Annotated in this window: 40 protein-coding genes and 1 tRNA gene (1 of these 41 running past the window's edge); 29 read left to right on the top strand and 12 right to left on the bottom strand. The window is 42.5% G+C overall.

Annotation, left to right across the window (positions count from 1 at the left end):
- The 18 genes from I2I13_RS20860 to I2I13_RS20775 all read left to right on the top strand — a co-directional run.
- Positions 1 to 716 carry the 3' portion of a fimbrial protein gene (locus I2I13_RS20860; RefSeq protein WP_195650412.1) on the top strand. It extends 517 nt beyond the left edge of the window, so only the last 716 of its 1,233 coding nucleotides appear in the window; its start codon lies off the left edge, out of view; the stop codon is at positions 714 to 716.
- Positions 717 to 851: 135 nt separating this feature from the next.
- On the top strand, positions 852 to 1,760 hold the full coding sequence (locus I2I13_RS20855) for a FimB/Mfa2 family fimbrial subunit (RefSeq protein ID WP_195650411.1): 909 nt from the start codon (positions 852 to 854) through the stop codon (positions 1,758 to 1,760).
- 45 nt (positions 1,761 to 1,805) lie between these two features.
- Positions 1,806 to 3,602 carry a DUF1566 domain-containing protein gene (locus tag I2I13_RS20850; protein ID WP_195650410.1) on the top strand — a complete coding sequence of 599 codons (1,797 nt, stop codon included), beginning with the start codon at positions 1,806 to 1,808 and terminating at the stop codon, positions 3,600 to 3,602.
- An 18-nt stretch (positions 3,603 to 3,620) separates the two neighbouring features.
- Positions 3,621 to 5,363 (top strand): fimbrillin family protein, encoded by a 1,743-nt coding sequence (locus I2I13_RS20845; RefSeq protein WP_229128689.1) that lies wholly within the window; start codon positions 3,621 to 3,623, stop codon positions 5,361 to 5,363.
- A 40-nt stretch (positions 5,364 to 5,403) separates the two neighbouring features.
- Positions 5,404 to 7,194, top strand: a complete 1,791-nt coding sequence (locus I2I13_RS20840) for a DUF4906 domain-containing protein (RefSeq protein WP_229128688.1) — start codon at positions 5,404 to 5,406, stop codon at positions 7,192 to 7,194.
- Positions 7,195 to 7,232: 38 nt separating this feature from the next.
- Positions 7,233 to 7,889: a DUF1566 domain-containing protein gene (locus I2I13_RS20835; RefSeq protein ID WP_229128687.1), complete on the top strand. Its 657-nt coding sequence runs from the start codon at positions 7,233 to 7,235 to the stop codon at positions 7,887 to 7,889.
- A gap of 19 nt (positions 7,890 to 7,908) precedes the next feature.
- Positions 7,909 to 8,238 (top strand): hypothetical protein, encoded by a 330-nt coding sequence (locus I2I13_RS20830; protein ID WP_195650408.1) that lies wholly within the window; start codon positions 7,909 to 7,911, stop codon positions 8,236 to 8,238.
- Positions 8,239 to 8,264: 26 nt separating this feature from the next.
- On the top strand, positions 8,265 to 8,828 hold the full coding sequence (locus tag I2I13_RS20825) for a DUF3575 domain-containing protein (RefSeq protein WP_195650407.1): 564 nt from the start codon (positions 8,265 to 8,267) through the stop codon (positions 8,826 to 8,828).
- Between the two features lie 30 nt (positions 8,829 to 8,858).
- The gene (locus I2I13_RS20820; RefSeq protein ID WP_195650406.1) at positions 8,859 to 11,930 is read left to right on the top strand and encodes a hypothetical protein; all 3,072 of its coding nucleotides are present in this window, start codon (positions 8,859 to 8,861) and stop codon (positions 11,928 to 11,930) included.
- Positions 11,924 to 12,253 (top strand): HU family DNA-binding protein, encoded by a 330-nt coding sequence (locus I2I13_RS20815; RefSeq protein WP_321019653.1) that lies wholly within the window; start codon positions 11,924 to 11,926, stop codon positions 12,251 to 12,253. The genes I2I13_RS20820 and I2I13_RS20815 overlap by 7 nt, the downstream gene beginning before the upstream one ends.
- 2 nt (positions 12,254 to 12,255) lie before the next feature.
- Entirely contained in the window at positions 12,256 to 12,654 is a 399-nt protein-coding gene (locus tag I2I13_RS20810) for a hypothetical protein (RefSeq protein WP_148367127.1), read from the top strand.
- A gap of 592 nt (positions 12,655 to 13,246) precedes the next feature.
- Complete coding sequence (locus I2I13_RS20805; RefSeq protein ID WP_004315028.1) at positions 13,247 to 13,546, top strand: RNA-binding protein; 300 nt, start codon at positions 13,247 to 13,249, stop codon at positions 13,544 to 13,546.
- A gap of 354 nt (positions 13,547 to 13,900) precedes the next feature.
- A complete protein-coding gene (locus tag I2I13_RS20800; protein WP_148367128.1) occupies positions 13,901 to 14,974 on the top strand; it encodes a nitronate monooxygenase family protein in 1,074 nt (357 codons plus the stop codon).
- A 93-nt stretch (positions 14,975 to 15,067) separates the two neighbouring features.
- On the top strand, positions 15,068 to 16,192 hold the full coding sequence (locus I2I13_RS20795) for a DEAD/DEAH box helicase (RefSeq protein WP_148367129.1): 1,125 nt from the start codon (positions 15,068 to 15,070) through the stop codon (positions 16,190 to 16,192).
- Between the two features lie 56 nt (positions 16,193 to 16,248).
- On the top strand, positions 16,249 to 16,734 hold the full coding sequence (locus I2I13_RS20790; RefSeq protein WP_148367130.1) for a cold-shock protein: 486 nt from the start codon (positions 16,249 to 16,251) through the stop codon (positions 16,732 to 16,734).
- Between the two features lie 60 nt (positions 16,735 to 16,794).
- Positions 16,795 to 17,001 carry a hypothetical protein gene (locus I2I13_RS20785; RefSeq protein ID WP_148367131.1) on the top strand — a complete coding sequence of 69 codons (207 nt, stop codon included), beginning with the start codon at positions 16,795 to 16,797 and terminating at the stop codon, positions 16,999 to 17,001.
- A 302-nt stretch (positions 17,002 to 17,303) separates the two neighbouring features.
- Positions 17,304 to 18,014 (top strand): type 1 glutamine amidotransferase domain-containing protein, encoded by a 711-nt coding sequence (locus I2I13_RS20780; protein WP_195650404.1) that lies wholly within the window; start codon positions 17,304 to 17,306, stop codon positions 18,012 to 18,014.
- A 42-nt stretch (positions 18,015 to 18,056) separates the two neighbouring features.
- Entirely contained in the window at positions 18,057 to 18,794 is a 738-nt protein-coding gene (locus I2I13_RS20775) for a nitroreductase family protein (RefSeq protein WP_164727235.1), read from the top strand.
- Between the two features lie 154 nt (positions 18,795 to 18,948).
- On the opposite strand, the gene I2I13_RS20770 is transcribed toward I2I13_RS20775, so the two are convergent.
- The 8 genes from I2I13_RS20770 to sppA all read right to left on the bottom strand — a co-directional run bounded on the left by I2I13_RS20770 (position 18,949) and on the right by sppA (position 28,247).
- Complete coding sequence (locus tag I2I13_RS20770; RefSeq protein WP_195650403.1) at positions 18,949 to 20,562, bottom strand: hypothetical protein; 1,614 nt, start codon at positions 20,560 to 20,562, stop codon at positions 18,949 to 18,951.
- A 1-nt stretch (position 20,563) separates the two neighbouring features.
- On the bottom strand, positions 20,564 to 21,598 hold the full coding sequence (locus tag I2I13_RS20765) for an HlyD family secretion protein (protein ID WP_148367136.1): 1,035 nt from the start codon (positions 21,596 to 21,598) through the stop codon (positions 20,564 to 20,566).
- Positions 21,595 to 22,908, bottom strand: a complete 1,314-nt coding sequence (locus tag I2I13_RS20760) for a TolC family protein (protein WP_148367137.1) — start codon at positions 22,906 to 22,908, stop codon at positions 21,595 to 21,597. The genes I2I13_RS20765 and I2I13_RS20760 overlap by 4 nt, the downstream gene beginning before the upstream one ends.
- Positions 22,909 to 23,273: 365 nt before the next feature.
- Positions 23,274 to 23,346 (bottom strand) — tRNA-Phe (locus tag I2I13_RS20755).
- Between the two features lie 161 nt (positions 23,347 to 23,507).
- Positions 23,508 to 24,545 (bottom strand): thiamine-phosphate kinase, encoded by a 1,038-nt coding sequence (thiL, locus tag I2I13_RS20750; protein WP_195650402.1) that lies wholly within the window; start codon positions 24,543 to 24,545, stop codon positions 23,508 to 23,510.
- Positions 24,546 to 24,561: 16 nt separating this feature from the next.
- The gene (locus I2I13_RS20745; RefSeq protein ID WP_004327187.1) at positions 24,562 to 25,371 is read right to left on the bottom strand and encodes a purine-nucleoside phosphorylase; all 810 of its coding nucleotides are present in this window, start codon (positions 25,369 to 25,371) and stop codon (positions 24,562 to 24,564) included.
- On the bottom strand, positions 25,328 to 26,458 hold the full coding sequence (gene lpxK, locus I2I13_RS20740) for a tetraacyldisaccharide 4'-kinase (protein WP_148367140.1): 1,131 nt from the start codon (positions 26,456 to 26,458) through the stop codon (positions 25,328 to 25,330). The genes I2I13_RS20745 and lpxK overlap by 44 nt, the downstream gene beginning before the upstream one ends.
- A 10-nt stretch (positions 26,459 to 26,468) precedes the next feature.
- The gene (gene sppA, locus I2I13_RS20735) at positions 26,469 to 28,247 is read right to left on the bottom strand and encodes a signal peptide peptidase SppA (protein ID WP_195650401.1); all 1,779 of its coding nucleotides are present in this window, start codon (positions 28,245 to 28,247) and stop codon (positions 26,469 to 26,471) included.
- Positions 28,248 to 28,477: 230 nt separating this feature from the next.
- Between sppA and I2I13_RS20730 the strand changes: the two genes are divergently transcribed.
- Positions 28,478 to 29,752: a histidine-type phosphatase gene (locus tag I2I13_RS20730; protein WP_148367142.1), complete on the top strand. Its 1,275-nt coding sequence runs from the start codon at positions 28,478 to 28,480 to the stop codon at positions 29,750 to 29,752.
- 32 nt (positions 29,753 to 29,784) lie between these two features.
- Positions 29,785 to 31,983 (top strand): GH92 family glycosyl hydrolase, encoded by a 2,199-nt coding sequence (locus I2I13_RS20725; protein WP_195650400.1) that lies wholly within the window; start codon positions 29,785 to 29,787, stop codon positions 31,981 to 31,983.
- A 158-nt stretch (positions 31,984 to 32,141) separates the two neighbouring features.
- Here I2I13_RS20725 and I2I13_RS20720 read toward each other — a convergent pair whose 3' ends face one another.
- On the bottom strand, positions 32,142 to 33,185 hold the full coding sequence (locus tag I2I13_RS20720) for a FecR family protein (RefSeq protein ID WP_195650399.1): 1,044 nt from the start codon (positions 33,183 to 33,185) through the stop codon (positions 32,142 to 32,144).
- Between the two features lie 53 nt (positions 33,186 to 33,238).
- Positions 33,239 to 33,826, bottom strand: a complete 588-nt coding sequence (locus I2I13_RS20715) for an RNA polymerase sigma-70 factor (RefSeq protein WP_148367145.1) — start codon at positions 33,824 to 33,826, stop codon at positions 33,239 to 33,241.
- A 328-nt stretch (positions 33,827 to 34,154) separates the two neighbouring features.
- Here I2I13_RS20715 and I2I13_RS20710 point away from each other — a divergent pair, with 328 nt between their 5' ends.
- The 7 genes from I2I13_RS20710 to I2I13_RS20680 all read left to right on the top strand — a co-directional run bounded on the left by I2I13_RS20710 (position 34,155) and on the right by I2I13_RS20680 (position 50,107).
- A complete protein-coding gene (locus I2I13_RS20710) occupies positions 34,155 to 37,571 on the top strand; it encodes a SusC/RagA family TonB-linked outer membrane protein (RefSeq protein ID WP_148367146.1) in 3,417 nt (1,138 codons plus the stop codon).
- 32 nt (positions 37,572 to 37,603) lie between these two features.
- Positions 37,604 to 39,247, top strand: coding sequence for a RagB/SusD family nutrient uptake outer membrane protein (locus I2I13_RS20705; RefSeq protein WP_229128686.1), 1,644 nt, complete (start codon positions 37,604 to 37,606; stop codon positions 39,245 to 39,247).
- Positions 39,247 to 40,662: a DUF5125 domain-containing protein gene (locus I2I13_RS20700; protein WP_195650414.1), complete on the top strand. Its 1,416-nt coding sequence runs from the start codon at positions 39,247 to 39,249 to the stop codon at positions 40,660 to 40,662. The genes I2I13_RS20705 and I2I13_RS20700 overlap by 1 nt, the downstream gene beginning before the upstream one ends.
- A 46-nt stretch (positions 40,663 to 40,708) precedes the next feature.
- Positions 40,709 to 42,187 carry a BACON domain-containing protein gene (locus I2I13_RS20695; RefSeq protein WP_195650397.1) on the top strand — a complete coding sequence of 493 codons (1,479 nt, stop codon included), beginning with the start codon at positions 40,709 to 40,711 and terminating at the stop codon, positions 42,185 to 42,187.
- Positions 42,188 to 42,223: 36 nt separating this feature from the next.
- On the top strand, positions 42,224 to 43,297 hold the full coding sequence (locus I2I13_RS20690; RefSeq protein WP_195650396.1) for a cellulase family glycosylhydrolase: 1,074 nt from the start codon (positions 42,224 to 42,226) through the stop codon (positions 43,295 to 43,297).
- Between the two features lie 7 nt (positions 43,298 to 43,304).
- A complete protein-coding gene (locus I2I13_RS20685; RefSeq protein ID WP_195650395.1) occupies positions 43,305 to 45,830 on the top strand; it encodes a family 20 glycosylhydrolase in 2,526 nt (841 codons plus the stop codon).
- A gap of 248 nt (positions 45,831 to 46,078) precedes the next feature.
- Entirely contained in the window at positions 46,079 to 50,107 is a 4,029-nt protein-coding gene (locus tag I2I13_RS20680; protein WP_195650394.1) for a hybrid sensor histidine kinase/response regulator transcription factor, read from the top strand.
- Between the two features lie 62 nt (positions 50,108 to 50,169).
- On the opposite strand, the gene I2I13_RS20675 is transcribed toward I2I13_RS20680, so the two are convergent.
- Positions 50,170 to 51,684, bottom strand: coding sequence for an SLC13 family permease (locus I2I13_RS20675; protein WP_195650393.1), 1,515 nt, complete (start codon positions 51,682 to 51,684; stop codon positions 50,170 to 50,172).
- A 254-nt stretch (positions 51,685 to 51,938) separates the two neighbouring features.
- On the opposite strand from I2I13_RS20675, the gene I2I13_RS20670 reads away from it, so the two are divergent.
- Entirely contained in the window at positions 51,939 to 53,933 is a 1,995-nt protein-coding gene (locus I2I13_RS20670) for a glycoside hydrolase family 97 protein (protein WP_195650392.1), read from the top strand.
- A 154-nt stretch (positions 53,934 to 54,087) separates the two neighbouring features.
- Here the strand turns inward: I2I13_RS20670 and I2I13_RS20665 are convergent, their stop codons facing one another.
- The gene (locus tag I2I13_RS20665; protein ID WP_195650391.1) at positions 54,088 to 55,296 is read right to left on the bottom strand and encodes a hexokinase; all 1,209 of its coding nucleotides are present in this window, start codon (positions 55,294 to 55,296) and stop codon (positions 54,088 to 54,090) included.
- A 1,382-nt stretch (positions 55,297 to 56,678) separates the two neighbouring features.
- On the opposite strand from I2I13_RS20665, the gene I2I13_RS20660 reads away from it, so the two are divergent.
- Positions 56,679 to 57,014: a hypothetical protein gene (locus I2I13_RS20660; protein ID WP_004327208.1), complete on the top strand. Its 336-nt coding sequence runs from the start codon at positions 56,679 to 56,681 to the stop codon at positions 57,012 to 57,014.
- The last annotated feature ends 657 nt before the right edge of the window (positions 57,015 to 57,671 follow it).

The raw sequence follows: 57,671 nt of genomic DNA, 5'->3' as shown, positions 1-57,671 counted from the left end.
GCGTCCAGTTACATTTTGTGGCAGCTAGGATCAAGACGGTAAAGATTGCATGGACAGCTGGTCAGAATTATGCTGCTGCTGAAACAGATTTGACTACTGATAAAACAAAATGGTTTACCATTAAAAAGGTTTATATGATGACGGCCCAGACAAATTCACCTCTTATTCCGGCCACTACTGGAACGTGGAAAGGATTTGTTCCGCAGAGTTACGCTTTTGCAGGTGGTGTGGCATGGGGTGCTGCACCGTGGACATGGACAGACAACAAAATCGGTGAGCCGAAGCAAACAGATGATTATCTTGCACTCGCTGCGGATCTTGTGGAGAGCACTTCTAATACCAATCAAATAGATAACGCCCTTGCAAGTAAATCCTGGTATCTGTTTGAAAATTCATCTGCTTCTTCCCATCCGACCGGTCTTGTTATTGAGGTTTTATGGAGATCAAAAGAACAGTCAGAGAAACCGGAAGACCTTTTGCCCAAGTACTTTACAATGTATTTTGGTGAATCTGGAACTAGTGGTACTGCCCAACCGCTTCTTGAAGCCGGAAAGACTTATACCATGACTCTGTCTTTGAAAGGTAGTTTTAAACCCGGCGGCAACGCAGGTGGCGGTGGTGACGATCCGACTAAGCCGAGTGTAGACGCTTCAGTTGAGGTAACTGTAGACGCTGCAAAATGGACAACTGCCGAAATCACAAAAGATTTCCAATAATTCTGGCATCCCCCTCTATTCTTTATAATTAAACAAAAGAAAAATTCTTAGAAATCGGTATGTGCCCGATTGTAATCCGCATTCGGGCACACTCCGTTCTTAGCAAAGATAAAAAAACAAGAAAGAATATCCATTATGACAGGTGACTACAAATTCCGGTTCATGCCGGGGATATTATACTCTATGTTCACACTATTGCTGTTATCAGGATGCATAGCTGAAAATAACGACGATTGTTTCAAGGGTGTCCCTCTGAAAGTGAAACTTCCTGCCGGTATTTCACAGGAAACCATCAAGGATATGAGCCTCTATGTATTTGATGACAAAGACTTGTTGCTTGACATACTCCCTGTGAACAGTACGGAACCTGTTAATCTGGATTATCCGGGTATTCCTACCCTTCATTGTGTAGCCTTGTGCAATACGCAGGACGGTACGATGCTCGTCAGCCCCCTGAAAAAGGGCGATTTATGCTCCGACGGTTTCATATCTATGAAACCCTCCGCACCCACAAGGGATGCACAGAGCATATCCTACACCCCTCCGGCCGATTTATTCTACGGAGAGCTTAAAATAGAAAACACTTCGACGTCCGCCCGGGTAGAGGAACAGACTTTGGCTGTTTCACGGATGGTAGCGTCAATGAATATAACCGTACGCGGTCTGGAACTTCTTAGCGGAAGTAGTGACGGCGATTATTCGCTCGTTGTGCATGAAACTGCCAGCCGCCTGGATTTTGAAGGTCATTATGGCGGTACTCCTGCTTCCTATCGATTTTCGCCCCCTTTTGAAGCGGGAAAAGATTATAAGATTCCTCCTTTCAACCTGTTCCCTACTCTGGAAGGAGAAAACCAAGGAGTGACCATCGATATCTATCATGGCACAGAGCGGATCAAAAGTCTGAATACGGACAGCAGCCACCAACCCATCATCCCGGTCGTGGGACAAACCCTGAACGTGCTGTTGGATTTCAAATTGAGCGTCAGTGTAGAGGTCAAACTCACCGAATGGGGAGTAGAGACTGTCTGGAAAGAATATAATTGAATCACCGGACGGTGATTGTACATACAGAAGATAATGTCATAGAATATGAAGAATAACCATATATCGAATTTAAGTAAGTGGGCAATGCTTGTCGCTGCAATGATATTGCAAATATCATGTCAGCAGGACGATTCATTCTCCCCGGCTGCGGATTCTGCCATCATCAACCTGTCCGTATCCGCTGCCAATAGCGGAACGACAATGGATAATGATGATACCGCCTCGGCCATTAAGTCCCTTTGTATTCTTCAGTTCAATGCGGATGGAAATGCCTTCGGTACCTTGCGCCATGTGGGTATGGGTATGGAGATAGCTCCGAACAGTGGAAAATACAGCGCTACACTGCTGCAAAGTGTAGACAACAATGACAAATACAAACTAGTCATCCTTGCCAACTTTCCCGATGACGATTACGGAATCTTTTATCGTATGGGGGGGAAGAGCTATGCGGAAGTGCAGCAGGCCTGCCTGAGCGCGGAACTTATTGGAGAAAGCAATGTGCTTGAATTTACTGCCGCTCAACCGTTTCCGATGTTCGGGATAGCTAAAGACGGAGCTCCCCAGATTATTACTGAGACGATGAATCTCGGCACGGTGTCATTGGTACGTGCGGTAGCGCGGGTAGATATCGGCATCGGGACAAAAAACGCCGATAACAATACCTGGAACAAAGGCGGCGTGCCGTTTGACATGACCCAGGTCCAGATATGGAAAGACGGAAAACAATACGCATATATGCCTGTAGAAAACAACTTCTCTTCTTCGGCAGGGGCATTGACAATCAACAGTCCTTCCCCTGTCGGAGGTACGGAAACAAAGATCTACGGCAGCACGTACATTACCGGTACCACTTATTGCTCGGAAAAGATCTATGTGCCTGAAGCCGATTTGCTATGGGGAGATGTATATGATACCAATCACTCCAATCGCCTCGCGATTATCGTAGGGGGAAAGTATAACGGCTCGGCGGTGGAAACGTTCTACCGCGTAGACTTCACCTACGATGAGGGGAGTAAGGACAAGATGAACATACTGCGCAACCACGTATACCAGTTTACCATCAAGAACGTGAAGGACGCGGGTTATGCCACTGCCGAACTTGCGTACACCAGCAAGCCGAAAGGCTTGGATTTCAGCGCCGGCATGATCGAGGACTGGGTATCAAACGAAGAAACTTCCGTACCTTCCATCCTGGGATACTACCTGACTTATCAGGGATTTAATGGAGAGAATGTGGACTGGACTTACACTGCGGGTGCCTCAAAAGTAATTCCCAAGAAGAAGTCTTATTGGGGTACTAATATATATCTTCCATTCAACTACAATAATTTTTATCAGGAAGGAAATAGTTTTTATGCTCCGAATATTTCGGGAGGACAAAACGGGAGCTTGTATGCTACGGTGGCGGATGCCTTTTCCTATGAAGGTACCTTTCCCAATCTGATGGTTTCCGGTGATGATATGGTGGATGAATCGGGTAATGAGAAGGTCCAGTGGAAGACCGGAACTACGCTGACAGCCTTTGACTTATGCCGGGATCTGGAAGAAAACGGATATGACGACTGGAGACTTCCGCGACTCTCGGAACTGGCGTTTATCTATGTGAATCAGGGAAGCTTGGAAGCATTGCGAGGCTTCACACCGTTGTCCGGGACTTATTGGTGCGGGAGCGAGTATCTGGTACCCAATGCTACAGACGACCAACGGAAAAAGTCCGCTTGGGCATGGGCTGTCGATTTTACTCCTACTACCGGATACGCATCGTGGCATCAGAAAACAGAAACATTGAAAATCCGTTGCGTACGTCAGCAACAGGATAAACAGAATTTTAGTAAAAAGTGATTGAAACGATATACAAAGATGAATATGGATACAAACAAGAAATATACCTTGCCCCGGGCAATCCTCCTGACAGCCTTCTCTTTACTTCTGGCCGGAGCCTGTGACAACCATATCTATGACGGACCGGAGTCGGATACTCCGGCAAAGGAGGTTTCTCTGAACTTCAACGCGTCCATAGAAAAGACAGAGCCCGTTCAATCAAGAAATTTTATACCCACAAATGATTTTACCGGAAATTCCTATTCCTTTGGAATGTCCGTCACTAAAAGTGATAACGGGAATGAAATTTTCAAGGGATCATCCGACATGACAGCGACAATGAAGCGCACCGACTCCTCTGCACCGTGGAATTGGTCTTTCATTGACAATTCAACTCATTCAAGTGTCACTCCCGTGGGGTCGGAAGGTAAAGCGTTAAAAGTGGTTGCTTACTATCCGCCTGTCCCATCCGCTACCAAGGATGTCTATACGAATGGCATCCCGTTTGATTTCTCCGTCAGGACCGGTCTCCAACAGACGGATCTGCTCTACAATACCGAGACCATCTATCCGTTCGCTCCATCTGATAAACCGGTGGTAACTATTCCTTTACACTTCCGGCATGCCTATACGTGGATCGTTCTTAACATCACGAAATATGTGGATAAAGGACCGGAGTTCAGGCTGAGCAGTGTTTCCCTGGATAACCTGGGGGGAGGCTGGATTAAAAACAAAGGAGCTATTGACCCGGAAACAGGGTTGGTAAAGGATGGAGCTACCGCCGGTCCGATAGGAGTAACCGTAAACCCTGCTGCGGTATTGTCCACTACGAAGGTTCTCACCTACCAGTTTCTGGTTCCCTCGTTCATGGATTCCAAAGTCGGTGACGGCGACCTACTCATCATATTGAATGTCAATGGAATTAATGAGCTGTTTACGCTGAGTAAGCTCTATCTTAACAAAAGTGACGATGGTAAGTCGTTCGGTTTCAGACAGGGATATAAAAACACGTATAATCTGGTCTATAATAACTCCGCTCTGAGTTTAAGTATTCAGAGCTGGAGTTCAGAGGTAATTAATGGTGGTTTTGGAGATGATATAACGCCTCCCTCCGCGGATAACTATAGATGGATAGATTTTTCAAATATAGAGAAATTTCCAGTTCCTAGCGGATATTATTGGCCGAAAGCCCTTATTCCGGGCAATCCATATCAGACTATATATCCTCCAAAACCTACCTCTTTAACCGTCGGTGAGCATACGTACAAAAACTACCTTACTACTGTGGACTATGGCGGTAACGGAGATTATGTGCATGTTAATGCACCAGCCCCCGAAACACTGCCCACGGACGGTCTAAAGATTACGGATGATATAAACGTCTATACAAACGAAAAAGCTTATCCGGTAATTCAGATAACCAAAAATGATGTCTCCGTTATGCCTGTTCCGTGGGAAAATGAAAACGGCGAGTTGGTTGCGAAAGAACTTTGCAGAAAATATAACGGGGGTGGTTTTCATGACTGGAGACTTCCGAGAGCCACAGAGTTGCGGGCGGTATTGGTACTGGTATCGGCTAATGGAGGTACATATGCGGATTTGAACTTTGGAAGTGATGCGAATCGAAATAAACCATACTGGACCGGTACGGAAGTAACTGAAAACGAAGCATGGGGCATGTCTTTTGATTATGGAAGTGCTGTTGTGAATACTAAGTTGGTGCTATCTCCGTACGATAAGAAAACGACGGGTTCTGTGCGCTGTGTCCGTGATGCTTCATAAGTAATGATATTATAACAATATACAAATGAACGATATTATCATGATAAAAAAAATAATTCCGGTATGTATCGTCTTCCTGGCCTTAGGGGGATGCACGGAGGACAGCCTGTTGCCGGACCCGGGAACATCTTCATCCCCGGACCCGGTGACCGTGAAGCTTACCCTGGGCATAGACGGTTATAATACCTCGTCCGACGGGAAAACACGTGCGGAAGAAATGCCCCCTGTGCTTAGGATGTCTTCGCCGGATATGGATGTGGAACTTGTGGCGACACCTGCCGTCACAAGGGCGGCTTCGTCTCCTGCCGTGAGTATTCCTGAAGATTATGCCGTTTATTCGTACATGGGCTTCCAGTTTGACGGAACACTACCGGACGGAAAACTGGTGGAAAAGAAATATTTTACTTCTCCGGACGGCTCCATCAAGACAGATGAGGTGGAGATTAAATCTACGGGAGGGAAGAAAAACATGATTGTGGTTTTGGCCAACGTCAATGAGAGTGACTTTAGCGGTATGACAGTAAGCAGTTCCACCTATGCGGATTTACAGAAACTCTTTATGACACGGGCGGATAATAATAGCGTTTTCCCCAGAAACAAGCTGATACTGACGGACACGAACGGCGCCCCGCTACAGGAAAACGGAAAGGACATGGAAAGAACAGGAATCGTCATGTGCGGCCAGGTTGCCGCTGAAATCTCTACGGGCAAACAGCTATACGTCTCTTTGAAGCGCACCGTGGCAAGAGTGAAATTCAATATAACAACCACTTTTAAACATTTTATAGACGTTCCGCATACGTGGGAGGTAGACTTGATGAACATTCCCACGCAGAGTTATTATAGTGTGATTGGAAGAAAAGCCGTTTTCCCTTTAGTGGATTTGAACAGCTCCGACTTTTTTTGGTCTAAAAAACTCGCAGAGAAGACAACCGTCGCAAATCCAGTGATTAATACGGTGCCTGTATACATCCCGGTCAATCTCCAGCAGAGCGTACCGACCTCTACGCAGAGTACCCGCCGCGATAACTCACCGAAGGGCGGTACTTACCTTCAGATTATAGGACTGGAGAATAAGCAGATCGCTGGTATCCCGGATTTACATATTGTAAAAGATTTCTCTATCTACCAGTTGTTTTTGGGAAAGAACTTCACGACTGATTTCGGCGTGTACCCCAATTACGACCTGACTTACAACATTGTCCTGAAAGGAAATAGCGCGGAAGACACCAATGTAGTCCGGTTGATACCCGGCTATTTCTCGGGAGAACTTACGGCATACGATGCAAGTGGTAATCGCTTGTCGTCGGTCACTGACGCGAATGCCGTTAAATGGCAATACCCGAACAAGATAGAGGTTTACTTTTTGGACGGATACTATCCGATGGGAGGTTCGTCCGGCACCACAACGCCGGGAGCAACGAACCTGAAATGGTATGCGGGGTCGGCGCCACTCAACAAACGGGAAGCCACTTCGTTGACGGACGGACCTGCGAATACCGCACGATTGCAAGCCTCCGGCGTTCCTTGGGAAGACTATGCGGCTGCCCATACCTGCTACCGCGGACTGAATGGATACGACCAGGGGAAACCGGCCGGTGATATCCTGTGGTATCTTCCTTCTATCGGCGAGTTGATAGGAACCTGGATTTCCTCTTCAAGTACGGCAAGCCAGCTGAGTGCCGGTTACTGGTCGTCTACCGCCTGTCCGGATGTCGATAAAGCCTTTGTAATCACGAATGAAGGGAAGGTGTACTCCGACGCTGTCGGCAATACGCATGCCGTCAGAGGTTTCCAGGATCCGGTCAAAGCCAGTCATGCGAGCAATTAGCGATAAGTAAACGAAATGCAACCTAATAAGAAATAAAGATGATGAGTTTCAAGACCTGTTCCATTCTATGGATCGTTTTATTCTGCTTCGGCCTTCCTTCGGGAGTTTTTGGGCAGTATATCCAGAAAGATACTATCGGCGGAAAAACGTATGCCGTTATTTATGCGGAAGGACTGGCTGGAGCCGCCCAATGGGGAAGCGGAGTAAAGATAATGCGGAACGGCGCTACCATCCGGCATCAGGTTTCCAAAGGAAACGGTGGAAACTTGAGCGTCAATGACAGAATACCGTTTCGCTTTATTGTGGCACCCACGGATGTGGGAAGCAATGATAAGAATTGGATGGCAGTGCAAGGAGTAAATGATGGCGGGCAGGATGATAATCCGGATTTTGCCACCACTGCAAATACAGGGTGCCGTTGGTATGGTACTGCCGGCGCACCGGGTGAAGGGCGCAAATGGCGTGTTCCCACTCAACGCGAGCTGCAACTGATGTGGATGTTTCGTGAAGCCATTGGGGCGATATATAAGGACAAACTGATGGAAGAAACCGGCAGGACGAAAAGATACTGGTCTTCCACTGAAAAGGGGGCAACAGATGCTTGGTTTTTTGATTTTACATCGGGGAAACCTTACTGTGATATCCAGGCTAAAAGTACGGCGAACGGTATGGTGAGATGTGTAAGTGATTATTAACCCAATGACAAAATGTAACATGAGAATTCCGGAATTAGTGTTCGACAAGGAAGGTAAAAACCTGTATCATATCTACCTGTTTTTCATCGAAGAGAATTGGTGGTGCTTCGGCCATTCCGCCCATTACCTGAGTATGATCTATCCGCAGCTGGAGGGTGTTGAGGCAAATGGTGAGAATGTTGCCGAATCCATACCTTGTGTATATGTACCAGAGCGCTACCTGGTAAATCTTACCGACCGCTATGATACGCTGGTTTCGGACACATGCCTACAGGTGAGTCCTCCGCCTGCCGTTTATAGTTACCGGAAAGAATATGACAATTGGTGTACACAACTAACTGTCTGTTAATATAAACTCCTTATATTGAAATATCAATGAGACGAATTGTACGATATTGCTTATTGTCCTTTTTCCTGCTGCTTGCAGGCAGTCTGACGACCCATCTGCGGGCGCAGTTCTATTCAGTACAGACCAATACGCTAAAATTGGCCACTACCACCTTCAACGCCGAGGGCAGCATGATGCTGAGTACCCATTGGACGCTGAACCTGGGCTTTTCCTATAATCCGTGGAATTTCAGCGACACGCGGAAGATCAAGCACTTCCTGCTGGAACCGGGCGCACGTTATTGGTTCTGGCAAACTTATGCCGGTAGTTTTATTAGCATGTATGCCATGGGAGCGCGCTACAACGTGGCGTGGGACGGACTGCTGGATGGTAAATATCGTTATCAGGGCTGGGGCTATGGTGCGGGAATGACCTACGGGCGTTCGTGGTTGCTGGGCAAACGCTGGAATATGGAAGTCGAAGCAGGTTTGGGACTGTTGGTAACCCCCTACACGAAATATCGTTGCGAACACTGCGGTGACAAGGTGAAGTCGGGCACTTATTTTCTTCCGACACCTAAGCTGGCATTTAATCTTGTTTATTTATTCTAAGGTTGATCCTTGTCGTCAACCCATGGGTGTATGAAGAGTACTAAAAGTTTCTATATTCTGTTCCTGATCATGCTTGTCACCGCATGCTCTCCATTCGGCAGGCTCTACAAAGAGCAGCCGAGGGTGATGTTGGCATTGCCCGCTGCGCGGAAGAGCCCGCCGAAGCGTCCGGTGGTAAAACATGACTCGGTTATCTCTACCCCGTCTTCGAACTTCGTCTTTGTCACTTCCAGGCCGGGTGTGTCCATGGAATGGGATAGTATCCATAAAGAGAACCTGACTACCATGGCATTGGATGAAATTGTGATCTCTGCCAATACCACCCGCAACACGGCGGAACGCAACGGGCTGATTGATGTTGAATTTGTAGTAACGGTGCCCCGTGCCTTGCAGCAGGATAACTGGATGGTGAATGTCCGTCCGGTTCTGATGCGGGGAGATATGCTCGATTCCCTGAAAGAACTGCGCTTCACCGGACAACGGTTTCGCGAGTTGCAGGAGCGTGACTACCGGCGTTATGACCGTTTTCTGGAAAAGATTATCCCGGACTCGGTCAATTTCTACCGTACCTATGTCGACTATCGCTCTTTCGAGCGTTATCTGGAACGTCTGAAGTGGTATAAGCGTGGATTGGAGAAACGCTGGGCGATACAGGGTGCCAAGAAACGGCGTCCTGACCCGTTGCTGCTGCGTTTTGAGATGTTCAACCGTCAGGCTGCCGAACGCGACAGCCTGCTGAAAGACCGCATGCTGGAGAACTCGTACCGGATGATCACACGCCAGTGGTGGCAGTATGACCGTGCCTTGGCACGGGTGAACGACACGTTGCAATATCAAAACAAATACCTGCTGGAACGCTTCCGCTTCTTCAACGACAAATGGGCGAATTATGCCCGAAGCCTGGAAGATGATTCCCTCACCTGCGCGGAAAATGCCAAAGCGCGTGCGGAAGCATTGATTGCCCGTAAAAGCTACTTCTATGACCGGGCGTTGAGTGCCGCCGCCTGGCAGGCGGAACGCAGATTCAACCGGATACATGAAATAGGAGCGGAACTGGGAGCGGAACCCGGTGCGCGGATCTACTCTCCCCGCTTTGATTATTTCAATGAAAAGATGGAACGGCTGGACGCCGGCCTTTACCGGTATTACCGCATCAGGGGCGCGCGTGCCGAAAAGAAGGAAAACCTGAAATTCCTGCGCGCTTTTCTGGCAGGGAATGACACGACACACCTGAACCGTGAGCAACTCACGGAAAAATATATCCGTCGTTATGAGAAAGTAAGGAATTTCCTCCCGATGTTCCATTTTCGCCGTCCGGACTTGGACACCCTGCCTCCTTCGTGGGTAACGGAAACGCAATATCAGGAGAGGCCGGTCCGGCCGGATACGGTACGGACACGTAAGGTCCTGCTGTCGCAGTTCTCGAAAGAAGAAATATACGCATATTATGAATCGCACGGACAGGGAATGCCCGACAGGGGACCCGCCGGATTTTTCCGTGGATTGTCGCCTTTATTGACTTATCACCGCATTCTGTCCGACTCGATGCAGCGACGTACTCCCGGACCTAAGGCATTCAGGAATTTAGAGCGCAGCCAGGTGGACTCGGCAGCTACGGTTGACCGCTACATGCGTCGTTACGAAACCCTGCGGTCAGCTTATCCGCAGTACCGTCTGAAACGTGAATTGTATAATATCAATCCGCCCGCCCTTCGTCATGCCGCCAAGCAGGCAGGCTATGGAGAACGGATAGCGCGCATCAATTCGCTCGATTCTACCGCTCTGGTAAAAATGTTCTATAAAACGCAGAAGATTGCCCGCAATGAGGCTCGCAAAGCGATGAAAGACGAGAAATACCGTGATATTGTCCGTTTCCCGTTCAACCCGGAAGCTAAACTCGACACTGTGATTTATGCTGCCGACCAGGTACGCTTTCTCTATTCGCAGAAAGTGCCCGCGGATGAAAACTCGGCGCGCATGAAGGTTTATGTGGTGGGCAATGTGCTGAACAGCAACGGTAGCGAATACCCGCTTCCCAAATCGGATACGCTGACTTTTCTGGTGAGTTCGATGACGAAGTTCGTTGACAAGACTCCCCGCTTTGTGCGTAAAATCGTCACTCGCGACGCGGAAGCGAATACCAGTGTGAATTTTTATTTTCCCAAAAACCGTTTTAGTCTGGATGAATCCATCGATGTGAACCGGAAGGGAGTGAAACAGGTGCGCGATCTTACCCTGGCGCTGATGACCGATCCGGTGTACATCATAGACAGCCTGACACTCTTTGCCACCTCTTCTCCGGAAGGTAACTGGCGCATCAACGGAGAGATAGCCCGGAAACGTGCTGAATCTATCCGTAACATTCTGGTGCGTGACTTCACGCAACTGTATGATTCCCTGTCTGTCGGTGCCGCCATGGAGATAGACGATGCGGGAAATATCCGGAAACGGGAGGTGAAAGACGAGATCCCGAACCTGCCGCAACTGATAAAAGTGCGTACCATTCCTGAAGGATGGGACAAATTGCGACGCCTGATCATGGAAGATGAGCATTTTGTCGGTAACAGGGGTGCCGTCTTGCGGATAATAGATAAGGAGACGGATCCCGACCGGCGTGAATGGCTGATTAAGAGCCAGTATAAGGCAGAGTATGCCTACATGCTCGACAAGCTCTACCCGTCCGTACGTGCGGTAGACTTCCGCTTTACCCTTTCCCGCCGGGGTATGCAGCAGGATACGGTGTATACCACCGAACCGGATACGGCGTATGCACGGGGAGTGGAGTGTCTGGAGAAACGCAAATATGCGCAAGCACTGGAAATTCTGCGTCCGTACGAGGACATGAATACGGCCATTGCCTATATGTCGCAGGGATATGACAAAGCCGCTTTGCGGATATTCGGGAATTTGCCTCAGACAGCCGATGTCAAGTACATGCAGGCCATTCTTCAGGCACGTCTGGGGGATGAAGAACAGGCGGTACGGCTATTGCTCAGTGCAGTGGATATGGACGAAAAAATGAAATTCCGCGCGAACCTTGACCCTGAACTGTCTGCACTGGTGAAGAAATACGATCTCTTCAAGGAAGAGGATGATTGGTAATTAGAAAGAGTGAAACAGATGAATCTGGTTTGCCATTAATAATATTAAAAACTAAAAGGATGAATAAGAAAGAATTGATTCAAGAGGTCGCTATTCGTAGCGGCATGTCACAGGCAGATGTGGAAAGGGTCTTAAACCATATCACCGACACCGTCAGAGACAGTTTGCATAATGAAGAGTCCGTAACACTTGTGGGATTTGGAAGTTTCCGGGTACAGGAACGTGCGTCACGCGCGGGGTATAATCCGTCAGCCGGTCAGAAAATGCAGATTCCCGCAAAGAAGATTGTTAAATTCAGACCGGGTAAGGCGCTGGAAATTTAAACATGATTTTATATAATAGTATATGGGCGAAGGCCTTTTTAAATAAGAAGAAGTATTATTTCATGCTTTTCGGATGCTGTTTTACCCGTTACAAATATCTGGAAGCATGGGAGGATATGGAACTTCGTATTCATGAGAGGCAATATCTCGAATGTTTCTTGTTGGCGTTGTTGCCTGCATTGGTTCTTTCCCTGTGGCTTTCATGGTGGTTCATGTTATTGGCATTTGTCAATTATCATCTGCTTTATTGGATAGAGAGATGGTTCGGGCACCATTCTTCATTTGATTGGGAAGCGTTGGAGCATTGTGGCGATTCGCTTTATTTGAGGAAACGGAAATTTTGTGCCTGGATGAAGTGGTATGGTAAAAAAACGCTGCCGCCTTCCGAATGGGATGACTAAATAATTCTCTTGTTATATGTTAGTTGCTGTGAAGCAACTCATTGCCCCAGAATCCATATCCTTTGCCATTCTTTGATATAAAGGAATGGATTTATGGATTCACTGCCTGTGAAGGTAGACTATTGTTTGTTTTGTTTGTGTGGTGCGCCTCTTTCCCGGTGGGGAAAAGGCGCACTTTTTTTGTTAAATGTATGTTCACAGGAATCGACAAATGCGCAAAGAACCAGAATAGGTTAAGGTAAGTTTGTGCATTGTTTGCCATGTGGGCAGAAGTGATGATGATACCTTTTATATAGGTTGAACTTTGGTCGGATAGCAGTGAAATACAATCTGTATATGGCTGGAGCTTTTGAGCAAGTTCTTTCTGTTTGGTGTGATAGGCGTGCTAACAAATGATAATAATTGAACTTCTATTGAAAAATATAGAATAAAAACATCGTTATCTAATTTATTGTGTTACCTTTGTTCCCAGAGTTTGAGTTACGAATCATTATTGTGCAGTTCTTCTTTTTAATATATTATTAGTAAGTAGTCCTCTTCTGTAATTATCCTCCTCACTCCAAATTAGTATTTATTTTAATAAAATTTTTAGATGAACATTTACATTTCAGGTTTAAGCTATGGCACAACTGATGCCGACTTAACAAATTTATTTGCAGAGTTTGGAGAAGTTTCTTCAGCCAAAGTTATTTTTGATAGAGAGACTGGCAGATCCAGAGGATTCGCTTTCGTAGAAATGACGAACGATGGAGAAGGACAAAAGGCAATTGATGAACTGAATGGAGTTGAATACGACCAGAAGGTTATTTCAGTAAGCGTTGCACGCCCTCGTACTGAAAGACCGTCAAACGGTGGAGGCCGTGGTGGTTATAATAACTCTAGAAGATATTAATATCCAGATAAAAGCAGAAGATTCTGTCTTCTGCTTTTGTTTAAAAACTGTTTCCGTTTCATGATTTAACGGAGGAATCTCTACTGAATAGGGAGGACGAAAAATCATTTTACATTTAAGTTCTGCTAATTCTGGCTCTTCTATGCAAAATTAGGAATTTCTAATCCTGTACTTTCCATTCTGAAAATAGATTTATTAGGCTTTTTTGTAATACAATACTCCTGAAATAGTCAGGAGCAAATAGTTTAATAAATTATCCAATAAGGTAAATCGTTAGTGGCAGGCTAGTATTGAGTACTTGGATAAAGTATACTCACTTCTGTCTATCTGTTTTGCCCATACAAAATAAAACATATGAAATCGTTCTTTATAGGAAATATTGAAATTAAAACACCTGTTATACAAGGTGGAATGGGAGTAGGAATCTCACTGTCCGGTTTGGCATCTGCAGTAGCAAATGAAGGCGGAGTAGGGGTTATATCATGTGCGGGTTTAGGATTGTTATACCCCAAAGGAAAGGGCACCTATCCGGAGAAATGTATAAGCGGACTGAGAGAGGAAATTCGCAAGGCACGTACAAAAACAAAAGGTATAATCGGAGTAAACGTCATGGTTGCCTTATCTAATTATGCCGATATGGTGCGTACTGCGATTGAGGAAGAGATTGACGTGGTATTTTCAGGTGCGGGACTTCCGCTCGATTTGCCATCATACCTGCCCTCGGGAAGTGTTACAAAATTGGTTCCTATCGTATCTTCTTCAAGAGCAGCGAAAATTATTTGTGACAAGTGGCAAAAGAACTATAACTATCTGCCCGATGCAATCGTGGTAGAAGGACCTAAAGCCGGTGGGCATTTAGGATTTAAAAAGGAACAAATACAGGATCAGCATTATGCTTTGGAAGCATTGATTCCGGAAGTGGTAATGATTGCATCCAGCTATAAAGAACAGAAACAAATTCCGGTGATTGCAGCCGGAGGGATTTCAACAGGTGAGGATATAGCACATTTTATGGAACTGGGAGCTTCAGGTGTGCAGATGGGAAGCATTTTTGTAACTACTCTTGAATGTGATGCTTCAGAAACATTTAAAGAAGTATATATTCATTCCAAATCTGAAGATGTTCTTATTATTGAAAGTCCTGTCGGGATGCCGGGACGGGCTATTGATGGAGAATTTATTCACAATGTGAATAATGGTTTGGAGAGACCTAAGAACTGTTCGTTCCATTGTATCAAGACCTGTGACTACACAAAAAGTCCCTACTGCATTATCAAGGCTTTATATAATGCAGCTAGAGGAAATATGAAAAAAGGATATGCATTTGCCGGTAGCAATGCCTTTCTCGCAGAAAAGATTAGTAGCGTAAAAGAAGTAATGGCTACATTGGAACGCGAGTTTTTCTTGGCAACCCATAAACTGGCTTAATTAGGAGGACTTTGCATTTCCATTCCGGATTTGTTTGCGTCTTTCAATCTATAAAAACAAAATCGCTGTTTCAATACAGTATAAATAACAATTATGACATTTAAAGAATTAAATATAACCGAACCGATTTTAAAAGCTATTGAAGAAAAAGGATATGCCGTACCCACTCCTATACAAGAGAAAGCAATTCCGCCTGCATTAGCAAAAAGGGATATACTGGGCTGTGCGCAGACGGGAACCGGGAAGACTGCTTCATTTGCAATCCCTATTATCCAGCATTTGCAGATGAATAAAGAGCTGACGAAACGTCAGGGAATTAAAGCTTTGATCTTGACACCTACCCGTGAACTTGCATTGCAGATCAGTGAATGTATTAACGACTATGCCAAATATACCCGGGTACGTCACGGAGTTATCTTCGGAGGAGTGAATCAGCGCCCGCAAGTGGATATGTTACACAAAGGAATTGATATTCTCGTTGCTACCCCCGGACGTTTACTCGACTTGATGAATCAGGGGCATGTACATTTAGATAGTATCCGGCATTTCGTACTTGATGAAGCAGACCGTATGCTTGATATGGGATTTATTCACGATATCAAACGGATATTACCAAAACTTCCGAAAGAAAAGCAGACTTTGTTTTTCTCGGCTACAATGCCTGATACGATTATTTCTCTAACTAACTCTCTGTTGAAGAATCCTGTGCGAATCAGTATAACTCCGAAATCATCGACTGTGGATTCTATTGAGCAGATGGTCTATTTTGTAGAGAAAAAGGAGAAGAGCCAGTTGTTGATTTCGATTTTACAGAAGTCGGAAGATCAATCGGTACTGGTATTCTCACGTACGAAGCATAATGCGGATAAGATCGTCAAAATATTGGGCAAGGCAGGGATTGGCAGTCAGGCTATTCATGGAAATAAAAGTCAGGCGGCACGACAGTCGGCATTGGGCAATTTTAAGTCCGGGAAAACACGTGTGATGATCGCTACTGATATTGCTGCCAGAGGTATTGATATCAATGAGCTACCTTTGGTGATTAACTATGATCTTCCCGATGTACCGGAAACGTATGTCCATCGTATCGGACGTACCGGAAGAGCTGGAAACACTGGGACGGCACTTACATTCTGTTCGCAGGAAGAGCGTAAGCTGATTAATGATATTCAGAAATTGACAGGAAAAAAACTGAATAAAGCTGATTATGTAATCTAGAGATCGGTTTTATTGCATTATTCATTCATATCTAGTATAAATAAAAAATAAGTTCTATGGCAAAATCCATGACAGTTGGTAAACGTGAAAATGAAAAGAAGAGACTCGCTAAGCGGGAAGAGAAACAAAAAAGAAAAGAAGACAGGAAGTCATCTAACAGGGGCAGTAGCCTTGATGATATGATTGCTTATGTAGACGAGAACGGGATGATTACTTCAACTCCTCCGGCAAATAATACAAAGAGAGAAGAAATTAATGCCGAGGAAATCATTATTGCCACTCCTAAAAAGGGAAAAGAGGAACCGGTTATTTTAAGAGGAAGAGTCGAATTCTTTAATACATCAAAAGGATATGGCTTTATTAAAGATCTTTCTGGCGTTGAGAAGTATTTTTTTCATGTGAACAATGTGGTTACCGCAATTTCGGAGAATGACATTGTGACGTTTGATCTGGAACGTGGACAAAAAGGGATGAATGCAATTAATATTTGTCTGGAAAATAAACTGAAACCGGAAGATACGGTTAAAGCCGATCCTGTATAAAAACATGGATTTATATTCTGCTTGTGTAATCGTGTATAAACAAAGATATTCAATTGATATATGAAAAAAGGTAATGTAATGCGTGAGTTTGTTTCTTCCAGCCAAGTGATGGAGAATGCAATCAAAGAGTATAAAAAAAGTGTAGGTAAGGTAGTATTGGTTGCCATTACTCCACGAACTACCATTGAACTTCCTGCGCATTTAACCCAGGCAGAAATAGACGCTCGAGTAGAGGTTTATAAAAAACTACATAGTTCAAAAGTGTAGCTGCTTGTACTACGGAAGTAGGTGCAAAATGGACAAGACAAAAATCCCTTGAATTTTTAAAGTTCAAGGGATTTTTGTTATTGGTCTATTGGCGTGTCTTGAATTGACGGGGAGCCATGTCCCCTATGCTGTTCAATGATTCTCACAATATTGTTCCATTGGTATTGACTTAGATATTCCATTTCTATAACTTACTTGTTTTCTTCCTTTTCTTATGGATTGAATATGTTAAAACTTCTGCAATCTGAGATACATTTGCTTGCAGAAGTGTTTTAACCCCGTATTCATCAAAAGACAGTTGTATGTATATTCAGAAGATTCTATTAGTAGTGACGGGAACCGGGACTTATGCGAATAGTGGCCTGGCAACCGGATTATGGCTTAGTGAGTTTACTCACATCTATCATTGTGCCGGAGAAAGAGGATATGAAATGACGATAGCCAGTCCCGAAGGAGGAAATACGCCTGTTGATCCTGAGAGTTTAAAACCAGTCGTTCTGGATAAGATATCCAGGGAGTATTGGGAGAATCCTGAGTTCAGAGAAATGCTGCGTCATGCCAAAAAACTGGATGATGTTCGGGAGCAGCTATTCGATTGTATTTATTTGGCTGGCGGACACGGAACCATGTACGACTTTCCGGATAATGCCGTTTTGCAGGCAATCATTACGGAACATGATGAAAACAACAAGATAGTGGCTGCAATCTGTCATGGAGTAAGCGGACTGTTGAATGTCAAATCATCCAATGGTGAATATCTGATTAAAGGCAAAGAAATAACAGGGTTCAGTTGGCTGGAAGAAAGCCTTGCCAATCGGAAGAAAGAAGTTCCTTTCAATCTTGAAGCATCACTCAAAGCGAGAGGGGCCAACTATCAAAAGGCATTGATACCTATGACCTCAAAAGTAATTGTTGACAATAATCTGGTGACGGGACAAAATCCGTTTAGCTCTAAAGAAATGGCGGAGGTTGTGCTGCAACAGTTGCATGAGAGGGAGATGACAGACCTGTGAAAGAATGAGATATCTATAAAATATAAACTAATGATTAAGCCTATGAATTTAGATGAAGTACTCCAGTATCGCCGCTCTGTGCGTGTGTATGATAAAATGAAACCGATAGATACGGAGAAGGTGAAACATTGTCTGGAACTGGCAACACTGGCTCCCAACAGTTCGAATATGCAGTTGTGGGAATTCTATCACATCACACAGCCTGAACTGTTGGCGAAAGTTTCGAGAGCCTGCCTCGACCAGAAATCGACAGCCACTGCACCGGAAGTGGTGGTTTTCGTGGTCCGCCGGGATGTCTACAGGAAGCGTGCGCGGTTTGTACTTGACTTTGAACGGGATAACATTCATCGCAACAGCCCGAAAGAACGTCAGGCAAAACGAATCAAAGACCGTGAATTGTATTACGGAATATTAATGCCATTTGTGTATGCCCGCTTCTTGGGGCTTCTGGGGCTGTTCAGGAAGCTGTTGGCTAATATTATCAGCATTTTCCGTCCGATGATGCTCGAAGTGTCCGAGAATGATATGCGTGTGGTTGCCCATAAGTCCTGTGCGCTTGCTGCCCAGACATTTATGATTGCGATGGCGAACGAAGGGTATGATACTTGTCCATTGGAGGGGCTGGACAGCCGTCGGCTAAAAAGAGTGCTGAAGCTACCGCATGGTGCCGAAATAAATATGGTTATCCCCTGCGGAATACGGGATGGGAATAAAGGTATTTGGGGTGAACGGTGCAGAGTGCCGTTTGATGAAGTTTATCGAAAGATTTCTTCTTCTTGATTTTCGAAGTGCTGACGAACTGTACTTACCTGCAAATAAGCAATTATCATAATTGAAATGATTTCACTAGTGTCCCAATTTTAATGGGACACTAGTGTCTTGTCTCATATTCTGACAGATTATAATGGTCAATGCTTATATTATATAAGAACGACTACACTGACTGGATTCCTGTATTACCCTTAGTTCGGACTATATGTTTGATACTCCTCCGAACAGTACTCCACTTCGGGAATATCGCAAATGGTCGTACAGGTCCATAGCTGGCGAGTATAATCAAGAGCGATACTAATGCCGTGATAAGCAGCCAACCGTAGATTTCTTTCATAGAGACAACGAGAGCCTGCGTCTGCACCATTCCATAAAGTTGACCGATAGGCACATGGTCTATGGCAGGATTGAAATCTACGATATTTGAACTGAGTAGTGAAGCGTTTTTAGCCATTGTATGTCTTAGGAATTCCCCAATGAGTGCCGGCCCGAGTGTCGCTCCCATAACCGCTCCTGTGAATCCGTTGATGGTAAGGGCCTGTGGAAATACCTGAAATGGAAGTCCGCTCTGTACAATTGAGGTAAGGAAAACAATGGAGATTATCACGGATGCGGCACCACGAAAAAACAGCGGAATGAAAAGCATCTCTTTCTCAATGCCATAATCTATGAAGAAATAGAAACAGGCAAGGTAACAGGCAGCAAGGACAAATGCTATTGCCGCCATGGTCTTGTACCTCCATTTACGTAGTGCGAAGGTGAAATATGTGAACGCACACCCGGCGATGATTCCAGCGAAAACATACCAGTTCAAGTCGATCAGATTGGTTTCATCAAATCCGAGTATATTTGCTGCATAACTGTGTTCAAACACATGTTCAGTGGCAATCAGGGTGAAGAAAACGAGGTAGATGCCCGTTGCTCGTATCACGTTGTGGTTTCTCATCGCCCTGAATGATATGTAGGGATGGTGAAGGAATGTAGCTCTCCACAGGTTTATGCCGAGACAGGCAAGCCCGATAACTGTTGCACCTCTTATCTCCGTGGCATCCCACCAGTCATAGAAATTGCCATAGACGCAGATGAAAGTAAAACAAAGCATGAATCCCGCCCATAAGATTGCGCCTATCCAGTCGATACCGAGCAAAGGAATGAACATTGGCCCGCGTACAGGCTTCACTAATATCATAACCAGCAGTACCATTAGGGCGAGCAGTCCGGTCATAATCCAGTGCATATATTCCCATTGCGAGAAGAATATAATATAGACGGTGGTGATACCGTTCAATTGTATTACGCTGTCAACTATTATATAGACGTAGCAAAAGAATATCGCCATGTCACGTACAGGAGTCAGCCATAACTGTATTGTGGAGTTACAGGCAAGTGTGGCCTGCATCCTGAACCATCCCGCCACGAAACAAGTGCCGACAAGCAACGGTACACTTGTTGTGTGGGCACATATAATATTGGCAACTATCAGGACTATACCTGAAGTAACCAACTGGGTTCGGGTAGAGAAACGGAACTTGATGCGGAACATGACGGCAAAATTGATGGCCAACCCTATCAGTGAGGCATAGCCTGCCATGAGAATATCCTCTTGCATAAGTGCCGTACTACCTACCATGTCAGATGCGGCGGCAAGATAAACTCCGCTTGAGAACTGGATTATCAGTACAAAAAGAATAAACAGATACGGCTTTAGCTGTCGTGGAATGAAATTGGGAACATCCGGAATGTCGAATGGTCCCTGTGGAACGTGCCAGTCTGCCATATCAATACTTTACGTAACATTCCACATTCATACCAGTACGGAGCCGTTCCATATCTTCCGGCTTGTTGTCTTCCGTAAATTCAATCCTTACGGGTATTCGCTGACGCACCTTTACGAAATTTCCGGCTGAATTGTCCTGCGGGATCAGTGAAAGTGAAGCACCGGTAGCTGTGGAGATTGACCGGATATTTCCGTTGAAAAGAACTCCCGGGATAGCATCCACCCTTATTTCCACCTTACTTCCGGGAACTATGTGGTGGAGTTGAGTTTCCTTATAGTTGGCGGCAACCCACACGTCGCCTGATTCAATAATATCAAGCAGTGTTTGGCCCGGTTGTACGAGTTGACCGACCTGTATCTCCTTACGTGAAGTGTAGCCGTTGCACGGGGCGGTAATTATAGTGTAGCTGAGATTAAGTTCTGCAGTTTCAAGGAGAGCTTTGGCAAGTTCAATTCCTGCTTCTGACTGCGATATGCGTTGACGGTTGACATCGACGACCGATGAGGTTGCCGAACGTTGCCTCACAAGCATTTCGTATCGGGCTTTTTTTACCCCATAGTCCGTCTTGGCACCATCATACTGCTGGCGGGTGACGGCATCCTGTGCCAATAGTTTTTCGTATCGGGCCAAATCTGTAGCTGCATTATCCATCAGCACTTTGGCTTCAGTGATAGATGCCTCATTGACGGCTACATTTGCCGAAGCTGATACAACTGTCCGGTCAGCGACACCGCGTCCGGCGAGGGCATTCTGGTAATCTGCGTTTGCACGGGCTACATTAAGGCGCATATCGGCATCGTCAATTATCACAAGTGTGTCCCCTTTCTTAACCTTCTCGTATTCTTTGAAACGGATTTCTTTGATGTAACCTTGTACGCGGCTATTGAGGGGCACTATCTGCCGACGCACCTGCGCATTGTCGGTAAATTCTACATTGCCAAGGTGAATGAACTTGCTGCCGACCCACAATGCTGCGACAGCGATTACTGCGATGGTGATGATATAAGAAAGTATCTTTTTGCTACGGTGTTTCATATTTTTCCGGTGGTGAATAAAAGTTTATAATAATAGTAGATGATGTTTATACGAGCGTTAACCAGCTGCTTCTCCGCATCGAGTTTTGCATTGGCCGCGTCGAGCATATCGGTAATCAATGCCATATCTGCCGAGTATCGCGTAGAAATCGTGCGGTAATTTCGTTCGGCAAGCTCTGCGCTTTTCCGTTGGTTCTGTAGCTCTTCATAGGCCTCTAAATAGTGTATATGGTCGGCTCTTACAGCAAGCGAGACACTTTCACGTGTGGCGGCAAGTTCTTCTATTGTCCTTTGTGTGGCAGCACGGCTCTTTGCCAAAGACTTGTTGCTTTTATATAGTGAGGAAATGTTGTAGCTGACCCCGACCCCGATATACCAATAGCTTAAGTTGCGATTGATTGGCGGTACTTCCACAAGAATGGGACCGTCAATGCTCCAACCTGCCTGAAGCCCTATCTTGGGCAGACGCTCGGAACGGATGATATTTTCCGCTTTGCGACTTATGTCAACACCGGAACGTGCGAGGCTTAATGACGGAGAGTTCAACATAGCCTCCTGCTGCCACCATTGTTCTCCATTCATCGGTAAAGAACGAGTCAGAATGGTGGAATCCGGTACAACGACAGTTCCCTCGGGCAATCCTGCCGTTGTTACAAGATTGACATTAAGGATGTCGAGAGTATTGTTTATCTTGACAAGCTGTAATTCAAGATTCGATACCAAGAGTTCATAGCGTGTGATGTCATTTTGAAGAGCTGTCCCCTGCTCATAGCGTGCCTGCATTTCTTTCAATACCTTTTCGGCTGCGGATATATTGCTTTCCATAACCCGGCGCAGATTAGTATATTTATAGATGTCAAGATAGAATCCTGTAAGTTGGAAGCGGATATTGTCTCGCTGAAAGTCGGTAGCATACCGTGTGGCTGTTGATTTCAGCCCGGCAAGTTCTATGGCATTTGCCACGGCTCCGCCTGTATAAACCGGCTGGGTGACATTCAACGACAGTCCATTTCCCAGATGTGGTATGGGAGCTTTCTGATAGTCGCTGAAATTGCGTTTGGTTGTAAAGCCATCGCCTATATAACTGATCGAAAGCGATGCTTTGACATCTGGTAGGCGACCTGCACGCGCAACGCTTATTGCATGCCCGGCTTCGGTCTGTGCAGAAAATGAAGGGCGGAGTTGTGCACTGTTGGCTTCAGCGGTCTCGAAAATTTTTTCCAAAGTTATTACCGACTGGGCATAAGAGCACACCCCACCGCTCAACAAGGTCACGGAAAGCAACCCTGTGAGCAATCGAAGATTGTTCATGAAGAATTTGTTTTTTATGATATAAATTGATTATTTTGTCAGTCATGGTGTATGACCGAACCTAACTCGCAGATTTACGAGCCATAAACTGAAGCTGTGCTTTTCCAGTTTTCCAAATATCCCCAGTTTCTTACAGGGATATCAATAGTTGTGATACATTTATTCTTTATAATCATACAAGTGCAACTTTTTGTGAATTGCGTTGCAAAATTACAAAAATATGTTGATTTTATGATTATATTGGACTATTATTTTATGTACAAATGGTGGTAATGCAAAATGTAAGACTGGGCACTCATTTGGACTCCCGAAAATAAAAAAGCCTTGTAAGTCGTTGTCTTACAAGGCTTTTTGGCTTTCGTTTGTGGTGCCACCAGGAATCGAACCGGGGACACAAGGATTTTCAGTCCTTTGCTCTACCAACTGAGCTATGGCACCATAATATTAACTTGATTCAGTTAAATCTCTTTTGCGGTTGCAAAGGTAGTGAAACTTTTGGATTCTGCAAGTCTTCTGGAAATAAAAAACACTGATAAAAAGTTAGTCAGCTAATTATCAGTGTTGTATAAGATGAAAATATTTCAAGTATGTGATGAAATCTATTGCTTATTCTCCTTTAATGGATTCCATCCCTGCGCTTTTAATTCGAATTCTTGTCCATCACGAGTAATCAATGCACAGCCAAGTTCGGGCTTGGTAATATGTCCAATGAGACGGACTCCTTCCATTTGTGATACTTTCTCATGATCGGCGATGGAAACAGTAAAGAGTAGTTCATAATCTTCTCCGCCGTTTAAGGCACAGGTTGTAAGATTCATGTTAAACTCTTCAGCCATAACAGCCGTCTGATAATCGATTGGAATATGCTCTTCGTAGATGCGGCAACCAGCATTGCTTTGTTTACAGATATGCATCAGCTCTGATGACAGACCGTCGGAAATGTCCATCATAGAAGTAGGGACAATATTGGCGGCTGCCAATTTCTCGATGATATCCTTGCGGGCTTCCGGTTTTAACTGGCGTTCCAATAGATATTCTTTGCCGGTGAAATCCGGTTGAATGTCTTTATCGCCTTTTAATACCACTTTTTCACGTTCCAAGAGTTGTAACCCCATATAGGCTGCTCCCAAGTCGCCGCTGACACAGATCAGGTCAGTGTCTTTAGCTCCATTACGGTAAACTACTTTATCCTTGTCGGCATCGCCGATACAGGTGATGCTGATAGCAAGACCTGTCAGGGAAGAAGTTGTATCACCTCCCACAATGTCGACATTGTATTGCTGGCAAGCCAGACGGATACCGGAATAAAGTTCATCCATATCTTCCACGCTGAAACGCTTGGAAAGACCAAGAGATACCGTAATCTGCCGGGGAGTACCGTTCATGGCATAAATATCGGAGAAATTAACTACTGCTGATTTATATCCCAAATGTTTCAAGGGAACATAAGTCAGGTCAAAATGCACACCTTCCATAAGTAGGTCGGTTGTTACCAATACTTGCTTTTCTGAAGGGTAGGAGAGAACGGCGGCATCGTCGCCCACTCCATATTTGCTGGATTCGTTTTCCAGTTTGATTCCCTCGGTGAGGCGGTCAATCAGACCAAACTCACCGAGAGATGCTATTTCAGTTCTCATAAATCGGGATGGTTGTTTAGGCACGGTTGATAAGTTCGCGCATGATCGTGGTCATTTTCGGTTGAGCAGCGTCAGCGGCTTTCTGAACTTCTTCGTGTGTTACTTCTACGATTTTTCCTTCTACTCCCAAGTCGGTGATGACGGAAATACCAAATACTTTGATACCACAATGGTTGGCTACGATAACTTCCGGAACGGTAGACATACCAACCGCATCAGCACCAAGGATATGGAATAACTTATATTCAGCAGGAGTTTCGAAAGTAGGACCTTGCGTACCAATATACACTCCGTGTTGTACTTTAATTCCTTTTTCTTTGGCAATCTCGTCAGCCTTACTAATCAATTCCTTGCTGTATGCTTCGCTCATGTCCGGGAAGCGAGGTCCGTAAGGGATATTTTTTCCGCGAAGCGGGTGTTCGGGGAAATAGTTGATATGGTCAGTGATAATCATCAGGTCACCGATTTCGAAATCTGCATTTGTACCGCCACTGGCATTGGATACAAACAAGGTTTTGATACCTAACTCTCGCATGACACGTACAGGGAAAGTTACTTCTTTCATGGAATAACCTTCGTAATAGTGGAAGCGTCCCTGCATAGCCATGATATCCTTATTGCCTAGTTTGCCGAAAATCAGCTTACCGCTATGACCTTCGACGGTAGATACCGGGAAGTTGGGGATATCCGAATACTTTATTTCATACTTCTCGGTGATTTCGTTTGCCAAACTGCCAAGCCCGGTGCCTAGTATAATGGCAGTTTCCGGACTGGTATGCATCTTACCTTTCAGATAAGCTGCGGTTTCTTGTATTTTCTCTAACATAGTCAATAATATGTTGGTTAAATTTATCTTGTTGATTTTGTAATATTTCAATTTCAATAGGCAAGGCGTAGATAAATGGTTTCAACTCCTTGTCCAAAGCCGGATGGTTAATCAGGCGTGTTGCATCTTTCTCGGTGGTAATAATCAACCGGTGTTCTCCTTTCAGTTTATGAAACCGTTCTTTGATAAGCTGTATATCCCGATGAGTGAAATTGTGGTGATCGTCAAACGATAGTAAATCTATCTGTTTGCTACAACCTTCCAGTCTTTCGAGAATGGGAGCAGGTGAGGCAATTCCCGTCATCAATAATATATCAGTGTTTGCCAGTGAGGACAAAGTAATCTCATGGTTTGCCGGAATGGCATTTGTGTCCGGAGACATGGTAGGGAACACAGGTTGCAGGTTACCATACCGGAACGATGAGAAGAATAACTGTTGATATGGATAAAGATTCAGTCGTTTCGTGATAATGTTGTAATCAATAGGCTTGATGTCTTGCGGGCATTTGGTGACAATAACGATTTGCGCCCGGTTCTTGCCGCTAATTGGTTCACGAAGCCGTCCTGCGGGGAGCAAAGTGTCATCACAGAATAACCGGTGATAATCCGTTAACAGAATACTCAATCCCGGTTTGACGTATCGGTGCTGAAAAGCATCGTCCAATAGGATAACATCTACTGAAGGCTTTTGCAGTGCAAGCAACTTCTCTATGCCATGACAACGCTTTTCGTCGACAGCTACTGTGACAGACGGGAATTTTTGATGCATCTGGTAAGGTTCGTCGCCAATGCTTCTTGCCGTACTTTCCGGAGTGGCCAGTACATAACCTTTCGTGTGCCGTTTGTATCCCCGGCTTAATACAGCTACCTTATATTGGTTACAAAGAAACTTTATCAGATATTCAGTGTGCGGAGTTTTTCCTGTCCCTCCTACAGCGAGATTACCTACGCTGATGATAGGTATATCAAAGCTCTTTGATTGGAGAACTTCCCAGTCAAAGAGTTTATTTCTCATCATTACCACTGCTCCGTAGAGCCAGGAGGCAGGGTAGAGCCACTTATGTATCTTGATAAAGTGTTCGTCCATGTATTACGGTTTATTTAATATTCAGTTCGAACGGAATACGTGCCTGAATCATGGATTGTTCTTGCAGATTTTTCAGTAAACCGAATTGCTGATAGTACTCTCCTAATTTACTTTTCAGTAATTGTGATTCTACATAATTCGTCGGTTTCGTATCAAGCAGGGAAGACAGGAAATCTTGTTTCTCCGGATAAGACACAACGGTATAACCTTCGATACCGGCTTTTGCAACAGCAATATCCAGTGCCTTGTCAATACCACCTAATTCGTCTACTAATCCCAGTTCTTTAGCAGTTTCTCCAGTCCATACGCGACCTTCAGCAATCTTCTCGATAGCTTCCTTCGTCATGTGACGTCCTTCGGCACAACGAGTTACAAAGGTATCATATCCTTCAGTTATCATCATTTGAAGCAATGATTTCTCATCCTCGTTAAACGGACGCATGATATTTCCGAAATCAGCGTATTTATTCGTTTTTACGACATCATAACTTAAACCGATTTTATCAGTCAATCCTTTCACATTAGGAATCATACCGAAGATTCCGATAGAACCGGTCAGGGTAGTAGGCTCTGCAACAATCGTATCGGCAACGCAAGAGATATAGTAACCGCCTGACGCAGCATAATCACCCATAGAGACAATGACCGGTTTCTTTGTTTTCAGCTCTTTCACAGCATGCCAGATTTGTTCCGAGGCGAAAGCGCTTCCACCTGGAGAATTGACACGGAGTACAACAGCTTTCACATCATCATTATCCTTCAATTTGCGCAAGTCACGAATGACTTTCGAACCGACAATCCCATTTTCGGAAGTTGCAGAGCTCGGATAGTCTGTAATCTCACCGGATGCATAATAAACAGCTACGATATTACCGCTTTTATCTTTCGGCACATTTTTCCTTACGTTCATCATGTCGCCCAATCCTAATATAGGAAGATTATCATCTTCATTGATCTCTACCAATTTCTTAAGATAATTGCGCACATCATTGCGATAAATCAGAGTATCAGCCAATCCGCATTTTACACTCTCTTCTGCCGGATAGAACATGAGCATGCGATTTGCATAAACATTCAGTGAGTCTACAGAAATATTACGTGAAGTAGATACCCCTTCCGTAACCTGTCCCCAGATAGAAGTGATAAATGTGGTAACCTGTTCGCGGTTGGCAGGACTCATTTCCGTAGCAATAAACGGCTCTACGGCAGATTTGTAAGTTCCCACCTTGAACACCTGCATCTCAACTCCTATTTTTTGTAGCAGATCCTTGTAGAACAGGGGAGCAGAGGCGATACCCCGCCATTCAATCATTCCCTTGGGATTGAGCAACACCTTATCGGCTGCGCTGGAAAGATAATAAAGTCCCTGCGTGTAGGAGTCGGCATAAGCAATAACGAATTTTCCACTTTCTTTGAAGTCGAGCAGTGCGTTACGGATTTCCTGTAAAGAAGCATAGGAGGTGCCTAATGAATTTGCCTGCAGATAAATCCCTTTAATATTTTCGTTTTCTTTAGCCTTCTGGATGGAAGAAAGAATATCGTCCAGTCCGTATGTGTTAGATCCGTCACCCAACAACTGTGATAAAATACCCAGCGGATCTTCTTGCGTACGTTCAACCAACGTTCCGTTTAAGTCGAGCATCATTACAGAATTCTTTTTTACGATTGTTTCTGTGTCCGAAGCAGACATGATGCCAAACAACGTTACCATGCTGATTATAAATAATACAATACTTGACAAAATGATACCTGTCACCGTGGCAAGTGTAAATTTCAAGAAATCTTTCATTATACTTATTGTTTTTTGCGCCAGCTTGTTATTAAGCTAACAAAGATAAATAATTGAGTTGATATTTATTCAATAAGTCGTACGAATTTTTGTTTTATCACAGCGAATCCACATAAAAAGGAACTTCCTCCATTTAAGATTTAAGTATATTTGTCTGTATCAAATCCTTTTAAATGAGAAGAAATCTCTAATTTTGTGGCACAACTATTAATACATTGAATAATACTATCATGAAAAAACTCACGTCTATTCTTTTATTGCTCTTGTTTGTATGGACGGTACAAGCGCAAACTGCTCGTGAAGAGATCCGTGCAAACCGGTATTTATCCGCTAATAATTATTATGCATATCCTACGCCTACTGCTAAGCAGACAGCTGCTCCTAAGGGGTACGAACCTTTTTATATCAGCACATATATGCGTCATGGCTCACGGTATCTGATTGATCCGAATGATTATCGTTTCCCCAAGCAAACTTTATTAAAAGCCGACTCTTTAAACAAACTTACTGCAACAGGTAAAAACACACTGGATATTGTTTTGCGCATGGCTGATATGGCGGAAGGTCGTCTTGGTGAACTGACTTCGGTGGGAGCACGCCAACACAGAGGAATTGCAAAGCGTATGTATACTAATTTCCCACAGATATTTGCTGATGGAACAGAAGTGGATGCCCGTTCCACAGTTGTCATCCGGTGTATTTTATCCATGACATCCGAATGCCTCCAATTGCAGGCGATGAATCCTAATCTATGTATCAAGAATGATGCAAGTTACCATGATATGTATTACATGAATCCTCCTGCCAAGGATTTGAGTAAAATAGCTGGTTCCGATAAAGTGAAAAAGGTTCAGAAAGATTTTGAAGCTACCCATGTACGTCCGCAACGCTTGATGAAAACATTGTTTACAGACGAAGCGTATGTAAAAGCAAATGTTGATGAAGCGCGCCTGATGAGACGTCTTTTTGATTTGGCTTGTAATATGCAGAGTCATGATACAGATATGCAGCTATATTCTCTTTTCACAGATGAAGAGTGTTATGATCTATGGAGTTGTAACAACTTATATTGGTATCTGACACACGCTTGTTCTCCTGTAACGGATGGTTTGATGCCCTATCGGGAAGCCGACTTGTTGCGTAATATTTTAGATAGGGCAGATGCTGCTTTGAAAGAAGGTAAGAACCAGGCCACTTTGAGATTTGGTCATGAGTCTTGTCTGTTACCGTTAGTCGCTTTATTGGAACTGAATCATTATGGAGAATCTTACCCTGATGTAGAAAAGTTATCCGAACAATGGAGAGCGTATGATATTTTCCCGATGGCTAGTAACGTGCAATTCGTCTTTTTCCATAAAAAAGGAAGTAACGATGTATTGGTAAAAGTATTACTTAATGAAAAGGAAACTAAACTACCGGTGAAAACAGACGTAGCTCCTTATTACCACTGGAAAGATGTAGAAAGCTACTATCGTGAAAAATTAGATAAATATCAGCATATATAATGCGACATTAACTTAACATTATTATATTTACCATGAGAAGAAAAACCCCTTTTATGGCTGCAACTCTGGCAGCAGGCTTGTTTTTTTATTCTTCTTGTACTCCGGCTGAAAAGACGGATACAAAAGATTATACTCAATACGTTAATACCTTTATCGGTGGCGCAGACAACGGGCATACATTTCCCGGCGCATGTTATCCTTTCGGTATGATACAAACCAGCCCTGTGACTGGTGCAGTCGGTTGGCGTTACTGTTCTGAATATGTTTATGAGGATTCTCTGGTTTGGGGATTTACACAGACACATCTGAATGGAACAGGCTGTATGGATTTAGGCGATATTCTAGTGATGCCGGTCACGGGTACACGTGTCCGTGCGTGGGATGCTTATCGTAGTCATTTCCCTAAAGACAAAGAAGCGGCTACTCCGGGATATTACACTGCGGAACTTTCCGATCCACAGGTGAAAGCGGAACTGACAGCATCTATCCATGCTGCCCTCCACCGCTATACTTATCATAAAGCGGATTCTGCCTCTATATTGATCGACCTGCAGCATGGTCCTGCATGGAGAGAAGAGCAATATCATTCACAGGTCAACAGTTGCGAAGTAAATTGGGAAGATGCGCAGACACTGACAGGACATGTCAATAATACGGTATGGGTGAATCAGGATTATTTCTTTGTGATGAAATTCAACCGTCCGGTAGTCGATTCGATTTATCTTCCGATGGGAGAGACAGAAAAAGGCAAACGTATTATTGCCTCTTTCGATATGCAACCGGGAGACGAGCTGATGATGAAAGTGGCTCTTTCTACCACCAGTGTAGATGGGGCTAAAAAGAATCTGGAAGCAGAAATTCCTGCCTGGGATTTTGAAGGAGTGAAGACTGCTGCCCATAATGAATGGAATAACTATTTGAGTCGTATTGAAATAGACGGTACGGATGATGAAAAAACTAATTTCTACACTTGTTTCTATCATGCATTGATTCAACCCAATCAGATTTCAGATGTTGACGGTATGTATCGCAATGCCGCCGATTCTATAGTAAAAGCCGGAACGGGTACTTTCTATTCCACGTTCTCTTTGTGGGATACTTATCGTGCCGCTCATCCATTTTATACATTAATGATTCCCGAACGTGTGGATGGCTTTGTTAATTCTCTCATTGAACAAGGTGAAGTGCAAGGCTTCTTACCCATTTGGGGATTGTGGGGGAAGGAGAATTTCTGTATGATTGGTAATCACGGCGTATCAGTTATTGCCGAAGCCTATCGTAAAGGATTCCGCGGTTTTGATGCTGAACGTGCTTTCAATATAATAAAGAAGACGCAGACGGTGTCTCATCCGTTGAAGTCCGATTGGGAAGTTTATACAAAATATGGTTATTTCCCGACAGACCTGATAAAAGCTGAATCTGTATCTTCTACTTTAGAATCGGTATATGATGATTATGCTGCTGCCGATATGGCACGTCGTATGGGTAAAGAGGAAGATGCGGCATATTTTGCAAAACGTGCTGATTATTATAAGAATATGTTCGATCCACAAACGAAGTTCATGCGTCCGCGCAAGGCTGACGGAACTTGGAAAGCTCCATTTAACCCAAGTGCACTAGGACATTCTGAAAGTATCGGTGGAGATTATACAGAAGGAAATGCATGGCAATATACCTGGCATGTACAACATGACGTACCGGGATTGATCCAGTTGTTTGGCGGTGAAGAGCCTTTCTTGAATAAACTGGATTCTTTGTTTACAGTTCAACTGGAAGGAGAGAGTTTGGCAGATGTTACCGGATTGATTGGACAGTATGCTCATGGCAATGAGCCAAGTCATCATGTTACTTATTTATATGCACTGGCAGGTCGTCCGGAACGTACACAAGAACTGGTTCGTGAAATATTTGATACTCAATACAAGAACAAACCTGACGGACTTTGTGGGAACGATGATTGCGGACAGATGTCTGCCTGGTATATGCTTAGTGCGATGGGATTCTATCCGGTAGATCCGGTGAGTGCGGAATATGTATTCGGTGCTCCGCAATTACCGAAGATGACTTTGCATTTGGCTGATGGTAAGACTTTCACAATTATTGCAGAGAATCTATCGAAAGAACATAAATATGTAGATAGTATTACATTGAATGGTGAACCATATACGAAGAAAACAATCTCACACGAAGAGATTGTAAAAGGTGGTACACTGGTGTATAAGATGAAGTAAATTCTCAAGTATTCTCACTGTGATGAGAAAAAATTCTCATCACAGTGAGAATACTTTTCTCATTACTATGAGAATTTATTCTCAATATGGTGAGAATAATATCCTTTTTAAAGCATACGGAAACGCCTTTTTGAATCAGTCGGAACCCTCTTTGCTTATTATTGCACAGTCTTGCTCACCTCTATACGTTGCTTTTCAAACTTCTCGCTATTGTTACTACGGTTACTGACTTCTTTGCACTGGATGGGTGCACTCATTTCGAGCAAGCGTAAGATCTCATTCAAAGATTCACCCTCAAAAGTCGCCTTATAGGAATATTTTCCTAATTCGGCATCTTTCAAAATAAACTCCACATTATAAGTTTGCCCCAAACGCTTGAATACATATTCCAGTGGATCGTCTCTAAAAATGAGTACTCCATCTTTCCATGAGCACCATTTGTAAGTATTGGTTTTGTTGACGTTATACAAAGAAGTTACCAGATTATAGTCAATCTTCTCTCCCGGTGAAAGGGAAATTGTTTTTTTCTTGTCAAGAGTTACTGCTACCTTTCCTTTTACTAATGTCACAGCTGTTACATTGTCCGAAGTATATGCGTTCACATTGAATGCTGTGCCGGTAGCTTCTACAGTCAGTTCTTTCGTTTGTACGATGAAAGGATGTTCCTTATCGGATTCTACTTCAAAATAGGCTTCACCTTGCATTGAAACCACTCTTTGCTTATCATTGAATTGAGTAGGATATTTTAGAGAACTTCCGGCATTTAACCAAACCTTAGAGCCGTCGGGAAGATTCACTACCGACCAAGTGCCGTAAGGAGTGAATAACTCCTGATAAGTTTCCGCAATTTGTTGAGCTGGCCTAAAATAAAGATAAGCGGATAATATCAGTAGAGGAAGAAGTAAGATAGCTGCAATTTGCTGCCAGTAGTGCAGAAAGGACAACTTTGGACGAACCGATGTCGGCTGATTTTGATGAAGAATCTGCTCCATAACTTTTCTGTGCGCGCTATCCACATCTATCTCTTCCGGATTAAAAGCCGGGTGACTGACTTCCCACACATTCTTTTGTAACAGAAAGCTCCTGTAGTTTTCGGGAGTAGCCGATATCCAATCTTCCAGTACCTTTATTTCTTCTGGTGTAGCCTCTTTCGAGAGATAGTTGGAAATTATAATTTCTATGTCTGAATCTTTATTTATCATATGCATTTTACCTTATATATAATAGACGTTTCAGAAAGAAAATCCCACATCCATTAGTGGAAAAGAAAGAAGAGAAGTAGCAAATAAAAATCTTTTAATAAAAAGCGAAGCTGCTTCAAAGCCTTGCTGATGCGTACTTCCACTGTTCTGACAGAGATATTGAGGCGATTGGCTATTTCCTGATATTTAATATTTTCTAACCGGCTCATTTCAAATACTTCTCTTTCTTGGGGAGGTAATTGCTCCAATGCATTTTTGAGTTGCCGGCATAAATCGGAGTACAGTATGTAGTTTTCCGTTGTATCTATATCTATAGAGCCCGATTTAAGTTCATAAGCAACGTGTTCATCTATAATCCTGCGATGGCGCAATTCATCCAGACAGTAGTTCCGGACTGCTTTCAGTAAATATGATTTTAGTGAATTCTCAATTTCCAGTGTTTTCCGGTCATTCCATAATTTGAGAAAGATATTCTGTACAATATCCTCGCAGGTAGATTTCTCTGGAATGTAAGTACCGCCAAACAACACCAGATCTTTATAATAGGCATGGAATAATCGGGTAAAAGCCTGTTTATCATCCTTTTTCAGTGCTATTACCAGAAAACGGTCGTCGGAAGTCTGTTGTTGGATATTTGACATAGTATTGTAGTAGAGATTCTATTGTTGGGGGTAAAAATAGAAAGATTATTTGGGATAAACGATAGTTTGATGAAAAAATAGTCAGGATGAAAAAATAATGTGATATGGAATGTGGCTTTTATTTTTAGAAACGTCTTATTGATAGCTACGAGAGAAAAACACATTTATTAACCTTTAAATAATACAAGCCATGGGAAAGACATAATCAGTGAATCTTACTTCCGAAAAAACTGATAAAAAAGGAAGGTCTGACTCACCTTCCTTTCCAAAGATTCAGTTATTCGTTAATCAACTTATTTGTAGAACCAATAACCAAACATGTAAAGGTATGAAACTTATTTCAATTAGAAAAATGAAAAAGAGAATTAATGTACCTGCGAATGTAAAAATGGGGAGAATTTGTGCTATATGGTTGTTTTGTATAGCTCTGCAAGCCGTCAGTATACCTATCCTTGCACAATCCGCCAAAATTACATTACGACTGAAGAACGTGACTGTAGAGGAGGTCTTGACTAGTATCGAAAATCAGACAGAATATCGCTTCCTGTATAACAAAGATATTGTTGATGTTAGCCGTATAGTAAGCATTTCTGTGAAGAATGAACTGATGACTCTGGTACTGGATAAACTTTTTAAAGGCGAAGGAGTATCTTATACGATTGAAAAACGCCAGATTGTATTAAACAAGGTTTCATCTCAACAGCAGGATAACAAGCCGACAGTCAAGGTGACAGGAAAGGTCGTGGACGAATCTGGAGAGACTCTTCCGGGAGTGACTGTGATGATAGAGGGGGTGACTCAAGGAACCATCACCGGTATAGACGGCAATTATCAGTTGCAGGTTCCGGAAGGTTCGACACTGAAATTTACTTCAATAGGTTACACTACATATACGCAGAAAATAACCAGGCCGATGACGTTGAACGTGACGATGAAAGAGGATTCAAAACAATTGGATGAGGTTGTTGTGGTAGGTTATGGAACGACCACCCGTAAGAATCTGACCACTTCTATTGCAACGGTCAAAACAGAAAAAATATCAAGAGCCGCAACAAGCAATATGTCACAGATGCTGCTTGGGCGGGCCGCCGGACTGGAGGCTACATTAACAAGTCCACAACCGGGTGGAGCAGTTGATCTTTCAATTCGTGGTGCAGGAACTCCTATATTTATTGTGGATGGAGTGATGATGCCTTCCACCTCTTTAGAGGTTGGAAACGGAAATCAGGTCATGCCTAATTCGATCAGTCGTTCGGGGTTGGCCGGACTTAATCCTGCTGATATTGAATCTATTGAAGTATTAAAGGATGCCTCTGCCTCCATTTATGGAATTGGCGCGGCCAATGGAGTCGTATTAATCACCACGAAGAAAGGTACTGAAACCCGTCCACAAATCACTTATGAAGGAAATTATTCTATTGTGAAAAACTATCCGTATCTGGAGCCTTTGAGCGGAGAGGAATATATGAATGTTGCTAACATTTTCAATAAAGAAAACTATTTATTTACGAACGGCATGTATCCCTATGGCGATAAACCTTTTGATAATAAATGGGTGCCTCAATTCTCACCTCAACAGATAGCTGCCGCTCAAACAACAGACTGGCTGGATTGTGTGTTGAAAGATGGTAGTATCAATAACCATAACATCACAATTACAGGAGGATCTAAACTTCTGAAATATTACTTGTCCGGAAACTATTATAAACAGGAAGGTACGGTAGAAAACTCTGCAATGGAGCGTTATGCTCTTCGGACGAACATATCTTCACAATTGCTTCCATTTCTTAAGTTGACTGCAATTGTCAATGTAAATGAGAATGAATATACAAACTCAACTTCCGGTGGTGGAGGTGGTGGTAATGGTTATGATGCTATCCAATCGGCATTGACTTATCCTTCTTATTTGCCGATCAGGGATGCGGCAGGAAATCCTACTTTATATTCGAACTATCCCAATCCTGCAGAAATGGTAAAAGTGAGCGACCGCACCAAAACGAGCGGTTATTATCTAAACTTTGCTGCCGATGTGGATATAATCAAGGATATGCTGTCGTTCCGTTTGATGTATGGTATCAATAAGGAGAATGCTAATCGTAACCTTTATATTCCTTCTGATATTTATTTTATGGATATGTATAAATCGAGAGGACATCTGGGATATGTTGAGCGTAGAAACCAAACCATGGAAGGTACGCTGACTTTCAAAAAGCAGTTTGGAGATTTGTTGCGTGTTGATGCCGTAGTGGGTATGGGAAGATATACAAACGATTCAAATGGACTTGAACTTGACTACGAGCAGATTAACGATCACATTGCGGCTGATAAAGTGGAAGCTGCGGAAGGTGCTTTCTATCCGACTTCTTTCAGGGCAGCCGACGAACGTCGTTCTCAATTTGCCAGGGCAAGTGTGGATTTGCTTGACAGGTATGTGGTTGCGGCTACTATCCGCCGGGATGGAACGGACAAATTTTTTCCGGGAAAGAAATATGCCTATTTCCCTTCAGTGTCATTAGCCTGGAAATTATCTAACGAACCGTTTATGAAGCATATATCATGGATTGACCAGTTGAAGATTCGTGGCAGTTATGGACAGACAGGTAATGACAACTTGGGCAGTTCACTTTATGGAACTTTCAGTCTGGCAGCCCAATACATCAAGTTCTCTAACAATTCAGTGACTTATGTACCCTATCTGCTTAGCGGTCCTGATTACCCGAATGTAACTTGGGAAAAGACTACCATGAAGAATATAGGTGTAGACTTTTCTGTGTTGAAGGATAGAATCTGGGGAAGTTTCGATATGTTTCGTAATGATGTGACCAACTTGCTGGGATATGATTCTTCCTCTCCGCTTAGTATGACATCTTCCGTCCCGATGAATTATGGACATTATGTACGTTATGGATGGGATGCAACTATCAATTCACTAAACTATGAAATCCCCCGTGTGTTTAAGTGGACGTCACAATTGACCTTATCACATCATAATGCCGTTTGGAAAGAACGGATGCCCAATTATTATTATGAAGAATATCGAATCCGTAAAAACGAGCCGGTGAATGCTTATTACTATTATGAAACGGAAGGCATAATCAATATAGATAAAAGCAATATGCCCGAATCGCAGAAATCTTTACCGGCAGATGCGCAACAACCCGGCTATCCGATTATAAAGGACGCGAATGGGGATAATAAAATAACGATTGATGATGTAAAGATGCGGAATACACTTCCGAAAATTCACATCGGATTTGGAAATACGTTCGTATACAAAGATTTCGATCTGGATATATTTATGTATGGACAATTCGGGCGTACACGTTATAATTATGCATATCGTTGGGCGCTTGTCGGAGATGTGTATTACACAAGCCCGAAGAACTCGAACAAATATGTATATACTATCTGGAACTCTCAAACGAACCAGAATGGAAACCGGCGTGGTATTGCTTCGACAAAGGCTGTCGCTTTGCCCGGTAACGTAGGGTTTGAAGAAGATTATCAGAATGCTTCGTTCGTACGTGTCAGGAATATTACTCTAGGATATAATCTCTCGGGGAAGAAGCTGGGAAGAATAGGTGATTATGTAAGTTCTATCCGTGTTTTTATTGATTGTCAGAATCCGTTGACTTTTACCAAGTTTGTTGGGGTCGATCCTGAAATAAAGACGGGTGGCGACGGCTCCAAGGCGGAATATCCGATGACAAGAACATACTCCTTCGGAGCAAAAATATGTTTTTAAGAGAACCTGTAACGAAAGAAAAAATTGAAAATATGAGCAAGAATAAATTATTTAAAGTATTTATCATGATTGCATTTATCATGTGCAGTTGTGAGGATAATTTTGATCCGAAGATGTATGGCACATTGAATGTTTCTAATTATCCGGTGACTGAAGCCGAATACGAATCATTTATGATGACCTGCTATATGCCTTTTACTACTACATGGACCTATTGGATTGGTGCCGGTACGAGTGGCAACCAGCATGGTTGGTATATACCTGCCGGAGGCGTACTGAAATTCTTTGATTATCCGACCGATGAGATGGCGGTGTGGAATAATGGTTGGGGAGGTGGATACTACTTCCTTTCCAAAGCCGATTTCAGTCAGTGTGTCTATTATACGAGTGGTACGTTAAGTGACGAAAGGCCGAATCATTTTCCGAAAGTAAGTGAGATTTCCTACTTCACCAATGTGATTGGAACTTTGGAGAAGGCTTCTACCGAGGTCGTTTCCGAGGAACGTAAAAGGGAGTTTATTGCCGAAGCCCGTCTTTGCCGGGGATTGATGATGTATTATTTATTGCATGTATATGGACCTGTTCCTTTGATTGTTGATCCGAACGATCTGATTAATCCTTCAAAACTGGAGAATCTGGTACGTCCGACATTGCAGCAAATGACGGAATGGATTATGGCTGATTTTGATTATGCTTATCAGTATATTGCAGATACTCAGCCGGAACAAGGACGTTACAATAAGGACTATGCACGTGTGTGCATCATGCGGCATTGCTTGAATGAAGGTTATTATATGTCCGGTTATTATCAGAAAGCGATTGATATGTATAGCGAGTTGAAGGGGCGGTATAGCCTTTTCAAAAAAGGAGATAATCCTTATATCGAGCAATTTAAAAATGCCAATAATTTCAATTCGGAAGTGATTATGGCTGTCAGTTGTGATGAAACGGCGGATGGTACGAATAAGTCCGGTAATTTTAATCCGCTGATGATGCTCGCTACTCCTGATAATGCGGCGAGAGTGGACGATCAGGGAAATCCCACTCCTTTTTATCTGCAAGGGCAGGGATGGGGACAAACCTTTAACGTGTCTCCGAAATTCTGGGATACGTATGATCCTTCGGATAAGCGTCGTGATGTCATCCTGACTAAATATTATACGACAGCCGGAACTTGGATTGACCGGAATACAACCACATGGGACGGATTTATAATTAATAAATTCCCGGTTGAAACGGCTACGGCTTTTCAGGGGACTGATATACCGTTGGCCCGTTGGGCGGATGTCTTGTTGATGTATGCGGAAGCTGAAGTTCGTAAAAACAATGCTGCTCCGTCTGCTGACGCTGTTGCTGCAGTGAATGAAGTGCGTAAACGCGCCGGACTGGATGATCTTCCGGCATCGGCAACAGCTAGTGCCGAAGCTTTCCTGGATGCTTTACTTACCGAAAGAGGACATGAAATGTTGTATGAAGGAATGCGTAAAATAGACCTCATCCGGTTTAATCAATATGCACAGCGTACGGCGAAGATAAAAGGAGTGGCTCCTACACATCAATATGTGCCTATTCCCAATTATGCGGTTCAGCAAGCTTCGGAATCTTATGGAAAAGTGCTGGTACAGACATTTGAGCGTGAGGGATGGAAAGCAGATCTTGCGGCAGCTCGCAATTAATGTCGTCATTCATGATTGTTAAACTAGAGATCTTAAGAAAAATGAAAAAGATATACGTACTATTCATATCATCGTTACTGCTCTTTTCGTGTGCAAAAGATGATATTAGTAAGCCAAGTGAATGGCCGGAGTGGCCTACGCCTTCAAAACCTAAAATAGAAAATGCTGTATTGCGGGGAGTGAATGGTGAAACGGTTGTGGCGGCTGGTGATAAAGTTAAATTCACCGCACAGATAAGTGATGAGTATAATGATCTGGTTTCATTCCAATTACTGGTAACAATGGATGGAGCCGAGATTTTGAACTTGTCCAAGGGATTGAGCGGACGTTCTGTAGTTATTGAAGAGGAAGCAACTTTGCCCTTTGTTGCCGGTTTTCAGAACGGACGTCCTGTGGTAACCATCAAAGCTGTAAATGATTTAGGAGGCAATGAATCGACCCTGACCTTGGATGAGGCCGCAAGTGTGGCGGTGACCCGTCCGGAAACACCTTCCAAATTATACCTTGTTGATGATTTGGGAAATGTGTATGAAATGGACAAGGAGAATCAGAATGAAACGGATTATAGTTTCCGGACGAGTGCAGCGGATTTGACTGGAATTGGAGACCATTTTAAAGTTGCCGAAAAGATAGTAAACAATAAACCTGATTATTCCGGTTTGGTATGGGGGTATTCGGACAATAAGATTTCGATTGTGACTGATGATACAGCTACTTCGATTCCGACTCCTAAGGTGGGGAGTTATATATTGGAGAATATCACTTTTGATATGTTGAGTTTCTCGACCGATAAGACACTGGCATATAGCATTGATATTGACAAGTCCCGATTCTTTGATGTGGGAGGCGGATATATTCAGTTGGATATTGAATTGGTAGAGAGTGCCAAGATTAATTTTATAGGTTTTGGCAGTGATGTCACCAATATGCTCCGGCCCGAATTTTTTAAAGATGTTTCAGGGAGTAAAGCAAAATTCGATGGTCCGTCGGTACTTTATAACTTGAAATATAATACATCAAATGGTTTCATGTATATGGAACGGCCGCGGGATGTTTTCTATCCGGAGGTGATGTATATTCTTGGTACTGGAGTTGGCTTTCCACGTGAACCTTATGTGGCTACGCTTGCTTGGGACTTCGCATATCCTCACCAATGGTTCTTCTTTAAAAAGGTCGGTGCAAGTACTTTTGAAGCAGTCGTATACATTGACCAAACGATGGGATTTAAATTTTATAGAGGATATGGTTGGGCACAAGAGGAGGATACAAAGAATTTATATACAGTGGAGCCTGTTAACTTGATAACAAGAAATGCTCCCGGTGATCTAATTCCGGGTCCTGATTTTAAAGCCGGACTTTATACGATACATATTGATAAAGCCAAAGAAGTGATACGATTGACTCCTTATAATTAAGAGAGAATCAATATTAATAGTCTTTAATTTAATATTCAATAGAATTATGTATATATCAATGAAAGCATATAGTAAGAAGTTGTTGGTTGCATTCTTTTTTTCGATGTTGCCAATGGTATTGATGTCTTGTTCGATGGATCCGGAGAAAGCCTCTTTCTCTATTTCCGGAGATTTGGGGAAGTTGCAGATCAGCAATGACGGGTTTACGGAAGTTTATTCGATAAAGTCTAATACGGAGTGGAAATTTGTTAACGAGACCGATCAGTCTTGGGCTACCATTTCTCCGACTAAAGGGAGCGGGAACGGAAAAGTGACAATTACTGCAAGTGCGAATGCGGGAGCCGGACGTACGGCTGTATTTCGTGTGGTACCTAATGGGGTGAAGACACAGGAAATAGAGATTGTTCAGGGCAACTCCTATATCCCTACAACTGATGGGGAGTTCCCGATTATAGCATGGACTGGGGTGGAAGCGGACAAGTCGTTGGAGAAATTTCCGGTAATGAAAGCATCCGGCATTAATATTTATCTGGGATGGTATGATGATTTGGAGACAACATTGAAGGCGCTTGACGCTGCACAGAAAACCGGAGTGAAAATGATAACTTCTTGTAAAGACCTTTTGTCTGTTGCTACTGCTGAAGAGGTTGTAAAAGCAATGATGAACCATCCGGCTTTGTATGCCTATCATTTGAAGGATGAACCGGAAGTGAATGATTTGCCGGGCTTGGGCGAATTGGTGAAGAAGATTAAAACCATCGACAGTCATCATCCTTGTTATATAAATCTGTACCCCAACTGGGCCTGGGGAAAAGAACTTTATTCTGAAAATGTAAAGTCGTTTATAGAGCAGGTGCCTGTACCGTTTATATCCTTTGACAATTATCCTATTGTATCTATAAATGGTGCTCCCAGCATTGTCCGCCCGGACTGGTATCGGAATTTGGAAGAAATATCAGCGGCTGCCAAAGAGAGTAATAAACCTTTTTGGGCGTTTGCACTTGCGCTTTCCCATAAACTGGATGAAACTCATTTTTATAAAATACCGACATTGCCCGAGTTGAGATTACAAGTTTTCAGCGATCTGGCTTACGGTGCACAGGCAATCCAGTATTTTACTTATCGCGGACTTCAACATGATGAGCCGACCGAAGTATATGATTTGGTCAAGACTGTCAATCAGGAGGTGCAACAGCTTGCAGGTATATTCTTGGGAGCGCAGGTTATTTCAGTGTCTCATACCGGAAGTGAAATACCGGAAGGAACTACAGTGTTGGGAAGTTTGCCGGCCCCTATAAAATCATTGACAACGAGTGATACGGGTGCTGTTGTTTCTGTATTGGAGAAAGATAATAACCAGTATCTTGTAGTTGTAAATAAGGATTTTCGTAATGTGATGAATCTGGCAATTGATGTGGACGGTTCTGTAAGCAGAGTGCTGAAGGATGGTTCAACTGTAAGTCCGGACGGTTCTACGATAGTGGTTGAACCGGGGGATATGGTCATATTTACATGGAGAAAATGAATAAAGGTTTCTAATTAGATAAAGTAAAATTCGATTATGAAAAAGATATTACTCTCGTTTTTTATTGGTATTATGTTAATTGCCTGCAGTCAGAAAACAGTCTCTGTTCGTGAAATCTGGACAAAAGAGCAGGCTAATGAATGGTATCAACAATGGGGATGGCTCCGTGGGTGTGATTTTATTCCGAGCACGGCAATCAACCAATTGGAGATGTGGCAGGCTGATACTTTTGATCCGGTGACTATTGACCGTGAACTAGGCTGGGCAGAAGACATCGGAATGAATTGTATGCGTGTATATTTGCACCATCTGGTTTGGGAAACGGATCAGGAAGGTTTTAAGAAACGTCTTAATGAATACCTTACTATTGCCGATAAGCATCATATCTCTACCATCTTTGTCTTTTTGGATGATTGCTGGAATCCTACTTACCAGGCAGGAAAACAACCGGAACCACAACCGGGAGTACATAATTCGGGATGGGCGCGTGATCCGGGGGATCTGTATTATAAAGGTGATACGGCAGTGATACTTCCGGTCTTGGAGAATTATGTGAAAGACATTCTTACCACCTTTAAGGATGATAAGAGAATTGTGTTGTGGGATCTATATAATGAGCCCGGTGGTTCGGGTGGATATAGATACGGTGAAAGAAGTCTGCCGTTATTGCAGAAGATATTTACGTGGGGACGAACGGTTAACCCGTCGCAACCTTTGTCGGCCGGAGTCTGGGATATGAGTTTGACTAATTTGAATAAGTTTCAGTTGGAAAATTCGGACGTGATAACCTATCACACATATGAAGGTTTGGATTCGCATCGACAGCTCATTGACACGTTGAAGCAATATGGGCGTCCGATGATTTGCACGGAATATATGGCACGTACTCAAAACAGTACTTTTCAGGATATCATGCCAATGCTGAAGAAAGAAAATATTGGTGCAATCAACTGGGGACTTGTAGCCGGAAAGACAAATACAATCTTTGCATGGGATACTCCGTTGCCTGACGTAGCTGAACCGTCCTTGTGGTTCCATGATATTTTCCGTGGCGATGGGACACCTTATTCAATAGAAGAAGTGGAATGTATTCGTTCATTAACTAAATAATTCCCTTATGATAACTATGAGGAATATATGGATAATGATGTTGGGGATATGCTTGTTTGGTTGTGGGGCTGGTAAACAGCCCCCTTCCTCACAGCTCTCTTTAACATGGAAACTGGAAAAAGATAGTGTGGAAGCCAGATATTTTAAGAATACATTCTGTTTGACGAATAACGGGAATAAAGCTCTGGCTGATAATTGGGTGATCTATTTTAATCAGACGCCAATTTATTATCAGCAACCTGTTAATGCACCGTTGGAAATTGAATGTATCGGTTCGACTTACTATAAAATGTATCCTACTGAACACTATCAGGCGTTGGCACCGGGTGAAACACTCTCTTTTACTATAATGAGTGAAGGAAATGTGATTAATGTGTCTTCGGTTCCTGAAGGGGCTTATATTGTAGCTACCGATGAAAAAGGGAAAATGTTGCAGCCGCAAAATATTCCGATTGAGATCGGGCTTTTTAGACCCGATGCTCAATGGATTAGTTCGAAGAACAGTTTTCCCTATGCAGATGGAAATTATTTGTATAAGCAGAATGATGATTTCAGCAAGCCTGTAGATTGTGATATGCTTTCTCTCTTTCCTACTCCTAAAAAAGTAGAGAAGACGGGTGGTGTTTCTACTTTCTCTCCAAAGGTCGGTCTGAAGTTTGACGGTGTATTTAAAGAAGAAGCTCTTTTGTTGAAAAAGCAATTGACTTCACTGTTTGGATGTATCGTTTCTGACAAAGGTGAAGAAACAATCATTGAATTGAAGAAAACAGAGCTTCCTGCCACCTGCCAGTATCCCGATGAGTATTACGAAATTGTGATAAAGAATAATCTGCTGACTTTGAAAGCTAATGATGCGCATGGCATATTTAATGCTGGCCAGACATTGGTTGCTTTATTGGATAACATGAAACTAGCTTCCTCTCCGCTTCCTAATCTTCATATTACCGATTATCCGGACATGGGACATCGGGGAATCATGCTGGATGTAGCCCGCAATTTTACAAAGAAGACGGATTTACTGAAACTGATAGATATATTGTCATTCTATAAAATGAATGTACTGCACCTGCATTTGAGTGATGATGAGGCTTGGCGTGTGGAAATACCCGGATTGGAGGAATTGACAGCAACAGCTTCTCTCAGAGGACATACCACAGATGAACAGACATGTCTTTATCCTGCATATGCCTGGGGATGGAATGAGGCAGATACCACCTCATTGGCTAATGGGTATTATTCCCGCAGTGACTTTATGGATATTTTGAAATATGCAAAAGAAAGGCATATCAGGATTATTCCTGAAATAGATATTCCCGGCCATTCACGGGCAGCAATAAAAGCCATGAATGCCCGTCACCGGAAATATATGGGTAAGGATCAGTCGAAAGCGGAAGAATATCTTTTGATTGACTTTGCAGATACTTCCCAATATCTATCGGCACAAAATTTCACAGATAATGTCATTAATGTCGCAATGCCTTCTACATACCGTTTTCTTGAAAAAGTGATTGATGAAATCGGGCGGATGTATCAGGATGCGGGAGTAGAATTGCCTGCTTTCCATGTAGGTGGTGATGAAGTGCCGGAAGGTATTTGGGAAGGTTCCGCTATCTGCTGTACTTTTATGAAAGAACATGGACTGACTAAGATACGGGATTTGAAAGATTATTTTCTGGAGCAAATTCTGGAAATGTTGGATAAACGTAATATACAGGCGGTTGGATGGCAGGATATTGTTATGAATCCGGATAACACCGTGAACGAACACTTCAGAAATAGTAAGGTCTTGAATTATTGCTGGAATACAATTCCGGAACAAGGTGGGGATGAAGTTCCGTATAAGTTAGCAAATGCGGGCTATCCTATTATACTCTGTAATGTGGGTAATTTCTATTTGGATATGGCCTATTGTTATCATGTGGAAGAGCCGGGATTGCGTTGGGGCGGTTACGTAGATGAGTATGTAACGTTTGATATGTTGCCTTTTGATATTTATAAGTCTTTACGGCGGAATTTGAAGGGTGAACCTGTGGATGTAAAAACTGCCTCAAACGGTAAACAACCCTTGACAAAAGAGGGCTGTCAGAATATTAAAGGTTTGTCCGGACAAATCTGGTCGGAGACAATCCGTAGTTTTGAACAGATAGAATATTATCTTTTCCCGAAAGTCTTCGGGCTGGCAGAGCGCGCTTGGAATGCTCAACCATCGTGGGCATTATCTTCGGACAACAAGATATATATGGATGCCAAACGGAAATATAATGCCGGTATTGTAAATTATGAATTGCCTCGTCTGGCAAAGCGGGGAATTAATTTCCGGATATCTCCTCCCGGTATTATTGTAAGGGATGGATTATTACTGGCTAATACAACCAATCCAAATGTGGTAATCCGGTATACCACTGACGGTAATGAGCCTAATGAAAATTCTGTAGTATGGAAAGAACCGATAAAATGCGATGCTCCATTGATAAAGGCTAAAGCTTTTTGTTTAGGGAAAGAAAGCGTAACAATTGTATTGATAAATAAATGATATCTGAATAGAAGGCTATTTTAATAATATTAGGATAGCTTTCTATTTATTTTGTGTGTTTTGGAAACTTTAGGAATATTGAAAACGATATAAATTTCAGGTTCTTCTTTACACTGTTCAATAAACTCCACCTGTATACATGAGGATTAATTTAATTATCAGTTGAAATATAAATACATTTATCATATTGTGTTTTTATTAATTTTTTCATATTTTTGCAGGGAGTTTTTGGAATATTTGTGAAAGGCATGGATAGTTTTATAAAAATGAGAAGGTATTTGTTGTTTATAATCCTTCTCATTAATGGTACTGTAAGCAAGGGGCAGATTTATAAGTACATAGGGCTGGAAGATGGTTTGAACAATCAGAAAATATACCATATCCAGAAAGACCGAAGAGGGTATATGTGGTTCTTGACTCAGGAAGGGGTAGACCGTTATGACGGCAAACATATCAAGCATTACACCTTTTCCGACAACAGCATGAAGTTGGACTCGCGGATTGCCTTGAGCTGGCTTTATATGGACAGAAAGGATAGGTTATGGGTGATTGGTCAAAAAGGGCGTATTTTCAGGTATGATTCACAACATGATAAATTCGAGCTGGCCTACATACATCCGAAGCTGATTAGAAATAAATCTCAGGCATTTCTTAATTACGGTTATCTGGATAAAAATGATCATGTCTGGTTGTGTTATAAAGACACCATTACTTGGTATAATATCCGTACTGGCACAACGCAGGATATGGTAATGCCGGTCCACGGGGAAATAACTGCTATCGAACAGACGGAGGGCAACCATTTCTTTATCGGTACGGGAAGCGGTCTGTTTCATGTTGGAGTAGAAGAGGGGAAACTGAAGTTGGTTTCCGATGAAGTCGTGGAAAGTATAGTTACACCGGTACATGAACTCTATTATCACGCTATTTCAAAACAATTGTTTATAGGAGGCTATAAAGACGGAATACTTGTGTATGATATGGGGGAATCGGGAAAAATCACTTCCTGTCATTCACCAAACAATGTAGAGATTAACCGGATTGTTTCATTGAATGCTCATGAATTGCTAGTGGCTACAGGTGGAAAAGGTGTATATAAATTAGATGTGAATACCTGCCTGAGTGAACCATATATAACGGCTGATTATAGTAGCTATAATGGGATGAATGGAAACAATATCAATGACATTTATGTGGATGAAGAAGAGCGTATCTGGCTTGCTAATTATCCCACTGGTATTACAATCCGTAATAACCGTTATCAGAGTTACGACCTGATAAAACATTCTCTCGGAAACAACCGGTCACTGGTGAACGATCAGGTTCATGATGTGATGGAGGATAGTGACGGCGATCTTTGGTTTGCTACCAGTAATGGTATCAGTCTCTATCAGACCGGTACAAAAGAGTGGCACTCCTTTTTTAGTTCTTTTGATCCGGTACCGGATGATGAGAATCACATCTTCTTAGCACTGTGTGAAGTCTCTCCCGGTGTGATATGGGCTGGTGGTTTTACCTCCAATATTTATAAGATAGAAAAAAAAGGGTTTAAAATAAGTTGTTTTTCTCCTGCTTCTATTGCAGGAATACGCCCCGACCAATATATTTTTGATATTAAAAAGGATTCGAACGGTGATATTTGGTCTGGTGGATATTATAATTTAAAACGTATCAATCTTGAGACTAAAAGTGTACGTTTGTATCCGGGGGTAAGTTCCATCACCACCATTCTGGAGAAAGATGCCCGGCAGATGTGGATTGGTACGAGAATGGGGCTTTATCAGCTTGATAAGAAATCTGGAGTTTACCAATATATTGACTTGCCTATTGAGTCTCTTTACATATGTGCATTATACCAGAGGGAAAACGGCATCCTGTATATTGGTACCCGTGGAGCCGGACTTCTAGTTTATGATAGCAATGAAGGGAAATTTATTCATCAGTATCGGGCTGACAACTGTGCGCTGATTTCCGACAATATTTATACGATTCTTCCACGTCAGGACGGCAGCCTCCTGATGGGAACGGAGAACGGTATTACAATCTATTCACCCAATGAACACTCCTTCCGCAACTGGACGCGGGAGCAGGGGTTGATGAGTGTCAATTTTAATGCAGGCTCTGCCACCGCCTACAGTAGTAGTACGCTTGTTTTTGGCGGTAATGACGGTGCTATCAGGTTCCCGACAGACATACAGATACCGGAGCCGCATTATTCACGTCTGTTGCTGCGTGATTTTATGATAGCCTATCATCCTGTTTATCCGGGTGATGACGGATCTCCCTTAAAGCAGGATATTGACGAAACCGAGCAGCTTGAATTAGCCTACGGACAGAATACTTTCTCTCTTGATGTAGCTTCTATTAATTATGATTATCCGTCCAATATTCTTTATTCATGGAAAATTGACGGTTATCATAAAGAATGGAGCCGTCCGAGCCATGATAACCGGATTCTTGTCAGAAATTTGCCTCCCGGCAGTTATACTTTACAAATTCGTGCCATATCCAATGAGGAGAAATATAAGACTTATGAGACGAGGAGCATTCAGATCATTATTACACCTCCGGTATGGGCCAGTATGTGGGCCATGGTGGGGTATGCAATTCTATTGGTGTTGGTTATGATTATCATATTCCGTATTATCATGTTGCACAAACAAAAGAAGATATCGGATGAGAAAACACGGTTCTTTATTAATACGGCCCATGACATACGTACACCGCTTACATTGATAAAAGCACCGTTGGAGGAAGTTGTAGAAAATCATATGGTGACTGATAAGGCATTACCTCATATAAATATGGCTCTTAGGAATGTGAATACATTGCTTCAACTGACGACCAACCTGATAAACTTTGAGCGGATAGATATTTACTCTTCTACCCTTTATGTATCAGAGTATGAGCTGAACTCTTATATGAATGATGTTTGCGCTACTTTCCGCAAATATGCCGAAATGAAACATATCAAATTTGTTTATGAAAGTAACTTTGACTATTTAAATGTGTGGTTTGATAGTGACAAGATGGGATCTATTCTAAAAAATATTTTGTCCAATGCATTGAAATACACGCCGGAAAATGGCAGTGTGTGTATTTGTGCTTACGAGGAAGGAACCACTTGGAGTATCGAAGTGAAAGATACAGGAATTGGTATTCCTTCATGTGAGCAGAAGAAATTATTCAGGAACTATTTTAGAGGTAGCAATGTTGTCAATCTGAAAGTAACGGGTAGTGGAATCGGGCTTATGTTAGTATATAAACTGGTCCGGTTGCATAAGGGAAAGATTCAGATTCAAAGTGCCGAACAACAGGGTACTTGTGTCCGGATAACTTTTCTGAAAGGAAATAAACATTTCCATAAGGCTAAATTCATTTCCCCTAAAGAGGTGGATGAATGTCCGGAAGTTACCATGTCGGGTGAGGCTCCGGATTTGCCGGTCATGAAATCTCCACAGATGAACAATTCTTCGCAACGTGTTTTGATAGTGGAAGATAATGATGATTTGCGCAATTATCTTGTTGATATGCTTGCCGTGAGTTATTACGTTCAGTCTTGTTCCAATGGAAAGGATGCACTTGTCATTATACGGGAATTTAATCCGGATCTCGTCATATCTGATATAATGATGCCCGAAATGAGTGGGGATGAGCTATGTTCAACTATAAAGAGTGATATTGAGATGTCCCATATTCCAGTCATTTTGCTGACCGCACTAGGGGATGAAAAAGATATACTCGGAGGACTGGAAATCGGAGCAGATGCTTATATCACCAAACCTTTTAGTGTGGGAATACTTAAGGTTACTATTAAAAACATACTTGCGAATCGTGCATTGCTCCGTCAAGTTTATAATAGTATTGAAGATGAAGAGAAGGATTTACCAGCTAATTGCGCTAATACCTTGGATTGGAAATTTATAGCTTCAGTTAAGGAATGTATAGAGAAGAACATGGGAGATCCGGGCTTTAATGTGGAGATGCTTAGCAGTCATCATCATATGAGTCGTACAAGTTTCTTTAATAAATTAAAAGCGTTGACCGGTTATGCTCCGGCTGATTATATCCGGATGATACGTTTGCAACATGCTGCACAGTTGTTAAAACAGGGTGAACATACAGTAACGGAGGTTTCTGATATTGTTGGATTCTCGGATGTGAAATACTTCCGGGAGGTATTTAAGAAGTATTACGATGTAAGCCCAAGCAAGTATGCAGAGTCGGGAAAGGAGGGAGCTTCTTCGACGACCAATTTTCGAAACGAGACAGATTAACCAAAAAGCCCTGTAAGAATGTTTTCTTCTCACAGGGCTTGTCTTTATGGGAAAGGAATTATTTATAGTAATTTGTTGGAGCCAAGTATAATCAGCATGGTATATCCCAGTATTAGTCCGATGATTCCCATAATTATGCCGACTTTTTCCATATCTTTTTGCTGAATCATACCCGTGGCATGTGCCAGTGCGTTGGGAGGGGTACTGATGGGTAATATCATTGCTAATGATGATCCGATTGCTACCCCGATCAATAAAGTTTCTACCCCACCTAATGAAGACAGGTTTTCGCGCATGCTGCTTCCTGCAATAGCAAGAATAGGGACGAGCAATGCCGCAGTAGCCGTATGTGAGATGAAGTTTGCCATGGCATAACAAATCAGTCCGGAGCCGACAATCATTAGTACAGGAGGCCATGTGTTGAAGGGGATAGCTTCAATCATATGTTTGGCCAGTCCTGTTTCCTGTAAGGCAACACCCAGTGCGAATCCACCGGCTACCATCCAGAGCACACTCCAACTGATTTCTTCCAGGTCACGTTTGGTGATAACCCCTGTTATACAGAATACGGCTACCGGAATCATGGCTACTACATTGGAATTCACTCCTGTCACTTTGTCAAACATCCATAGGACGACAGTGATAGCAAAAGTGATATAAACCACAATGGAACGCCAGTCTTTTTTTGCTTCACCTTCAATTTGTAATTCGATATTTTTTTGTTTAAAAGGGAATAGTCTTAAGAGAATAAACCACGCAATAAATAATACAATAATGGTATAAGGCAACATAAAACTCATCCACTCTCCGAAACCGATGTTTAAGTTTAGCCCTTCCGGGTCATTCAGGTATTTTAAAGCAATGGCGTTGGGTGGAGTGCCGATAGGAGTTCCCATACCGCCTACATTGGCAGCTACAGGAATAGCCATGGCCAGACCTATTTTTCCTTTACCGTCTGCTGGCAGTGCTTTTAACACAGGAGTAAGGAAAGTGAGCATCATGGCAGCTGTAGCCGTATTGCTAAGGAACATTGAAAAGGCTGCTGTAACGAGAATGAATCCTAATAGTACATAGCGTGACTGTGTTCCGAAAGGTCGCAGCATGACGCGTGCCAACAATACGTCCAGTCCGCTTTTGGTTGCTGCGATGGCAAGTATGAACCCACCTATAAATAGCATAATGATAGGATCGGCAAAGCAGTGCATAATGGATTTATACTTGACTGTCTGCCCTAACTTATCAGCTGAAATATTTTGTGTGAGGAACCATAAGCTACTGTCGGAAACGGTGAGTAATAGTAATACAACAATCAATACGGAAGTTGTCCATGCAGGGACAGCTTCGAATACCCACATCAGTGTGGCAAAAATAAAGATGGAAATAAGTCTTTGTTCTATGACGGTTAATCCTTCTATTCCAAATGTGTCAATAGGGAGGAGCCATAAAATAAGGGAGAGGGTAATAGCTACGGTTAACTTAATGCATCGGGTTACTGTCTGATTTTTTGCCAACCGTTTGGCTTTTTTCAAATCCTGATAAGCCTCTACTAGATGGAAGCCGTGAAAAATTTTGTACATAATACTAGGTTAAGATAAAATTTAAAAAAACGGTGCAAAAATAACTTTTTATTCCATATTTAGTTATTAGGAGATGATTTTTTTCTTTATTTTTTCTAGCTAAAGTGTCTTTGGAGATATCGGAAAGGAAAAAGGTCGGAAATAATACCGGTCTTTTTTATCTCTGTTTTTTAGTTTTCATATAGGTTACTATAATATATTATTTTATTTTTGTATTGTCCTTCTATAATTTGATAACTACTATAATTAAAGCCATGAAAAAACTGAAGATTTTATTATTTCTATGTGTTGTCGCATGTACGCTTACGGTACAAGCACAAAAACAATTTACCTTGAACTCTCCGGATGGGAAACTCCAAACAACTATTACCGTCGGTGATAAGTTGACTTATGACATCCATTGTGACGGACGTCAGATACTGGCTTCTTCTCCGATTTCGATGACATTGGATAATGGAGAAGTTTGGGGAGAGAAAGCAAAGTTGGCCGGCACTTCCGGGAAAAAAGTAGATCAGATGGTTCCTTCTCCTTTCTATCGCGCCAACGAGCTAAGAGATTACTATAATGAACTGACTCTCCGGTTTAAGAAAGATTGGAACGTAGAGTTTCGTGCTTACAATGATGGTATTGCATATCGCTTTGTCAGCCGGTCGAAGAAACCTTTCAATGTAGTGGATGAAACTGTAGATTACCGTTTCCCGTCCGATATGGTAGCCTCTGTTCCGTATGTAAAAGCGGGGAAAGACGGTGATTACGAATCCCAATATTTCAATTCTTTCGAGAACACTTATACTACTGATCGATTATCGAAACTGAATAAAAAACGTTTGATGTTTCTGCCGTTAGTAGTGGATGCTGGTGAAGGTGTCAAGATTTGTATCACAGAATCCGGTTTGGAGAATTATCCCGGTCTCTATTTATCTGCTGCTGAAGGGGAAAAACGATTGACGGGTAAATTCGCCCCCTATCCCAAGAAGACAGTGCAGGGCGGACACAATCAACTTCAGATGTTGGTGAAAGAGCGTGAAGCTTACATTGCCAAAGTAGATAAACCCCGAAGTTTTCCATGGCGAATGAGCATTGTTACCACTTCCGATAAAGATTTGGCGGCAAGCAACTTGAGCTATTTGTTGGCTGCTCCTTCCCGTCTGACGGATATTTCATGGATCAAACCCGGTAAAGTGGCATGGGATTGGTGGAATAACTGGAACTTGGATGGCGTTGATTTTATCACCGGAGTAAATAATCCGACTTATAAAGCATATATTGATTTCGCTTCTGCAAACGGAATAGAATATGTAATCCTTGATGAAGGTTGGGCAGTCAACCTGCAGGCGGATTTGATGCAAGTAGTAAAAGATATTAATCTGAAAGAACTGGTAGATTATGCAGCTTCCAAAAATGTAGGTATCATTCTTTGGGCTGGTTATTATGCCTTCGATCGTGATATGGAGAACGTTTGCCGTTATTTTGCCGACATGGGAGTCAAAGGCTTTAAGGTCGATTTTATGGATCGTGACGATCAGTATATGACAGCATTCAATTATCGGGCTGCCGAAATGTGTGCTAAATATAAATTGATTCTCGATTTGCATGGAACGCATAAACCGGCCGGCTTGAATCGTACTTATCCGAATGTGTTGAACTTTGAAGGGGTTAATGGCTTGGAACAGATGAAATGGAGTCCGGCTTCGGTCGATCAGGTGAAGTATGACGTACTGTTGCCTTTCACCCGTCAGGTTTCCGGTCCGATGGATTACACCCAAGGCGCGATGCGTAATGCTTCGAAAGGCAACTATTATCCTTGTAACTCGGAACCTATGAGCCAGGGAACTCGCTGTCGCCAACTTGCTCTGTATGTGGTATTCGAGTCTCCTTTCAATATGCTGTGCGATGCGCCAAGCAACTATATGCGCGAACCGGAATCAACCGAATTTATTGCCAATATTCCGACCGTATGGGATGAAAGTATCGTGCTTGATGGCAAAATGGGAGAGTACATCGTAACGGCGCGCCGGGCAGGAAATGTCTGGTATGTAGGTGGAATTACCGATTGGACGGCACGTGACATTGAAGTAGATTGTTCCTTCTTGGGCGACAAGACATACGATGCTACATTATTTAAGGATGGAGTGAATGCCCACCGGGTTGGACGTGATTATAAATGTGAATCTTTCCGGATAAAGAATGACAGTAAGTTGAAGATTCATTTGGCACCCGGAGGTGGTTTTGCACTGAAGATCAAATAATAGGTACTTTAGGTTCTATATTCTATCTAAATATTGAACCGGATTTAATAAGTTTGAAATAGGTTCGATGCTGTATCAGTAAATTTGATACAGCATCGAATTTTTATGAACAGGCCGATTGAGGACCTGCCGTGCAATGACAAATTGGAACGTGTCAGGATAATGCCGCAATACCTGTTCCTATCAGATTGGCATTATTCATACTTTTTATGTCGATCTCTACGTCTTCCAAACCAAATAAACTGAAGAGTTCCCGTAATTTCTCCATGACAATCATATTATAGTTTTTATCTTTTCTGTTCTTGCTCCAAAAAAGACTTCCTTCGGCAACCAGGCAAATTCTCCTTATCTCCTTATTGTATGACTTTAGCAACATGATAAGCCCTGTAAGTGAAGCTGCAACCAATTGCGCCGATCTGCCATATATCCACTGTGCCACCTGCACATACACATCTTTATAAATATCGGGATAGTTCATGATAGAGGTAAGCTTTTGTGCATCGAATTTTTCTTCAAATTCTTCCAGAGGAAAAGTCGCTTTTAGAATGTCTCCCAAGTACATGCCGGATACAGCTTTCTCGAAACGTTGTCTTCCCGGATTGTCGGAGATTACATCTACCGTATTATCTACTGCGGTGAGGAATGGCGGATGAAAGTTCCCCGACTCCAGATTAACAGGAATCAAGCCATCGACCTTATGTGACGGGCTTAACTTCTTAATTTTGTCAGCCGGAATAAAAGTAGCCATATTGGTGCCTGTTCCCACAATCAGACCTATATATGCATCGTAACTGCTGTCGGTAAGTCCTGCAAATAAACTGGCTACGGTGTCATTAAGCACTTTTATATTCGTAAACTTGATTTTATTTCTTTCGTTTAGATAGTCCAGTAAAGGCTTCCCTACCACTTCTCCGATCATCTCTTTTATGTCAACTCCTTTTGTCCAACGTAAGAGTTTGGCATCTCCGCTTGGCACAGACTCTGTCGGATAAGAAAAGCAATATCCGATTGGCATTTCTTTCTCCCGTTTTATTCCGGTAATCATGTCTGCCAATTCTTTGAATAACTCCTCGCGGGTATAGCCGGGAGATTTCATAACCGACATGTCTTTCTTCCAACCATTGTTGGGGTGAATGGTTGGAGGAACTTTACTGAAGTCAACGATTGCCACCCGATAATTGGTTCCTCCCAAATCAAGCACTAACGATTTACCATTAATACTACTTGCTTTCGGAGTGATAAAAGTTGGAATGCATTGTATCTCTGCATTTTCTGTGTTCAATCCCTCTTCTACTTTTGCTTTGAATGAACGGGCAATTTCTTTGAGTTGCTCATTATCTAACTGAAAAATATTCTTCTCCATGATATTGACTTTTATTGTGTATACTATGATATATATGAATAACAACTGAAAAGGAATTTTGCTCGGTCGGTATACGGTATATGGATTCGGCCGGATTCCTGATTTATCTCTTTCTTTTTTGCTCTTTCCTAAAAAATGACCTTTCGTTGAATTCAGCCTTCCTGCAAATGATTTTTCATTTTCATTTCTCATATTCTCATGAGCGATATGGTAATTAATTGTAAATCAATTATATAATGATATGAGAAATAAACTGTAGAATGGTATTTCTCATAGTATTTCCATCATTTAGACCTAAAAATAATGCATTTCTCATAGGTTTTAAATTATTTCTCATCTTATTCTCATATTCCTTTTATCTATTTTGCTCATTTCTCATGCATGATGGCTGTAGCTTTTTCCGGACTATCGCCGGACTTGCGATTATTCCTTTCCTTATGTCGTTTATTAATCAACTTCCTATTGTTTACTGCTTTCCTGTGTATCATTCACCTTATATCTTTATGTTTTTCCTTAATCATTTTCATTCCTTCCTACTACTATCTGTATCGTTCCACTCCAGTGAACAGGCTTGTGCACTAGAGTGAAAAGAACCGTCCACTCGAGTGGAACGATCTGTTCACTGGAGTGGAACGATACAGATGCAGGTAGGAAAATATACAAATGTCCGCTCTATATACTTTCAATAAGCACTGGTAATATATTGTAAAGCAGTGTATAGTCTGGTATTCTACTTGGTCTTTAGCTTAGAATCTGGCTTGATAATTTATAGGATAAATGGTTAAAATACTATGAGAAATACCTTGAAAAGGTATGAGAAATGCGTTGTTTTATGGACAAAATGCTGGTAATACTATGAGAAATGCTATTTTCTATTTTATTTCTCATAGTGTTATGTCTTTGATTTACAGGATATTATTATGTGCGTTATGAGAACATGAGAAATGAAAATGAAAAATCGTTTCTAGTAGAATGTCAGATTCGTGTTTTTTTATATGATATAGACTAGATTAATTGATAAAGCATATTTTTTTCTGTCAAAATTGTTTGTTTAATAGATATTTATTTCTACTTTTGTCATAGTTTACTTTCGAGCGAAGGAAGTAGCTTTTTAATAATTTTATTGAGAACGGTTATTTATTATATATCTCTCCAAAAGAATCCGCTAATTTTTTTCCTGGGGATTGTAATAAGTGTCGGGTCTCACGCATCTTTTGTATATATACTTTGTTATATACTCAATTGGGCGTGGGGCTATCACTTATGCATCTGGGAAGGGTCTTAGCGGATACCATTTGGAGGGCGTAAGTAGATAGTTCCCACGTTCTCTTTTTATATAAACCTCGCACCACCGGGAACTGATGTGGTAATTCATATAAACTATGTGCGGAGACTTTAATCGTATCATCATTCAGCTATCGCAGCATCCTGTTGTGAACAAATCTTTCTCTGATTTAACCTGTACCGAATGCGAACAGGCATATGTCTTGATAAATGAATTGATTAGTTTATCAGTAGAAGAAGATTATACCCTATTGGATTATATTCAGATGGCACGCCTGAAGTATTATCTCGGTGAGCTTTCTTGCAAGATATATTCTGTAAAGGAAGATGCCGCCCTTCATTATGGTAGCGCCCTTCATTTATTGGAGAAAGGCGGTCTCGATCTGAGCCTAAAGAAATGGATTGAACTTGTCAGCCTGCGTATGGAGGAATAAATCGTCGTTGCATTTCAATTCTGCATTTCCTGACGTATGTTTGCCTCATTTCTTTTTGCATATACTTGATTGAATAATCCTGTATATGCAAAAATCATCATGTCTTATAATCCGGTTTTGGTATATTTTATATGGCACTTCTCTTTTCTCTTATGATTTTCTTCTTAATTTATCTTTGCCTTACGCTCGCCCGCTCGCGTGTGATATAATAATGTATAGTTCTCTTCTTGTTTCCGCGCACGATCTACCCGTGCTTAAAAAATATGTTCTACAACATCGTTATGCATCAGCACTTTAGCAAATGTATTCAAAAATAATTAGAAAAAATAGTTTGATATATTTGGAGTGTATACGAAAAGGGCGTACTTTTGCACCCGCTTTCCAAGAGAAGAAAGCCTTGATAAATTGACTTAGTGAAAAAGTGGAATTATACTTAAAGAAAAGAACAAAAAACTTCCGAAAAAGTTTGGATTATAATAAATAAAGTTCTTATCTTTGCAGTCCGATTCGCAAAGAAAATTGGCAAGAGTTATTCTTTCATACATTCTTTCCCTTTCGCATAGAGAGCCCCAGAGAAATCGAGTAAAAAGAAAAACTGAAAAAAAACTTCCGAAAAAGTTTGGTAGTTAAAAATAAAGCCCTTACCTTTGCACCCGC

Source organism: Bacteroides sp. D55t1_190419_B8, assembly GCF_015558905.1.
Lineage (GTDB): Bacteria > Bacteroidota > Bacteroidia > Bacteroidales > Bacteroidaceae > Bacteroides > Bacteroides vicugnae.
Note: the sequence above shows the minus strand (reverse complement) of the source record. Positions and strands in the feature narration are given on the sequence as shown.

Coding starts and splice junctions, on each gene's coding strand:
- I2I13_RS20855 (WP_195650411.1), top strand. CDS start 852: ATGACAGGTGACTACAAATTCCGGTTCATGCCGGGGATATTATACTCT.
- I2I13_RS20850 (WP_195650410.1), top strand. CDS start 1,806: ATGAAGAATAACCATATATCGAATTTAAGTAAGTGGGCAATGCTTGTC.
- I2I13_RS20845 (WP_229128689.1), top strand. CDS start 3,621: ATGAATATGGATACAAACAAGAAATATACCTTGCCCCGGGCAATCCTC.
- I2I13_RS20840 (WP_229128688.1), top strand. CDS start 5,404: ATGATAAAAAAAATAATTCCGGTATGTATCGTCTTCCTGGCCTTAGGG.
- I2I13_RS20835 (WP_229128687.1), top strand. CDS start 7,233: ATGATGAGTTTCAAGACCTGTTCCATTCTATGGATCGTTTTATTCTGC.
- I2I13_RS20830 (WP_195650408.1), top strand. CDS start 7,909: ATGAGAATTCCGGAATTAGTGTTCGACAAGGAAGGTAAAAACCTGTAT.
- I2I13_RS20825 (WP_195650407.1), top strand. CDS start 8,265: ATGAGACGAATTGTACGATATTGCTTATTGTCCTTTTTCCTGCTGCTT.
- I2I13_RS20820 (WP_195650406.1), top strand. CDS start 8,859: ATGAAGAGTACTAAAAGTTTCTATATTCTGTTCCTGATCATGCTTGTC.
- I2I13_RS20810 (WP_148367127.1), top strand. CDS start 12,256: ATGATTTTATATAATAGTATATGGGCGAAGGCCTTTTTAAATAAGAAG.
- I2I13_RS20805 (WP_004315028.1), top strand. CDS start 13,247: ATGAACATTTACATTTCAGGTTTAAGCTATGGCACAACTGATGCCGAC.
- I2I13_RS20800 (WP_148367128.1), top strand. CDS start 13,901: ATGAAATCGTTCTTTATAGGAAATATTGAAATTAAAACACCTGTTATA.
- I2I13_RS20795 (WP_148367129.1), top strand. CDS start 15,068: ATGACATTTAAAGAATTAAATATAACCGAACCGATTTTAAAAGCTATT.
- I2I13_RS20790 (WP_148367130.1), top strand. CDS start 16,249: ATGGCAAAATCCATGACAGTTGGTAAACGTGAAAATGAAAAGAAGAGA.
- I2I13_RS20785 (WP_148367131.1), top strand. CDS start 16,795: ATGAAAAAAGGTAATGTAATGCGTGAGTTTGTTTCTTCCAGCCAAGTG.
- I2I13_RS20780 (WP_195650404.1), top strand. CDS start 17,304: ATGTATATTCAGAAGATTCTATTAGTAGTGACGGGAACCGGGACTTAT.
- I2I13_RS20775 (WP_164727235.1), top strand. CDS start 18,057: ATGAATTTAGATGAAGTACTCCAGTATCGCCGCTCTGTGCGTGTGTAT.
- I2I13_RS20770 (WP_195650403.1), bottom strand. CDS start 20,562: ATGGCAGACTGGCACGTTCCACAGGGACCATTCGACATTCCGGATGTT.
- I2I13_RS20765 (WP_148367136.1), bottom strand. CDS start 21,598: ATGAAACACCGTAGCAAAAAGATACTTTCTTATATCATCACCATCGCA.
- I2I13_RS20760 (WP_148367137.1), bottom strand. CDS start 22,908: ATGAACAATCTTCGATTGCTCACAGGGTTGCTTTCCGTGACCTTGTTG.
- thiL (WP_195650402.1), bottom strand. CDS start 24,545: ATGAGAACTGAAATAGCATCTCTCGGTGAGTTTGGTCTGATTGACCGC.
- I2I13_RS20745 (WP_004327187.1), bottom strand. CDS start 25,371: ATGTTAGAGAAAATACAAGAAACCGCAGCTTATCTGAAAGGTAAGATG.
- lpxK (WP_148367140.1), bottom strand. CDS start 26,458: ATGGACGAACACTTTATCAAGATACATAAGTGGCTCTACCCTGCCTCC.
- sppA (WP_195650401.1), bottom strand. CDS start 28,247: ATGAAAGATTTCTTGAAATTTACACTTGCCACGGTGACAGGTATCATT.
- I2I13_RS20730 (WP_148367142.1), top strand. CDS start 28,478: ATGAAAAAACTCACGTCTATTCTTTTATTGCTCTTGTTTGTATGGACG.
- I2I13_RS20725 (WP_195650400.1), top strand. CDS start 29,785: ATGAGAAGAAAAACCCCTTTTATGGCTGCAACTCTGGCAGCAGGCTTG.
- I2I13_RS20720 (WP_195650399.1), bottom strand. CDS start 33,185: ATGATAAATAAAGATTCAGACATAGAAATTATAATTTCCAACTATCTC.
- I2I13_RS20715 (WP_148367145.1), bottom strand. CDS start 33,826: ATGTCAAATATCCAACAACAGACTTCCGACGACCGTTTTCTGGTAATA.
- I2I13_RS20710 (WP_148367146.1), top strand. CDS start 34,155: ATGAAACTTATTTCAATTAGAAAAATGAAAAAGAGAATTAATGTACCT.
- I2I13_RS20705 (WP_229128686.1), top strand. CDS start 37,604: ATGAGCAAGAATAAATTATTTAAAGTATTTATCATGATTGCATTTATC.
- I2I13_RS20700 (WP_195650414.1), top strand. CDS start 39,247: ATGTCGTCATTCATGATTGTTAAACTAGAGATCTTAAGAAAAATGAAA.
- I2I13_RS20695 (WP_195650397.1), top strand. CDS start 40,709: ATGTATATATCAATGAAAGCATATAGTAAGAAGTTGTTGGTTGCATTC.
- I2I13_RS20690 (WP_195650396.1), top strand. CDS start 42,224: ATGAAAAAGATATTACTCTCGTTTTTTATTGGTATTATGTTAATTGCC.
- I2I13_RS20685 (WP_195650395.1), top strand. CDS start 43,305: ATGATAACTATGAGGAATATATGGATAATGATGTTGGGGATATGCTTG.
- I2I13_RS20680 (WP_195650394.1), top strand. CDS start 46,079: ATGGATAGTTTTATAAAAATGAGAAGGTATTTGTTGTTTATAATCCTT.
- I2I13_RS20675 (WP_195650393.1), bottom strand. CDS start 51,684: ATGTACAAAATTTTTCACGGCTTCCATCTAGTAGAGGCTTATCAGGAT.
- I2I13_RS20670 (WP_195650392.1), top strand. CDS start 51,939: ATGAAAAAACTGAAGATTTTATTATTTCTATGTGTTGTCGCATGTACG.
- I2I13_RS20665 (WP_195650391.1), bottom strand. CDS start 55,296: ATGGAGAAGAATATTTTTCAGTTAGATAATGAGCAACTCAAAGAAATT.
- I2I13_RS20660 (WP_004327208.1), top strand. CDS start 56,679: ATGTGCGGAGACTTTAATCGTATCATCATTCAGCTATCGCAGCATCCT.